General features: G+C 30.8%; 51 protein-coding genes, 1 tRNA gene and 1 pseudogene (1 of these 53 running past the window's edge). 21 read left to right on the plus strand and 32 right to left on the minus strand.

Going from position 1 to position 57,671, the window contains the following annotated elements:
• Nucleotides 1-21 precede the first annotated feature (21 nt).
• Nucleotides 22-108 (plus strand): T9SS type A sorting domain-containing protein, encoded by an 87-nt coding sequence (locus MPF19_RS19525; RefSeq protein WP_502925196.1) that lies wholly within the window; start codon nt 22-24, stop codon nt 106-108.
• Between the two features lie 275 nt (nt 109-383).
• On the opposite strand, the gene MPF19_RS16265 is transcribed toward MPF19_RS19525, so the two are convergent.
• The 10 genes from MPF19_RS16265 to MPF19_RS16310 form a co-directional block, all read right to left on the minus strand.
• A tRNA-Arg gene (locus MPF19_RS16265) sits at nt 384-457 on the minus strand.
• 36 nt (nt 458-493) lie between these two features.
• A complete protein-coding gene (locus MPF19_RS16270) occupies nt 494-943 on the minus strand; it encodes a GatB/YqeY domain-containing protein (RefSeq protein WP_249989278.1) in 450 nt (149 codons plus the stop codon).
• A gap of 20 nt (nt 944-963) precedes the next feature.
• Entirely contained in the window at nt 964-1,413 is a 450-nt protein-coding gene (locus tag MPF19_RS16275; protein ID WP_203394852.1) for a retropepsin-like aspartic protease, read from the minus strand.
• A gap of 51 nt (nt 1,414-1,464) precedes the next feature.
• Nucleotides 1,465-2,253, minus strand: a complete 789-nt coding sequence (locus MPF19_RS16280; protein ID WP_249989279.1) for an alpha/beta hydrolase — start codon at nt 2,251-2,253, stop codon at nt 1,465-1,467.
• Between the two features lie 132 nt (nt 2,254-2,385).
• Nucleotides 2,386-3,696: an NADH:ubiquinone reductase (Na(+)-transporting) subunit F gene (gene nqrF / locus MPF19_RS16285; protein ID WP_203394854.1), complete on the minus strand. Its 1,311-nt coding sequence runs from the start codon at nt 3,694-3,696 to the stop codon at nt 2,386-2,388.
• Between the two features lie 4 nt (nt 3,697-3,700).
• Entirely contained in the window at nt 3,701-4,447 is a 747-nt protein-coding gene (nqrE, locus tag MPF19_RS16290) for an NADH:ubiquinone reductase (Na(+)-transporting) subunit E (RefSeq protein ID WP_203394855.1), read from the minus strand.
• 78 nt (nt 4,448-4,525) lie between these two features.
• Nucleotides 4,526-5,173: an NADH:ubiquinone reductase (Na(+)-transporting) subunit D gene (locus MPF19_RS16295; protein ID WP_203394856.1), complete on the minus strand. Its 648-nt coding sequence runs from the start codon at nt 5,171-5,173 to the stop codon at nt 4,526-4,528.
• A gap of 3 nt (nt 5,174-5,176) precedes the next feature.
• Nucleotides 5,177-5,923: a Na(+)-translocating NADH-quinone reductase subunit C gene (locus tag MPF19_RS16300; protein WP_203394857.1), complete on the minus strand. Its 747-nt coding sequence runs from the start codon at nt 5,921-5,923 to the stop codon at nt 5,177-5,179.
• A 2-nt stretch (nt 5,924-5,925) separates the two neighbouring features.
• Nucleotides 5,926-7,125, minus strand: a complete 1,200-nt coding sequence (locus tag MPF19_RS16305; protein ID WP_203394858.1) for an NADH:ubiquinone reductase (Na(+)-transporting) subunit B — start codon at nt 7,123-7,125, stop codon at nt 5,926-5,928.
• Nucleotides 7,126-7,129: 4 nt separating this feature from the next.
• Nucleotides 7,130-8,479, minus strand: coding sequence for a Na(+)-translocating NADH-quinone reductase subunit A (locus tag MPF19_RS16310; protein ID WP_203394859.1), 1,350 nt, complete (start codon nt 8,477-8,479; stop codon nt 7,130-7,132).
• Between the two features lie 204 nt (nt 8,480-8,683).
• Between MPF19_RS16310 and MPF19_RS16315 the strand changes: the two genes are divergently transcribed.
• Nucleotides 8,684-9,901: a type IX secretion system plug protein gene (locus MPF19_RS16315; protein ID WP_249989280.1), complete on the plus strand. Its 1,218-nt coding sequence runs from the start codon at nt 8,684-8,686 to the stop codon at nt 9,899-9,901.
• Nucleotides 9,902-9,997: 96 nt separating this feature from the next.
• Complete coding sequence (locus MPF19_RS16320) at nt 9,998-12,427, plus strand: ATP-binding protein (RefSeq protein WP_249989281.1); 2,430 nt, start codon at nt 9,998-10,000, stop codon at nt 12,425-12,427.
• On the opposite strand, the gene MPF19_RS16325 is transcribed toward MPF19_RS16320, so the two are convergent.
• The 3 genes from MPF19_RS16325 to MPF19_RS16335 form a co-directional block, all read right to left on the minus strand.
• Entirely contained in the window at nt 12,420-13,769 is a 1,350-nt protein-coding gene (locus MPF19_RS16325) for a sigma-54-dependent transcriptional regulator (RefSeq protein ID WP_249989282.1), read from the minus strand. The two genes, MPF19_RS16320 and MPF19_RS16325, sit on opposite strands and share 8 nt — an antisense overlap.
• Before the next feature lie 129 nt (nt 13,770-13,898).
• On the minus strand, nt 13,899-14,255 hold the full coding sequence (locus tag MPF19_RS16330; RefSeq protein WP_249989283.1) for a hypothetical protein: 357 nt from the start codon (nt 14,253-14,255) through the stop codon (nt 13,899-13,901).
• Between the two features lie 73 nt (nt 14,256-14,328).
• Nucleotides 14,329-14,664 (minus strand): hypothetical protein, encoded by a 336-nt coding sequence (locus tag MPF19_RS16335; protein WP_203394864.1) that lies wholly within the window; start codon nt 14,662-14,664, stop codon nt 14,329-14,331.
• Nucleotides 14,665-15,074: 410 nt separating this feature from the next.
• Here MPF19_RS16335 and apaG point away from each other — a divergent pair, with 410 nt between their 5' ends.
• The 3 genes and pseudogenes from apaG (at nt 15,075) to MPF19_RS16345 (ending at nt 16,522) form a co-directional block, all read left to right on the plus strand.
• A complete protein-coding gene (gene apaG, locus MPF19_RS16340) occupies nt 15,075-15,461 on the plus strand; it encodes a Co2+/Mg2+ efflux facilitator ApaG/CorD (RefSeq protein WP_203394865.1) in 387 nt (128 codons plus the stop codon).
• Between the two features lie 146 nt (nt 15,462-15,607).
• Nucleotides 15,608-15,754, plus strand: a pseudogene (locus MPF19_RS19530) (DUF3667 domain-containing protein); the annotation flags it as partial.
• An 18-nt stretch (nt 15,755-15,772) separates the two neighbouring features.
• On the plus strand, nt 15,773-16,522 hold the full coding sequence (locus MPF19_RS16345; protein ID WP_249989284.1) for a hypothetical protein: 750 nt from the start codon (nt 15,773-15,775) through the stop codon (nt 16,520-16,522).
• Here MPF19_RS16345 and MPF19_RS16350 read toward each other — a convergent pair.
• Nucleotides 16,500-17,204 carry an NRDE family protein gene (locus tag MPF19_RS16350; protein WP_249989285.1) on the minus strand — a complete coding sequence of 235 codons (705 nt, stop codon included), beginning with the start codon at nt 17,202-17,204 and terminating at the stop codon, nt 16,500-16,502. The two genes, MPF19_RS16345 and MPF19_RS16350, sit on opposite strands and share 23 nt — an antisense overlap.
• Before the next feature lie 154 nt (nt 17,205-17,358).
• On the opposite strand from MPF19_RS16350, the gene pruA reads away from it, so the two are divergent.
• The gene (pruA, locus tag MPF19_RS16355) at nt 17,359-18,984 is read left to right on the plus strand and encodes an L-glutamate gamma-semialdehyde dehydrogenase (protein WP_203394867.1); all 1,626 of its coding nucleotides are present in this window, start codon (nt 17,359-17,361) and stop codon (nt 18,982-18,984) included.
• Between the two features lie 86 nt (nt 18,985-19,070).
• Entirely contained in the window at nt 19,071-19,460 is a 390-nt protein-coding gene (locus tag MPF19_RS16360; RefSeq protein WP_249989286.1) for a DUF2306 domain-containing protein, read from the plus strand.
• A 366-nt stretch (nt 19,461-19,826) separates the two neighbouring features.
• Here MPF19_RS16360 and MPF19_RS16365 read toward each other — a convergent pair whose 3' ends face one another.
• On the minus strand, nt 19,827-20,507 hold the full coding sequence (locus tag MPF19_RS16365) for a fibronectin type III domain-containing protein (protein WP_249989287.1): 681 nt from the start codon (nt 20,505-20,507) through the stop codon (nt 19,827-19,829).
• Entirely contained in the window at nt 20,504-24,220 is a 3,717-nt protein-coding gene (locus tag MPF19_RS16370; protein WP_249989288.1) for a zinc-dependent metalloprotease family protein, read from the minus strand. Before MPF19_RS16370 ends, MPF19_RS16365 begins: the two co-directional genes overlap by 4 nt.
• A 65-nt stretch (nt 24,221-24,285) precedes the next feature.
• Here MPF19_RS16370 and lipB point away from each other — a divergent pair, with 65 nt between their 5' ends.
• A complete protein-coding gene (gene lipB / locus MPF19_RS16375; RefSeq protein WP_249989289.1) occupies nt 24,286-24,990 on the plus strand; it encodes a lipoyl(octanoyl) transferase LipB in 705 nt (234 codons plus the stop codon).
• A gap of 97 nt (nt 24,991-25,087) precedes the next feature.
• On the opposite strand, the gene MPF19_RS16380 is transcribed toward lipB, so the two are convergent.
• On the minus strand, nt 25,088-26,140 hold the full coding sequence (locus MPF19_RS16380) for a nucleoid-associated protein (RefSeq protein WP_203394871.1): 1,053 nt from the start codon (nt 26,138-26,140) through the stop codon (nt 25,088-25,090).
• 253 nt (nt 26,141-26,393) lie between these two features.
• Nucleotides 26,394-26,993, minus strand: a complete 600-nt coding sequence (gene rnhB / locus MPF19_RS16385) for a ribonuclease HII (RefSeq protein WP_249989290.1) — start codon at nt 26,991-26,993, stop codon at nt 26,394-26,396.
• Between the two features lie 124 nt (nt 26,994-27,117).
• Between rnhB and MPF19_RS16390 the strand changes: the two genes are divergently transcribed.
• The 8 genes from MPF19_RS16390 (at nt 27,118) to MPF19_RS16425 (ending at nt 37,749) form a co-directional block, all read left to right on the plus strand.
• The gene (locus tag MPF19_RS16390) at nt 27,118-29,076 is read left to right on the plus strand and encodes a putative porin (protein WP_249989291.1); all 1,959 of its coding nucleotides are present in this window, start codon (nt 27,118-27,120) and stop codon (nt 29,074-29,076) included.
• Between the two features lie 164 nt (nt 29,077-29,240).
• Nucleotides 29,241-29,498, plus strand: a complete 258-nt coding sequence (locus tag MPF19_RS16395; RefSeq protein ID WP_249989292.1) for a hypothetical protein — start codon at nt 29,241-29,243, stop codon at nt 29,496-29,498.
• A gap of 94 nt (nt 29,499-29,592) precedes the next feature.
• The gene (locus tag MPF19_RS16400; RefSeq protein ID WP_203394875.1) at nt 29,593-30,267 is read left to right on the plus strand and encodes a response regulator transcription factor; all 675 of its coding nucleotides are present in this window, start codon (nt 29,593-29,595) and stop codon (nt 30,265-30,267) included.
• A 4-nt stretch (nt 30,268-30,271) separates the two neighbouring features.
• Nucleotides 30,272-31,519 carry a sensor histidine kinase gene (locus MPF19_RS16405; protein WP_249989293.1) on the plus strand — a complete coding sequence of 416 codons (1,248 nt, stop codon included), beginning with the start codon at nt 30,272-30,274 and terminating at the stop codon, nt 31,517-31,519.
• A gap of 99 nt (nt 31,520-31,618) precedes the next feature.
• Entirely contained in the window at nt 31,619-34,027 is a 2,409-nt protein-coding gene (locus MPF19_RS16410; protein WP_249989294.1) for an outer membrane beta-barrel family protein, read from the plus strand.
• Between the two features lie 213 nt (nt 34,028-34,240).
• Entirely contained in the window at nt 34,241-36,214 is a 1,974-nt protein-coding gene (locus MPF19_RS16415) for an LTA synthase family protein (RefSeq protein WP_249989295.1), read from the plus strand.
• A 5-nt stretch (nt 36,215-36,219) separates the two neighbouring features.
• On the plus strand, nt 36,220-37,101 hold the full coding sequence (locus tag MPF19_RS16420; protein ID WP_249989296.1) for a diacylglycerol/lipid kinase family protein: 882 nt from the start codon (nt 36,220-36,222) through the stop codon (nt 37,099-37,101).
• Nucleotides 37,102-37,173: 72 nt separating this feature from the next.
• Nucleotides 37,174-37,749 carry a phosphatase PAP2 family protein gene (locus MPF19_RS16425; protein ID WP_249989297.1) on the plus strand — a complete coding sequence of 192 codons (576 nt, stop codon included), beginning with the start codon at nt 37,174-37,176 and terminating at the stop codon, nt 37,747-37,749.
• A gap of 12 nt (nt 37,750-37,761) precedes the next feature.
• Here MPF19_RS16425 and MPF19_RS16430 read toward each other — a convergent pair whose 3' ends face one another.
• The 3 genes from MPF19_RS16430 to MPF19_RS16440 form a co-directional block, all read right to left on the minus strand.
• Nucleotides 37,762-38,211, minus strand: a complete 450-nt coding sequence (locus MPF19_RS16430) for a GNAT family N-acetyltransferase (protein ID WP_249989298.1) — start codon at nt 38,209-38,211, stop codon at nt 37,762-37,764.
• Nucleotide 38,212: 1 nt separating this feature from the next.
• Nucleotides 38,213-39,682 carry a Na+/H+ antiporter NhaC gene (nhaC, locus tag MPF19_RS16435; RefSeq protein WP_249989299.1) on the minus strand — a complete coding sequence of 490 codons (1,470 nt, stop codon included), beginning with the start codon at nt 39,680-39,682 and terminating at the stop codon, nt 38,213-38,215.
• A 155-nt stretch (nt 39,683-39,837) separates the two neighbouring features.
• A complete protein-coding gene (locus MPF19_RS16440; protein WP_249989300.1) occupies nt 39,838-41,040 on the minus strand; it encodes an aminotransferase class I/II-fold pyridoxal phosphate-dependent enzyme in 1,203 nt (400 codons plus the stop codon).
• A 175-nt stretch (nt 41,041-41,215) separates the two neighbouring features.
• Between MPF19_RS16440 and MPF19_RS16445 the strand changes: the two genes are divergently transcribed.
• The gene (locus tag MPF19_RS16445; RefSeq protein WP_203394884.1) at nt 41,216-41,671 is read left to right on the plus strand and encodes an Lrp/AsnC family transcriptional regulator; all 456 of its coding nucleotides are present in this window, start codon (nt 41,216-41,218) and stop codon (nt 41,669-41,671) included.
• A gap of 3 nt (nt 41,672-41,674) precedes the next feature.
• Nucleotides 41,675-42,301, plus strand: coding sequence for a CPBP family intramembrane glutamic endopeptidase (locus MPF19_RS16450; protein WP_249989301.1), 627 nt, complete (start codon nt 41,675-41,677; stop codon nt 42,299-42,301).
• Between the two features lie 67 nt (nt 42,302-42,368).
• Here MPF19_RS16450 and MPF19_RS16455 read toward each other — a convergent pair whose 3' ends face one another.
• From MPF19_RS16455 to rsgA, 5 genes are all read right to left on the minus strand, one after another.
• Nucleotides 42,369-43,007 (minus strand): YceI family protein, encoded by a 639-nt coding sequence (locus MPF19_RS16455; protein ID WP_249989302.1) that lies wholly within the window; start codon nt 43,005-43,007, stop codon nt 42,369-42,371.
• An 85-nt stretch (nt 43,008-43,092) separates the two neighbouring features.
• A complete protein-coding gene (locus tag MPF19_RS16460; protein ID WP_203394887.1) occupies nt 43,093-43,809 on the minus strand; it encodes a tRNA threonylcarbamoyladenosine dehydratase in 717 nt (238 codons plus the stop codon).
• A complete protein-coding gene (locus tag MPF19_RS16465; RefSeq protein ID WP_249989303.1) occupies nt 43,806-44,450 on the minus strand; it encodes a TatD family hydrolase in 645 nt (214 codons plus the stop codon). Before MPF19_RS16465 ends, MPF19_RS16460 begins: the two co-directional genes overlap by 4 nt.
• Before the next feature lie 5 nt (nt 44,451-44,455).
• Entirely contained in the window at nt 44,456-44,908 is a 453-nt protein-coding gene (gene dtd / locus MPF19_RS16470) for a D-aminoacyl-tRNA deacylase (RefSeq protein ID WP_203394889.1), read from the minus strand.
• 3 nt (nt 44,909-44,911) lie between these two features.
• The gene (gene rsgA / locus MPF19_RS16475; RefSeq protein ID WP_203394890.1) at nt 44,912-45,877 is read right to left on the minus strand and encodes a ribosome small subunit-dependent GTPase A; all 966 of its coding nucleotides are present in this window, start codon (nt 45,875-45,877) and stop codon (nt 44,912-44,914) included.
• A 130-nt stretch (nt 45,878-46,007) separates the two neighbouring features.
• On the opposite strand from rsgA, the gene MPF19_RS16480 reads away from it, so the two are divergent.
• Entirely contained in the window at nt 46,008-46,649 is a 642-nt protein-coding gene (locus MPF19_RS16480; RefSeq protein WP_203394891.1) for a hypothetical protein, read from the plus strand.
• A gap of 544 nt (nt 46,650-47,193) precedes the next feature.
• On the opposite strand, the gene MPF19_RS16485 is transcribed toward MPF19_RS16480, so the two are convergent.
• From MPF19_RS16485 to MPF19_RS16510, 6 genes are all read right to left on the minus strand, one after another.
• Nucleotides 47,194-48,276: a bifunctional 3-deoxy-7-phosphoheptulonate synthase/chorismate mutase type II gene (locus tag MPF19_RS16485; RefSeq protein ID WP_249989304.1), complete on the minus strand. Its 1,083-nt coding sequence runs from the start codon at nt 48,274-48,276 to the stop codon at nt 47,194-47,196.
• Nucleotides 48,277-48,297: 21 nt separating this feature from the next.
• Nucleotides 48,298-49,149 carry a prephenate dehydrogenase gene (locus tag MPF19_RS16490; RefSeq protein WP_249989305.1) on the minus strand — a complete coding sequence of 284 codons (852 nt, stop codon included), beginning with the start codon at nt 49,147-49,149 and terminating at the stop codon, nt 48,298-48,300.
• A gap of 65 nt (nt 49,150-49,214) precedes the next feature.
• The gene (locus MPF19_RS16495; protein ID WP_203394894.1) at nt 49,215-50,357 is read right to left on the minus strand and encodes a pyridoxal phosphate-dependent aminotransferase; all 1,143 of its coding nucleotides are present in this window, start codon (nt 50,355-50,357) and stop codon (nt 49,215-49,217) included.
• A 41-nt stretch (nt 50,358-50,398) separates the two neighbouring features.
• The gene (locus MPF19_RS16500) at nt 50,399-51,223 is read right to left on the minus strand and encodes a prephenate dehydratase (protein ID WP_203394895.1); all 825 of its coding nucleotides are present in this window, start codon (nt 51,221-51,223) and stop codon (nt 50,399-50,401) included.
• 311 nt (nt 51,224-51,534) lie between these two features.
• The gene (locus MPF19_RS16505; RefSeq protein ID WP_249989306.1) at nt 51,535-53,010 is read right to left on the minus strand and encodes an aminotransferase class V-fold PLP-dependent enzyme; all 1,476 of its coding nucleotides are present in this window, start codon (nt 53,008-53,010) and stop codon (nt 51,535-51,537) included.
• 51 nt (nt 53,011-53,061) lie between these two features.
• On the minus strand, nt 53,062-55,497 hold the full coding sequence (locus MPF19_RS16510; RefSeq protein ID WP_249989307.1) for a protein-disulfide reductase DsbD family protein: 2,436 nt from the start codon (nt 55,495-55,497) through the stop codon (nt 53,062-53,064).
• 338 nt (nt 55,498-55,835) lie between these two features.
• On the opposite strand from MPF19_RS16510, the gene MPF19_RS16515 reads away from it, so the two are divergent.
• Nucleotides 55,836-57,671, plus strand: part of the annotated coding region (locus MPF19_RS16515; RefSeq protein WP_502925194.1) for a DUF8693 domain-containing protein (this coding region is incomplete at its 3' end). 3,131 nt of the annotated region lie beyond the right edge of the window; 1,836 of its 4,967 annotated nt are in view.

Here is a 57,671-nt window from a genome sequence, read left to right on the forward strand (position 1 = left end):
AAACCTACATACCAATTAGACATTAAAAAACAAATAATAACAGGTGTCTATATTGTAAAAATGAATACCAATAAAGGTACCATAAGTAAAAAAGTTATTATTGAATAGTGCTTTAAAGAAGTACTAAAAATAGCAGAACAATTATTAAATTTAAACCAGCGAATTCATTTTCGCTGGTTTTTTATTATCATAAATTAAAAATAAATTATTGAAAATTGTCATCCTGAACTTGTTTAAAAACCTTAACCTTATGAAGTTAAACCTTCATAAGCATCTAAAATAAATTCGGATAGACATGAAACTCCTTTATTAGAAAACCACTTTAATTCTATAAATTAAAAAAGGCTAAGAATTACACAATGTAATTCTTAGCCTTTTTTTTGTGACCGCGAAGGGATTCGAACCCCCAACCCTCAGAGCCGAAATCTGATATTCTATCCAGTTGAACTACGCAGCCATTTTGTTTTCTATAAAGGAAAACAAAAAATATTTTTTACATTAAATTCTTTTTCACCAAAGTAGAAATAACTTTACCATCTGCTTGTCCTGCTAATTCTTTAGAAACAACTCCCATAACTTTCCCCATATCTTTCATACCAGCCGCTCCTAATTTTTTAATAGTTGCAACCACCACTTCTTCTACCTTTTCTTCGGATAAAGCTTCTGGTAAAAACTGTTCTAAAACAGCAAGTTCTTCCAATTCAGGATCTGCCAAATCTTGTCTTCCTTGTTCTATAAAAATAGCAGCACTGTCTTTTCTTTGTTTAACTTGCTTCTGAATAATTTTAATTTCTTGCTCTTCTGTAATTTCTGCTTGAACACCTGTTTCTGTTTTCGCTAATAAAAAGGCAGATTTTACTGCTCTCAAAGCCTGTAAAGCAACAGTATCTTTTGCTTTCATTGCTTCTTTCATTTTATCCATTACTTGTTTTTGCAAACTCATTGTATTTTATTTTTAATTAATTATTTTTTCGTTTTTTTTAAATATAAAACTTTCTGATGATAATCTATAAATGCTTTTCCTTTTTGTAACACATCTGCGCCAATAATACCGTGTACTTCTTTAGCCTTGTGTTGTGTTAAAGCCGTATTTACATGAGATAAATCAAACAATACCAAATGGCATTTCTTAGTTTTCCAATCTCCTATTTTTAGAGAATTGTTATCTGATTGCAAAGTTTCCATATCCGTTGCACCCGCCCCAGCCGCTTTGGTTTCACTTTCTTCAGCTTCCAAATTAAAATGAGTGATCATGTCTAATCCTACACAAGAGTTAGAAGCGCCTGTATCTAAAATAAAACGTCCTTTTACACCATTAATAATTGCTTTCAACTCTAAATGATTGGTGGCAATTCTCTTTAATTTTATTTTAACGAATTTCTTCTTCTTTAAAATTTTCTCAATACTACTCATTTATTATTCTTTGAAGATATCAAAAATACGATTTATAAATTTTAAGAAGTACTATCGTTCTAAAATTTCTTTAAGATTCTCTTTATATATTGTAAACTCCCTAAGGTTATGATGCGTTCCTCCATCAATTTCTATATATTTATTTTGAGTTGATACGTTGAGTTCCAATAACCTTCTAGATTGTATATAGGATGTGGTACTGTCTTTATTTCCATGAAAAATGGTAATAGGACAAGTTACCTTAGAAATGTCCTTATCAGACCTAAATTGATACTTTAATAAAAAAGTTGGAGCAAATATAGATTTATATTGAGCCGCCTTTCTAAAATTATAAAATGGAGCTTCTAAAATTAATTCCTTAGACTTATTTAAAGAAGCTATTTTTGTTGCAAAAGTACCACCTATAGAAAAGCCATAAATTACAATTTCATCCTCTTTAAAGAGCTCTTTTAGGTGCGTGTAAACAGACAAACCATCATTGTACATAGCGGTTTCATTATATCTACCTATACTCTTTCCATAATTCCGATAATCATACACCAAAACTTCATAATTGTAATCTAAAAAGTAAGCAACTCTATCACCCCACTTTGTTAAATTCCCTTTGTTACCATGGCAAAACAAAACAACTCCTTTTGGGTTTGGTAATTGAAAGTGTAGTGCATTAATTTGAGTGTCCTTATCCGTTTTTATAAAGATTTCTTTAAACTTGTTAGTAAATTTAAATGGATAGTTTTGATCTAGTTGATCTCCATTTAAAAAAATAAATTTTTCTTGAAAGCTAAAAATGACAATAGCAACGAATACAAAAAGGCATCCTAAGATTAATAATACATACATTTTGTTTAGAAACTTTACACAAAACTACTTCTTTTAAGGGAATAAAAAAACCGATTCATTTCTGAATCGGTTTTAATAATACTATTTATATTGATGAAAGATACTGAAACAAGTTCAGTATAACATTACTGTCTATCCTCCAAAGTCATCAAAACGAATATTTTCATCAGCAAGACCAAAGTCTTCACCCATTTTTTGAACTGCGTTGTTCATTAAAGGTGGGCCACAGAAATATAATTCTAAATCTTCTGGTGAATCATGGTGATTTAAGTAGTTTTCAATTACACAGTTGTGAATAAAACCTACAAAACCATCTCCAGCTTCATCATTAATGTCTTTTTTCTTTGTCCAATTATCTGCTTCTGTTGGATCAGATAAAGCAATATAAAATTTAAAGTTTGGAAAATCTTTTTCTAAAGCTCTAAAGTGTTCGATATAGAATAATTCTGCTTTAGAACGACCACCATACCAATATGTTACTTTTCTTCCAGTTTTTAATGTTCTGAATAAGTGATATAAGTGAGAACGCATTGGTGCCATACCTGCTCCACCACCTACATATAACATTTCTGCATCAGATTCATTAATAAAGAACTCTCCATAAGGTCCAGAAATAACACATTTATCTCCTTTTTTAAGGTTAAAAATATATGAAGAAGCAATACCAGGATTAACATCCATCCATCCACCTTTCACTCTATCAAAAGGAGGTGTTGCAATACGTACATTCAACATAATTTCTCTACCCTCTGCAGGGTAAGAAGCCATAGAATAAGCTCTTTCTACAGTTTCAGTATTTTTCATTACCAATGGTCTTAAGTTAAACTTATCCCATTCTGCTTCAAACTTATCTGGTGTATCGTGCTCTTCTGGATGTGCTGTAATATCCATATCAGCATACTTTACTTCACAAGCTGGAATTTCAATTTGAATATACCCACCTGCTTTGTATCCCATATCTTCTGGAATTTCAACTACAAACTCCTTAATAAATGTAGCTACGTTGTAATTTCGAACAACAACGGCATCGAATTTCTTAATTCCAAAGATTTCTTCTGGAATAGAAATATCCATATCTTGTTTTACTTTTACTTGACAAGCTAAACGAATTCCTTCTTTTAATTCTTTACGAGTAAAGTTAGGTATTTCTGTTGGCAAAGCTTCACCTCCACCAGAATTTACGTGACACTCACATTGAATACAAGTTCCACCACCACCACAAGCAGATGGTAAAAATATTTTCTCGTTACCTAATGTTGTTAAAAGTGAATTACCTGAACCAACTTCTATTTTACGTTCACCATTAATAGTAATTGTTACCGGACCAGATGGCGATAATTTTTGCTTTACAAATAATAATAATGCCACTAATAACAGTGTTATTATTAAAAAAGCTGTTACTGTCGCAATAATGGTTCCTGTTGTACCTGCTGCTAATATCATCTTACTACTTATTTATTTTAGTATTTTCTGCTATAATTTCTTTAGCATCTTCTTTCTTTAAAAGGTCTTTTTTATCAGCTTTAGCTTCTACCTTCGGAGCCTCTTCTTTCTTTTCATCACCACCAGTTAACATACCTCCAAAACTCATAAACCCTATTGCCATTAAACCTGTAATGATAAAGGTAATTCCTAAGCCTCTTAATGCCGGTGGAACGCTTGAGTATCTAATTTTTTCACGAATAGCAGCAATTGCCAAAATTGCTAAAAACCATCCTATTCCAGAACCTACACCGTACGTTAAAGCCAAACCTAAAGAAGGAATTTCTCTTGATTGCATAAATAAACTTCCTCCTAAGATGGCACAGTTTACTGCTATCAACGGTAAGAAAATACCTAACGAGTTGTATAACGATGGTGAAAACTTCTCTACAATAATTTCTACCAATTGTACCATGGTTGCAATAGTTGCAATAAACATAATAAATGATAAGAAACTTAAATCTAATGTTTCTGCTCCGTCTACTCCATATTTAGCATCTAACCAAACTAAAGCACCTTCTTTTAAAATATACTGATCTAATAACCAGTTTAAAGGTACAGTTACCGCTAATACAAAAATTACAGCAGCTCCTAATCCTACGGCAGTGGATACTTTTTTAGATACGGCAAGGTAAGAACACATTCCTAAGAAGGTTGCAAATACCATGTTATCTATAAATATCGATTTGAAAAATAATTCTAAATGTTCCATATTTTTTTCAATTATCAGTTATCAGTAATCAGTTTTCAATGTTTTTGTTCATTGATAAGTGAACACTGATAATTGTGTTTAGTTCTCTTCTATTAATGATGTATTTCTACTACGTTGAATCCAGATAATGATACCTAAAACAATTAATGCCATTGGCGATAATAACATAAATCCGTTATTTTCATATCCTATTGCATACAATCCTGTTTTTTCTATTGGATCTCCTAAAACTTTAAATCCTAATAAAGTACCAGAACCTAAAAGCTCTCTAAAGAAACCTACAATAACTAAGATTAAACCATAACCTGCTGCATTACCTAGTCCGTCTAAGAAAGATTTCCAAGGTCCGTTTGCTAAAGCAAAAGCTTCAAAACGTCCCATAATAATACAGTTTGTAATAATTAAACCTACAAAAACCGATAATGTTTTACTTAGTTCATAAGCAAATGCCTTTAACACTAAATCTACAATAATTACTAAAGCAGCAACTACAACCAGTTGTACAATAATTCTAATTTTAGAAGGAATGATGTTACGCATTAAAGAAATAACAACGTTACCAATAGCTAAAACTGCCATTACTGATAATGCCATTACAATAGAAGCTTTTAACTCTGCTGTAATTGCCAGTGCAGAACAAATACCTAATACTTGAATAGTAATTGGGTTATTATCCAATAATGGATCTGTGATTAATGCTGCGTCTTTTTTTGATAAAAGTCCCATAAATTATTTTTTTAAAGTTTTAAAATAAGGTACATAAAGATTTAAATCAGTTTTAATCATTGCAGATACTCCATTACCTGTAATGGTTGCTCCTGCAATTGCATCTACCTCATTATCTGTCTTATCTTCGTTCTTTGGATCGTTATTTCCTTTGGCTACAGTAATTCCTGCAAAGCTTCCATCATCTTTTAATAAATGCTCTCCAATAAAATCGTCCATAAAAAAACGTTGTTTAATGTTTGCTCCTAAACCTGGTGTTTCTCCTTTATGATCAAAATAGGCACCTTGTACTACCATATTTTTATCCATAGAAACATACCCCCAAATGGCATCCCATAAACCTTTACCTCTAATTGGGGCAACGTAAAATGTTTTTCCATCTTTCTCTCCAATAAAAAGTGGCAAACGTCTAGTTTTCCCTTCTTTTGCTTTAGATTGTTCTTTTTTAACATCAATTAAATACGCTTTGTCATTTTCGGTAATTTTATCACCTTCTATAACAAGTTGTTTTTTGATGTATTTAGAAAATTCTGTTTGAGCAACTTTAGTTGAAACAAAGTTTGCATTTGTTTCATCATTATCATTAACACCCATAGCATAAAGGATGTTTTGTTGCTTCTCTATCTTTTGGTTGGTTGTAATTGTTGGCTTGGTTAGTGAAAAAACCGTAGCTAACAATGAACCCACAATTACTACCATTACAACAGCAAAAACTATTGTATATACATTACTATCTGTTCTCTTACTCATAATTAGGCAGTTTTAACTTTAGTACGTTTTAATCTTTTCTTTATGTTTCCTTGAACTACGTAGTGATCTATGGTTGGTGCAAAAACATTCATCAATAAGATGGCCAACATTACCCCTTCTGGATATGCCGGATTAAATACACGAATCATAATAGCCATAAAACCGGCTAAGAAACCGTAAATCCATTTTCCTTTGGTTGTTTGTGCTGCCGTAACAGGATCTGTAGCCATAAACACAGCTCCAAATGCCAAACCTCCTATTAGTAATTGCTCATACCAAACAGTATTCATTAAACCGTAAAACTTACTAGAATCTGTAATAATCCCTGCTGCAACAATTTGATTAAAAATGAACCCCATTACCGCGGCTCCTAAAAATGTTGATACAATTATTCTCCAACTTCCAATTTTTGTAAAAATCAGAAAGGCTGCTCCTAAAAGAATTAAAAACGTTGATGTTTCTCCAATAGAACCGGGTATAAATCCGAAGAATTTATCCCAAATAGTATAGACTACTTCATGATTTTGAGCATACGCTCCTAAAATAGTTTCTCCAGATATTGCATCTGCAGTTCCTGCTTTATTAACAGCGTCATATACCCAAACTTTATCTCCAGACATCCATGTAGGATATGCAAAGAATAAGAATGCTCTAATAGTTAATGCAGGGTTTAAGATATTCATCCCAGTTCCTCCAAAAACTTCTTTACCAATTATAACTCCAAAAATTACAGCAATAGATAACATCCATAACGGAGTATCAATTGGCACAATTAAAGGAACTAACATTCCTGTTACTAAGTATCCTTCTTCTACTTCATGACCTTTAATAATAGCAAAAATAAATTCTACTCCAAGACCAATTGCATAAGAAACAATTACTAATGGTAATACTTTTATAATTCCAATCCAAAGATTATCAAACGTAAAAAAGTTAGCTAAGACATCTGTTCTTAAAGAACTATCTATAGCCGCGTAGTGTTGAAAACCTGCATTAAACATTCCAAAAATCAAACAAGGAATTAAAGCCAATATTACCGTGTTCATGGTACGCTTTAAATCGTCTGCTGCTTTTATATGTGTTCCTCCGTGAGTAACATCATTTGGTAAATATAAAAAGGTATGGATTGCATTAAACGCAGGTGCCATTTTAGTTCCTTTATATTTCTCTTTTAAATTATGTAAATTTTGTTTTAAGCCCATAATCTTATCCTAATTCTTCTCTCATTAAATCTAAACCTTCACGTATTATACTTTGGTGAGGTTGTTTAGATACACAAATAAATTCTGTTAGTGCAAAATCTTCTGGAGCTATTTCATAACCTCCTAAAGCTTCCATTTCATCTAAATCTTTATACATAAATGCTTTTAACAATTGCATTGGATAAATATCTAAAGGAAAAACCTCTTCGTAAGAACCAGTAACCACAAATGCTCTATGCTCTCCGTTTGTATTGGTATTTAAATCGTATTTTTTCTTTGGAGTTAACCAAGAAAAAGTCAACGCCCTTGAAGTTGAAATTTTATTAAAAACTGGCGCTGTCCATCCTAAAAACTCATAATCGTCTCCTTCTGGAATTGCCGTAATTTGATTGTCATAATACCCTAAGAATTCATCTTCTTTTACTTGCTTTCCAGAAAGTACGTTTCCACTGATGATTCTAGTATTATCGTTTACTAAATTCTTAGCCGTTACATCTGCAATAATTGCTCCTGCAATAGCAGTTACATATTGCGGCTTGCTAAATTTAGAACCTGTTAAAGCTACCGTTCTTGTTGCATTAAACTTACCTGTTAAAAGTAACTCACCAATTATAACTAAATCTTGTGGTGTAATTACCCAAACAACTTCTCCTTTATTAATAGGATCTATGTTTGCAATTTGAGTACTCACATTCCCTGATGGATGTGGGCCAGAAACTTTATGCAATTCTACGCCGCTTACTTTAGCTAAAGGCGAATTAGAATTTGCGCCAACAGAAACATGTACTTTACCTTCGGTAAGTTTAGAAACCGCTGTAATTGCTGCTTGCAATTCGGCTTCTTTACCTGCTAAAGTAAAATCTAGATCTGCTGCTAAAGGTGCACTTGCGTAAGCAGATACAAAAATTGCTTTTGGTGTTTGGTTAGGATTTGCAACCACGTCATACGGACGCTGTTTTACAAATGGCCAACAACCCGAAGCAAATAAATGATTCTTTACCTCTTCTGCAGACATTTTTGCCGCATCTTTAGTGCCAAAATCTTTATATTCTTGTGTTGAATTTGCTGCAATTTTCATTGCTAACACCTTTCTTCTTGCTCCACGAATTATCTCTACAACTTTACCAGAAACCGGACTTGGAAATAAAATGCGTTCGTCACTTTTTGAATAAAAAAGTGTATCTCCCGCTTTTACTTCTGCTCCTTCTTTGGCAACAAGTTTAGGTATAATTCCATGAAAATCTTCTGGCTTTATTGCATAAACACTACTAAGAACACTCCTTGTAGTTGTTTTTTCTGCAGCGCCAACAAGCTTAATATCTAAGCCTTTTTTAATACGAATGTCTTTTGACATAGTAAATTGGAATTGTTAGTTATCTTAAAAAATCAAGCAAATTTAGGCTTTTTGCTATGTATCATGGAAATATTTTAACTTTTATCTTAGGTAAATATTCTTATTTATAACAATTCTAAATAATAGAAATAAATGAAAACGTTGTAGTAATAAATTTTGGCTTAAATATTGATAATTAAAATAAATGAACACTATTTTTGTAATATGTATAAAAAGCATCTAATTACTATTTCTATCTTGTTTTGCCTAAACTCTTTTTCGCAAAACTTAAAATCGATACAATTAAGACCTTTGCAAGAAAATAACTTTTCTTCAATTGTTCCTTTAGGCACTGTTTTAGAGTTATCTTTTGATGATTTAGATGCAGATAGCAAAGATTATCAATATAAAATTGAACACATGACGCATGATTGGCAATCTAGCCGATTATCATCTAGCCAATACATAGATGGTTTTGACCAAAACACTATTATTGAGGTCACCAATTCTTTTAACACATTACAAAGCTATTCTCATTATTCTGTTCAAATACCTAATATAAATACCGTAATTACCAAAAGCGGAAATTACCTTCTAACCGTTTTAAATAGTTATGATGAGCCTATGTTTACAAGGCGTTTTGTTTTGTATGAAAGAGCAACCACCATTGGAGTATCTGTAGAAAGAAGTAGAAATACAAAAACATTAAACACCCAACAAACGGTGCAGTTTTCTGTAAATCATCCTAATATTACCATCAATAATCCTGGTCAAGAAATAAATGTGGTTATCTTAAAAAACAATAATTGGAACGAGAAAATAACCAACTTACAACCAACTTTTTTTAAACCAAATCAGTTATTATATACGTATACCAACAAAACCAACTTTTGGGGAGGAAACGAGTATCTATACTTCGATAATAAAATTGTCAGAAATAATAGTTTAAATATTGTAAAAGTGATTAAGGAAGATATCTATCATAATTATTTATACCCTTTTACTTATAAACCCTACAGCGAATACAAATACAACCCAGACATTAATGGTCAATTTGTTGTAAGAACTCTAGAAGCCAATGATACTGAAACGGAAGCCGATTACGCCATGATGCATTTTTCTGTTTTAGTTGATGAACCTTTTACAGATAAAGACCTATATGTTTATGGCGCCTTTAATGATTTTGATATTAGCGATGAAAACAAAATGCAGTATAATGCCAAAGAAAAATACTACACCGCAAACATCCTTTTAAAACAAGGTTTTTACAATTATACATTTGCTACTATAGGCACAGAAGGTAAAGTAAATACAAATGATGTATTGGGTACATTTTATGAAACAGAAAATGAATATACAGTTATTGTCTATTACAAACCTTTTGGCAGTTTTTATGAGCGTGTAATTGGTGTTGGATCAGGGTATTTTAATCAGAATAGGTAAACAAACACTTGTTTATTTACTTAAAAATAAGCATCTTATTTATTATTTTCATCAACTTAAACCGCTAGGAAAAAAAATAATTATAGCCTTAATTTTATGCAATCATTAAAAAATAAATTCACTTTTAAAGTTTTAATAGGCTACATAATGCTGGGCCTTTTAGCTACCATTGCTGGTTTTTTAGTGCTATCTGAAGTAAAAACATTTACAGATTCACAAAAACAAGATGTATCAGACAGGAATATAATTGTTAAAACAGGAACTTTAATAGCCAATATTTATAAAAATGAAAGCATGGCTAGAGCTGCGCTACAATTCAATTCGCCTACAAAATTTAAGGAATACCTAGATGAAAATAAAAAACTAATATCAAAAATAGATTCACTTAGTATTATTGTTGCTAACAATTCTCAAGAATTTATTTTAGATAGTATTAAATTAATTATTGATAAAAAACTAAAAAACATTATCGATTTAAAAGAATTAAATACCAACTATGATTCTAACAAACCCATAAACGAAGCTATTAATAAACTAGGTTCTATAGATTCTCTTCTTTTAAAAATTACAATAAATGATTTTATTAAAAACCCCCTATATTTTGATAATGAATCTAGTTCTAAATTAGAAAATTTCGCATTAGCTTTAAGCCAATATGTACCCAAAGATTCTATTAATAATATTGAGCAAAAACAAATAGACTCGTTAGTCTCTATTTCTAGAAAAATGCTAAAAGAGGCTCAAAACAAAAACAATAGCCAACGTTTTTATCTTAGAAAAAAACAAAACGAACTTATTAAAAATGATTTAACCATTTCTAGAAAATTACAGGAGCTAATAGAAAACCTAGAAAAAGATATTCTCTTTTATACGAGTAATATGGATCAACAAAGAGAGGAAACCTTAAATCATAGTAGAACGATTATTATATTTGCTGCAGGTATTAGTTTTATAATCATTATCATTTTCTCTATCATTATTTTAAGTGATTTCTGGAAAACACAACGCTACCGTATGCAATTAGAAAAAGCGAATAGCACTACAAAGTCGCTTTTAAAAAGTAGAGAACAGCTAATTTCTATGGTAAGTCATGATTTAAGGACACCACTTAGTACTATTTCTGGCTTTAGTGAACTGCTTCAAAAATCTACAGAAAGCACAAAAGACAAAAATTATTTAGACCATATTAGAAGCGCATCCACTTATATGGGGCAATTGGTAGATGATCTTTTAGAGTTCTCTAAACTAGAAAATGGCAGTATAGCCATAGAATCGATTCCTTTTAATTTAGAAAATTATATTCATGAAATTATTCTAAACTCAAAAAATATTATTCAAGATAAACCCGTACGTTTTGTAGTTAAACAAGACGATTCCATTAACAGTCTTATTATTAGTGATCCGTTTAGAATTAAGCAAATTTTATACAATTTAATTGTAAATGCATGTAAATTTACAAACGAAGGCACTATTACCATTAAAAGTTCTATAAAGCAACAAGACCACAAAAGCACCTTAGAAATTTTAATAACTGATACTGGAATAGGGATTAGTAAAGACCAAAAAGCCACTATTTTTAAAGCTTTTAATCAGGCAGAAAATGCAAGCGACAACAATTTAAAGGGTTTTGGTTTGGGTTTAACCATCTCTAAAAAACTAGCAGAACTTTTAGGAGGAAAACTAACTTTAGAGAGTAAACTAAACATAGGGAGTACTTTTACCTTAAAAATACCGGTAAAATTATCTGACAAACCAATTATAAAAATTGAAGAAATTAAAAACACCTCTACCGATTTTAACTTAACGGCTGTGGTTGTAGAAGACGACGCATCTGTCCGCTTACTTTTAAATGATTTTTTAAAACAATTTAATATTAAAGTATTCACCTTTGAAAATGCACAAAATGCCATTAAAGCTATTGATAAAATTTCATATAATTTTGTGATAACAGACATTCAACTTCCAAAGATGAATGGTATCCATTTTATGGAAATACTTAAAAACCATAAGCTTTACAAAAACCAACCGATTATTGCTATGACCGGGCGTGCAAATATTTCTAGAGAAGAGTATTTAAAAATTGGCTTTGCAGAAATATTGATAAAACCATTCAACTCCAACCAACTGCAAGATATTTTACAGCTATTTTTTAAGTCGAATAGCATACCTCTTAAATCTAAAAAAGAAAACAGTACAGAAAAAGTAACTACAGGTTTTAGTATCAAATCTTTACAATCTTTTTTAGGTGATGATATTGCTGCTATAGAAAACACCTTACATATTTTTTTAGAAGACACTAAAAAGAATCACTTAACATTAAAAAAGGCCAAAGAAGACACTGATGTTAAGACCCTAAATAAGATAAGTCATAAAATGCTTAGCATGTTTAAGCAGCTAGAAGTAAAAGCCGTTATCCCTTATTTAGAGGTATTTGAAACCACTAAATCTATTGATAATACAGATTTTATTAATTTTGAGAAACAGTTAAATATTTTTATAACAACTTTAAAAGAGTACCTTAATTAAGGTCATACTCTTTCATCTTGTTATAAAGCGTTTTTCTAGTAATATTTAATAATTTTGCCGCTTGTGTTTTATTATTTCCTGCTTCTTCTAGCGCACTTATAATAAGTACTTTTTCGTTTTCTTTGGTAGAAAATTTATTTGATGAAATAGTATTTTCTTTTACTTTCATTAATTCGCTAGGTAACACATCTACATCAATAACTTCTGATTTTGTTAATAAACAAGCCCTTTTTATAACATTAGACAGCTCTCTTAAATTACCTGGCCACTGATAATTTTGAAAAATAGTTAATACTTTTTTGGAAAAACCAATTACAGATTTATTCAACTGTTGGTTTGCCTTGTTTAAAAAGAAATCGGCATATAAAATTAAATCGTCTTTTCTATCTTTTAGATTAGGCACTTTAATAGAAAACTCATTTAAACGATGATACAAATCTTCTCTAAAATCACCTTTTTCTACAGCCAAAAGTAAATCTTCATTGGTTGCTGTAATTAAACGAATATCAACCTTAATTTCTTTGCTACTTCCAATAGGTTTAATTTTTCTTTCTTGTAAAGCTCGTAATAGTTGAATTTGGTTTTCATAAGTTAAGTTACCAACTTCATCTAAAAAAAGTGTCCCTCCATTTGCAGCTTCAAAATGCCCTATTTTATCTTCATTAGCACCTGTAAAAGAACCTTTTTTATGACCAAAAAACTCACTCGAAGCAATTTCTCTAGGTATTGCACCGCAATCTACAGCAATAAATGGTTTATTGTGCCTAGGGCTTTGTAAGTGAATTGTTTTAGCTACTACTTCTTTTCCTGTACCACTTTCTCCAGTAATAAGTACAGACATATTTATGGGAGCCACTAAACAAATATATTCATCTAAAGTTTTTGAAGAATTACTTATTCCTTTTACAAAATCTGTTGTAGTGGTGCTACTTTCTTGTGTACCTTTTTTTTGTTTTTCTTGATGAACAATAATATCATCTTTTTTTTCTTCTAAAGCATTGCTAATAACTTCTAAAACTTCACTTGGGTTAAAAGGTTTCGAAATATAATCAAAAGCACCTTGTTTCATGGCCTGTACAGCCGTAGAAACCTCTGCGTAACTAGTCATTAAAACCACAGGAACAACTTGTTTACTCAGTTTTATTTTTTTTAGCAAGGCAATGCCATCTCCATCCGGAAGACGTAAGTCTGTAAAAACTAAATCATAGTTTTTCTTTTCTATTTGCTGCAAAGCATTTTTTAAATTATAACTAACCTCAACAACATATTGGTGCCGTATAAGAAATTGCTTCAACATTTCTGAGAAAGCCACATCGTCTTCAACTAATAAAATCTCCTTCATAAAGCTTACACATTTCTTACAAAAATATTAAGATAAATTGATTGTTATAAAAAAAAAGACATTTTAATTAAAAAATGTCTTCCTATTGAAAAATTAGGGGATTAAAAATCTTTACATATTAGAACGAATCTACTCCTCTTCACTAACGTTTTCTCCTTCTTTTACTGCAATAACAGCTGTTTCTTTTAACCAATTACCCTCTTTATCAGCATAAACTACATTTTCAGTGCCATTTGCAGTAAGTATAATTTTATACTGCTCACTTGTATTTACATATACTTTAGTAATTGTAGCTTCTGTGTAATCTTTTACAATTGCGTTAGAAACTGCTTCTGGTAATTCCTTTGCTGTAATTTCTTTAAAATCATCATTAGTTACTACCACAACAATTTCATCTGCATTGTTAGTATTGATATTGTTTGCTGCAAATACGGATACTCCACTTGTTAAAAGCGCTACGGTTACTGTTAAAATTAATTTCTTCATTGATTATATGTTTTAATATTATTATTGTTTGGGGATTTTTAAAATTGAGTTAAAAGATACTTAAACCTAAAATTTAGTCTACTTTTTTAGCAAGAACATCTTCTTCTTTTAACCAATTACCTTCTTTGTCTGCATAAACTACCGTTTCTGTTTCATCAATAGTAAGTTCAATTTTATATTGTTCACTTCCGTTTACATAGGCTTTACCAATAATAGCCGTTGCATAATCTTTTAAAATTGCATTACTTACTGCTTCTGGTAAATCTTCTAAAGCAACTTCTTTAAAGTCTTCATTAATTGTCATCACAATTACTTCGCCTGAATTGATGTTGTTGTTAATGTTTGCTGCAGAGATTGAAATTCCACTAGATAAGATTGCTACTGCTACTGTTAAAATTAATTTTTTCATAATTTAAGTTTTAAGGTTATTATTATTTACGATTAGTATATAGAAATAAATATGCCGCAAAGAACTAGCATTACAAAAAACAAACTAAAGCGCTAAAAAACAATTGTTTAAGTTTATTTTTATATTATTTCAGTATCTATAACTCGTGTAAAACACGTGTAATGAATCATCTGATTGAGTAAATTTTACTCAATATAAAATAGCACCCACTTTATTTTAAAAAGTATATTCATACAAAACGAGATGAGAACCTAAATCAAAATTACATGAATACACAACTAGTAGCTTTTATAAATATTTAGAATTTGTAGTAAGAAAATCCATCAATTCTCATTACACATTTCAAAAAAATATAAATGAAGTGAAAAATCATTTGTAATTTATTATCAAAAAAACTACTTTTACTAGCAATGATAAACCAAATTACAAAAGGCATAAAAATTTCTGTTGACACCAAATACAAAGGCACAAACTATAGAAACAACAGACTGCACCATATTTTTGGGTATATAATTACGATTGAAAATAAATCTACCGAAACGGTAAAACTTACAGATAGATTTTGGACCATTTTTGACACACTTAATAATACAGAAATTGTTAGCGGAGAAGGTGTAGTAGGACAAACCCCCACTTTAAAACCAAATGACACATACACCTATAGTTCTGGATGTTTTTTAGAATCTAACATAGGTGCCATGAAAGGTTTTTACACCATGATAAACCTAGAGACTTTTGAGCAATTTAAAGTAATTATACCAACTTTTCAACTAACAACCCAAGCAACATTAAACTAGCTAAATCTAAAAAGAAAGCAATTACCATAAAAGATCCTGCATGTTTAAATTGCGGACACCCTTTTAACGGACAAGAAAAATTTTGTCCGGATTGTGGGCAAAAAAACAAAGGAAACAAGATTACTTTTTCAAGTTTTATTCATGAACTGTTTAGTGGCTTATTTAATTTTGATGCAAAGTTTTGGAAAACCTTAATTCCACTTTTAACAAAACCAGGAGAAGTATCTAAAAATTACATTGCTGGTAAAAGGCAACGCTATTCAAGTCCTTTTCAATTTTACCTAACCGTTTCTGTCCTCTTCTTTTTAATTGTGGGGCTTACGGATAGTTATAATGATTTCAACAATTTTAGAAATGGAAAAAAATCGAGTAATAATTTATTCCCTGGCATTAATCTTAATTTTAAAAAAGACCATAAAAAGGATTCTATTCTAAACTTAAAAGAAATAGATTCTTTAAGAACAGCTCTTAAAGATACTATTTTTAAAAAGCCATTTCTTAAAGTTGCTGGCAAAGAAATAAAGATTATCAAAATGCTAAATTTTCAGAAAAAACATCCTGAAATTTATGTGGACGACGCTTTAGACAGTTTAAAAATAAATAAAAGTTTTTCAAACAAATTTTGGTATTCAAGATCTAAATTACTCAACAATATTTTAACAGATAGCGCTGTTTCTAAAAAATTAAGAAAACAGCTACTTTCTTACTCTACCGTTGCTCTATTTATATTATTACCTTTATTTACACTCTTTTTAAGGTTTATTTACATCCGAAGAAAGTTTACGTACGTAGAACATCTAATATTTGTTTTTCATACTCAAACTGTCTTTTTCCTATTGCTTTCAATTTTTTATATTCTAAATTTCTTTATAGAAACAGACAGTTACGCAGGTTTATTTTTATTAGTTTTCTTATTATATTTATTTCTAGCAATGAAGAATTTCTATGAACAAGGTTTTATTAAAACTTTTTTTAAATACCTATTTGCAAATGTTTTGTTTATGATTTTCACTTCGCTTGGTGTTGTTTTTATTTCATTTATTGCTTTTGCATTATTTTAGATGTATTTACAAAATCTAAATAGTGCATTTTAACTTCTAAATTTACTTTAACCACCGAAGTAATACTAACCGTTTCCACTGATTTACGTTTCATTTTAGGAGAAGTACCCAAAGTCCCTAAGTTTTCATTTTGATGAAATTCTAATATATTTTCTTGATGAAATTCATCATTTTCTAATAACCAATTCGCAAACCATTCTTCTCTCATCTCTTTCATTTCTTTTGTATACAAGGTAGAGGAAGACCAAATTTTAGGTTCTTGTGGTAATTTATTAAAATGTTTTGTAGTACCATCCCAAACCAACTCATAGATTTCTAATTGACTTTTCCAATCAACTAAAATTAAAGTAAAAGGTTCAATATCTATAAAATCAAAATTATTGATAAAAGAAACTCCATCAGTAGCTGTTAAAATATTTTTTACAATAACCCCTCTACTCATTTTATAAGAACTCTTTCTTATATGTATTTCAAAACCACCATTTAAAAGGCAAACCAATCGTTTTTTATCACTTAAACCAATCCAAGTTCCACCAGCTAATTCATCTTTAGGATAGGTTAACTCAACCCCATTTTCTATATATCTTTTTGGTGAAATTGTATTTCTTAAAGGAGCCTCATCTCTATTAGATGTAAGAATAAAATTATCACCTTCTAAGGGCAGATAGGTTACTGTACACATATATCTTTTAATTATTTATGATAAACTTTACGTTTAGACGATATCTTTATATATTCCTTAACAAAAGACATTAAAATCTGACTAAAATTATTGAAACAAAAATTGTAACTTTGAAACTCAAAATTAGTCGATTAAAATTTAAAAAACATACAAAATGGCAAGAGGATTTTTTAATGTTCCAAAAGCAGTAAATGAACCTGTAAAAGGGTATGCTCCGGGCTCTCCAGAAAGAGCGGAATTATTAGCTACTTATAAAACAATGTTTAACAGCAATATTGATGTGCCAATGCACATTAATGGTGAAGAAGTTAGAACCGGAAACACCAAAAATATTACACCTCCTCATGATCATAAACATGTAGTTGGGCAATATCATACAGCAGATAAAACACATGTAGACGCCGCTATTTCTACAGCTTTGGCTGCTAGAGAAGCTTGGTCTAATGTAAGTTGGATGGAAAGAGCTGCTATTTTCTTAAAGGCTGCAGAATTATTAGCGGGTCCTTATAGAGCAAGAATGAATGCGGCAACAATGATTGCACAATCTAAAAACGTATTTCAAGCAGAAATTGATGCTGCTTGCGAAATGATTGATTTCTTCCGTTTTAATGTAGAATATATGACTGATATTTTTAAAGATCAGCCAGCATCATCTCCAGGAGTATGGAACCGAGTTGAGTACAGACCTTTAGAAGGATTTGTATATGCAATTTCTCCTTTTAACTTTACTTCTATTGCTGCAAACTTACCTGCATCAGCTGCTTTAATGGGAAATGTTGTTGTTTGGAAACCTTCTGATCATCAAGCATATTCTGCACAAGTAATTGTAGATTTATTTAAAGAAGCTGGTTTGCCAGATGGTGTTATAAACGTAGTTTACGGAGATCCTGTTATGATTTCTGATACCGTTTTAAGTTCTCCAGATTTCTCTGGATTACACTTTACAGGTTCTACTCATGTTTTTAAAGAATTATGGAAACAAATTGGTAACAATATTCATACTTACAAAACATATCCAAGAATTGTAGGAGAAACAGGTGGAAAAGATTTTATCTGGGCACACAATTCAGCAAATCCTTTACAAATTGCAACTGCAATGACAAGAGGTGCTTTTGAGTACCAAGGTCAAAAATGTTCTGCTGCTTCACGTTCTTACATTCCTGCGTCTCTTTGGCCAGAAGTTAAGAAACACTTAATTGCACAAGCTAGCGAGTTAAAAATGGGATCTCCAGAAGATACTTCTAACTTTGTAAATGCAGTTATTCACGAAGGTTCTTTTGATAAAATTGCAGGTTATATAGATGCTGCAAAAACAGATAAAGATGCAGAAATAATTATTGGTGGAAATCATGATAAATCTGTTGGTTACTTTATAGAGCCAACGGTAATTGTTAGTCAATCTCCAAAATACGCAACGATGGTAACTGAGTTATTTGGCCCAGTTATGACGGTTTATGTATATGAAGATGCTGAGTGGGAAGCTTCATTAAAATTAGTTGATGAATCTACAGAATACGGATTAACAGGAGCAATCTTTTCTACAGATAGATACATTGTAGAAAAAGCTTCTAAAGCATTAGAAAATGCTGCAGGAAACTTTTATATTAACGACAAGCCATCTGGAGCTGTTGTTGGTCAGCAACCATTTGGAGGAGCAAGAGCTTCTGGAACAAATGATAAAGCGGGTTCTGCACAAAACTTATTACGTTGGACGTCTGTTAGATTGATCAAAGAAACTTTTGTAACACCTACAGATTATAAATATCCTTTCTTAGGATAGTCAAAAATATCATTTTATAAAAAAGCCCCATCAAATTTGATGGGGCTTTTTATTTCTCTTATTTTAGAGAAATAAAATAATAAACTATGGAATACAAATACCTAATGTACTCGCATTTAATAACAGTTATTCCTTGTATTTTTATGGGTGCTTATCTATTAGCTTTAAGAAAAGGAACTCCGTTTCATAAGTTACTAGGAAAAATCTACATGTCTTTAATGATGATTACCGCAATCATTACATTATTTATGCCCGCTTACGTAGGTCCACAATTATTGAATCATTTTGGGTATATTCATTTATTCAGTTTTCTAACAATCTATAGTGTACCAACGGCTATATTTGCCGTAAAAAAAGGACAAATTAAAAAACACAAACTAAAAATGATATTCCTTTATTTTGGAGCCATCGTTATTGCTGGCGGATTTACTTTAACTCCGGGTAGATTTTTACACACTTTCTTTTTTGGTAGTTAACCATAAAAAAAAACATCACTTTTAAAGATGTGGTTATAGCACTGTTTTTACCTAGTGTATTGTATATTTTATTGAAATTTCAACTATCTAGAAGGTTTTAATATTGAAATTTTTATTAAGAATATGAATTTTAGCTTCTAAATTAGTTCTCGATACAAAATTTCTGAAAGAGAAATTTAACTCGAACTGACATACTGTATTGTCTTTTCGAAATGAGCTTTTTTAAACGATTGAGAAATCTCATCCAAACGAAAACTCAACCGGTTATTAATATCTATTTTATAATCAACTTTCTTGTTGTTTGTTTATATCCATTTGACCCTTTCAGTAAAAAAAATCAAGAAGCTACTTAAAAAAACATTCTTATTAATCTACTGTAAATGTAAAAACTTGCCCAATAGACTTCGCGCCAGCATTATCTGTTACATTTACTTGCCATGAATATGTTTTTCCTGATAACACTGAAACTATATATGATTTTACAGTAAGTGTATTATCTATAGAAGTTAAGGTCGCATCTTCCCCAAAAAACAATTCATATGTTAGTGTATCTGCTGCATCTATATCTGATGCTTCCCAAACTAAATTAACCGTTCCTGCAGCAACGTTTCCATTGTTTTCTGGCATTTGCAAATCAGCCATAAAAGGCGCATAATTTGTAACTCCATCTCCTTTTGTATAAAAAGAAAACACTTCAGAATTACTTTCTTGATTATTATCTACATCTATTGCTTTTACTTGCCAATAATAAGCTGTAGACTTCTCTAAAATTACTGTTAACTCACTTGCACTAACAGTTCTATTTTCTACAACATCTGTTAATTCTCTGTCTTTTGCTATAATAATATTATACTCAATAACATCATTTTCTAAATCAGTTGCATCACTCCAATTAAAAGGAATTGTATGATCTATACACAAAAGATCTTTTGTAGGAAACTCTAACTGAACAACAGACGGAGCTTTATTTTCATCATTTTTAGAAGAACAATTTACAGCTAAAAAGCAAATACTACATAAATTAAAAACAATTAATGCTTTTCTCATCTCTTTAATATTTTAATAGGTTTAGCAGTAATTGGTAATTTTAAAATATAAATACCGTTTGCAAATTGTTGAAACGGAATAGACATGGAATGACCTTGAATATTTACCATATGTTTAAAGACTAACTTACCATTTATATCAAAAATTAGTGCTTCCATTCTTTCATTTTCTACTCCTAAAGGAAGTAATAAATCAATAGAATTCCCTACTGGATTTCGCAGTAATATAACGGCATCTATTGTAGTTTTATACACACCCTCACAATCTTTAGCTGTTTTTATCTCTAACATTCCCCCATCATTTAACTCAATTTCAAAACTTTTTTCACTAGAAGTTCTTAGTAGTTTATTATTTAAGAATACACTAAAAGGAGCCGTACCTTCATCAATAGCAAAAGAATATATTTTTGATGTTTTACTAGCACTCGCTTTTAATGATATTGGTAGAGATTCTATAATTTCAACTTCATAACATTGTGTAAAACCCTGTTGAACTGTCTCTACACAAACCTTATAAATACCCGGACTTAAATCTGAGAATATTTTACTAGTACCAACTACATCAGAAGTAACAGTACTTGCAGAACTTGATAAAGTTATATTATAATCGAATGCAGTATTAACTACATTTACCGCAATAACACCATCGTTTTCATCTACACATGTTTCTGATATTGTTTGCACAGAAACATTGTTTAAATCTATTACAACAATTGTATAATCTTCGGTTTCGCCCCATTCCGTTAAATGATCAGAATCACAGGCTCCATCACCATAACCATCGGTTGATTCATCATACTCTATAACTACTCTCATAGTAGTATTTCCAAACTTTGCATCAGTAGGAACTGTAATCATAAAAGTTTTGGTTCCTATATCAGTAGACTCTGTTCCTAAATCATACCTTTCCGTTGTTTTATCAAAAATAAAATCTTGATTCCAATCTATAAATACATATACATGATCTTGAAACCCTCCCGTATCTAGCGTTACAGAAACTTGATGATCTTCTCCATTTTTCACTTTCGTTTCTATAGCCGTAAAATCTTCATATCCATTTACAGCAGCATTGCCAGAATTATTATTAATGGTATTAAATGTTACATTAGTTATAAATTCTTTCCCAATAACATCATCTGTAAAATTAGAAGCACAATACGTAGGTGTTAAGGTTTTAAATTGAAATACATTTGAATAACTACCTTCTGCACAACTATTTTCAGCTTTTACTCTCCAAAAATAAGTGGTATTTACAGAAAGTTCTGATAAAGAATACTCATTTAAAGTTACGTTTTCACTGTTTATTATATTAGCAAATCCACTGTCAGTAGCCACTTGTACATCGTAATTACTAGCGTTTGAATCTGCAACCCAATTTAAGGTTGTACTTAAATCTATTTCATCAGTATTATTAGCTGGAGATGTTAAGGTTAAAGCACCAAAACTAGCTGTTGTTATATTTAGTCCCAGATCTATATTGTTATTTATACTCGAAGAACTCCCTATTACATTTATGGTATAAGCTTGCGGAGTTACACCATTTAAACCCGTTATGTTCACTGTAACATTGCCATCGCCACTTATAGTAGTTGGATTAAAAGATACTATAGATCCTGCTGATTGCCCCGTTGCAGTAAAAGACACCGCCTCCGAAAATCCGTTTACAAAATCAAAATTTAAAAGATAACTTACAGATTGATTTCCTGTATTACAAGCAAACTGTGTTCCACTTGTGTTCGTCATTTCAAAAGTTGGCGTTGATGAGTTTATTGTAAAGTTTGTTGCATTTACATTATAAAAAATATTATCTGCCGCTTCCACCATAATTCTTGCAGACGTTGTTGGATTCTCTGGAATTTCAACATCTTCAGTACCATCATTTGGTGTGTTTTCTTTTAAAATAATAGGAAAAGTTAATCCGCCATCTATAGACAATTTAATCGTTACATTTTGGCAATTAATAGGAGTAACATCCGTGGTTCCTTTATTCCAAGTTATTGCTTGAGTTGAACCACCATACCAAGTAACCGGAGTACTTGGTGTTAAAACGGTAAAAGCATCTGCGTCTTCTACGGTCACTTTCATATTATCTCTTGCGGTACTTCCCCCACCCGCATGATTATCTCTTACTAGAAAAGAAAAATTTAAATCTCTTGCTACAGAAGGCAACACTTCCCAAGTTGAAGCAATACTACCTGCAACCACAGTTGCTAATTCTGGCATGTATCTTTCTGAACTCGTTGCAGAAGGTAAAGATCTAAACATTGGCCCTCCTGAATTTGTTGCAACAGGAGGCATTGTTGCTACCTCATTATCTGTTTGCTCCCAATTATAGGTTAAACTAGCGGTTCCGTCTGCATCCGTCCCAATTCCTTTTAATAAAAAAGGTGTAGATTTTGGAATACTATAATCTAACCCTGCATTTGCAGTGGGAGCTGAATTATTTGTATCTGTTAACACAGCACAACTTGCAGAAGATTGAATGGTACTCCACATTTCCGCAATGCTAACTGCGTGAAAATAATCATCACTTTTAGATTGTACATTTGGCGAACAAATACCGGCATACCCCATTATAGTAGAAGCACTTCCTGGTTCTACTGCTGTTCCGTTATTTCTATTACAATCATCATTATTCTGTGTATGATTTGCGCCAAATTGATGTCCCATTTCATGTGCCACATAATCTATATCATAAGCATCTCCAATAGGCTGACTTCTTCCTGTTACACCGCGTGCTTTACTTCCCGTTATACAAACTACGCCCCCACCTGCTAAACCATCTCCTCCAATACTAAAAACATGTCCTATATCATAATTGGCATTTCCAATTTCTGCGTCACAGATTGTTTGTACTTCGTTAAGCATTATATCAGGATCTCCATCGGTAATATTATCTGTAGCAGCATCTAAAAAAATCACTTTATCATTATCTCCAACAATAACCATCTTTACAGATAAATCTCTTTCATAAACACCATTTACTCTTGTCATGGTGGTATTCATTGCAGATAACACTGCTGCTTTTTTCACTTCATCTGTTGCTGCAGTTGATATATTTTGATTGGTTAAATGAAATTGAGCGTATTCTCCACTACAGACTAAAGCTAACCTAAAAGTTCTTAATTTTCCGTCATTAGCATTTTTAGAAGCATTTACTTGCGTAATAGCTCTTCTTGAAACCTCTTCTACATGACACGTAAACCCATCTTTATCTGGTTCTAAATCACTTCTTTTGTAAACTATTAAAGATTTATTATCTTTAGAATAAGGATCTATATATACTGTTTTTTCTACACCAGAATACACTACCGCATGAAAACCATCTGTACCAACACTAATTTTTGCTACTGCCGTAGGATCTTCTATTCCCTGAGCAGAATACGACTTAATCATTGAAAATTTTTCTGATAACTTCGTTTCAAAATTTGAATCTTCTTTAATTAAAAAATTAGAGAAGCCTCCTTTAGCATTTGGCAGTTGTATTGTTTTTTGTGCCCTTTTAGATTTTGATTTTAATACTGTATTAAAGCTATTTACATCTATTGAGACTAGATCATATGCTTTAGGAAAATTTTTCTTTTGATAAACTTTGTCTTCCTTAATTGTATAACTATTTTTATCAATCTTTTTTAAAAAATTCTGAGCATTTACAACACCTATAGAAGAAAAAGATATTATAAAAATAAATAATACAGAAAATCTTGTATTCATAAAGCAGTAATTTATATAAAATTGTTATCAAATATAATGAAATAATTATCTTTGTAGTCGACATTATGAATAGAAACATACTATTAAAGGACTTATCCGTAAAAGATTACAAAGAAACTTGGGATTACCAAACTGAATTATTACAAGAAATTGTAGATGTTAAGATTGATAATCGTAAAAGTGAAAACAAAAACCCTACCAAAAATTACTTTTTATTTGTAGAGCATCCGCACGTTTACACCTTAGGTAAAAGTGGACATATGAGTAACTTATTACTAAATGAAAAGCAGTTGGCAGAAAAAGGGGCTACTTTTTATAAAATAAATCGTGGTGGAGATATTACCTATCATGGTCCTGGTCAAATTGTTGGATACCCAATTCTAGATTTAGAAAACTTCTTTACAGACATACATAAATACTTACGCTTTTTAGAAGAAGCTATTATTTTAACCATTGCAGAATATGGTATAAAAGCAGAAAGAAGCGTTGGTGAAACAGGTGTTTGGTTAGATGTTGGAACACCATTTGCTCGTAAGATTTGCGCTATGGGAATTCGTTCTTCTCGTTGGGTTACCATGCATGGTTTTGCTTTGAATGCAAACGTAAACCTTGGTTATTTTGATAATATTATTCCTTGTGGAATTAAAGGAAAAGCAGTGACTTCTATGGAAGCTGAACTCAATAGAAAAGTAGATGTAGAAGAAGTGAAATCTAAAATCTTAAAGCATTTTAAAGTGCTTTTTGAAGTGGAAACGTTTATTGAATCTTAGAATTTGGCTAAAGCCTTTATCGCTTTCTAAAACAAATAGACACAGACTGAAGTCTGTGTCTATTTGTTTCTAGAATCTTGTTTCTAAATTCTTAAATCTATTTCTCTTCGTTAAAATACACTTTATAGTATTTCATTTTCTTTTCTTCATCATATCCTCTTTCTAAATATTCTGATGCCGCTTCTGGTGCATCTACATCTAGTTTTATGTTGATGTTGGTATCTAACTTAATTTCTGTTTTTAGTTTGTTTTTTTCCTTCTTTAAAACAACTCCAGAAACATCAAAATTATTTCTGATTAACACATCGTTTAACTTCTCGAAGTGATTTTTATACTCGTCAAATTTTTCTTTATGTTTCTCATCATCAAAAACCTCATCTTTAAAAGTAGCGTAATCTACAGCTTCATTTTCTTTAAAATAATCTACTGTACTTGCTAAGAAGTTTCCTTTTTCGTGCATGCCTAATTCTGGCTGAATTACTTCTTCAGAAAATTCTTTACACATTTCTAAATAGTTTTGTGTATGCGAATTATAATCGTCTGCTAGTTTTACAGATAAGAAGTTCTTAACCCAATATTGTGCATCGTAATTATTATTATCTACAGACAATACAACGGTACCTTCTTCATCTGAAGTGTTTAAAACCAAACATCCTTTATCTATTCTTTTTGTAGAAATTCCTTTTTGTACAACAATATCAAAACTTTCGTTATCGTCTAAATAAGTCTGAAAGAAATCTACTTTATTTTCTATTTTAAAAACTCCAATTGCTTCTGTTAAAACATCTTTATACTCGATACCTTCTATATAAACCACCAAAACATCACCAGTTTTTATTTGTGCTGAATTAGATTGTTCAAATAAATGGTTTACAATGCTTTTAGAGTATTCTACAAAACTTTCTTCGTCTGTAAAAACCTCTGAAGCAAATTTATTTACCTCGTTTAAACGTACGTCTTCATGTTTTGTAAAACGGTAACTTTGAGTTAAATTTCCGAATGGCTTTAATAAAAAACCTTTCATTAAATCGTAACTTTCTTGGTCGAAACGAATTAAGTCTTCAGAAAAAACATTTTGTCCGCTATTAAATTTATTGGCTACTTTATGTAAAATACATTTGGTAATTTCTGCTTTGGTTTTTCTAATCATTACTTAAATTTTTGGAGCGTAAAAATAGTTGAAGTTTTTAAATAAAAAGGAAATAATTGTATGAGATTTTCTAAAAGTTAGCAAAATGGCTTAGCCCTGATTGAACCTTTCGACTGCGCTCAAGACAGGCTATTTGTTTGAGCTCTTTTTTACTGTCAGTTCGAGTGAATTTGTAAAGAATGAGCAAATTTGTATCGAGAACAGAAGTAAAAAAGCGAGTAGTAAAAGCAGGAAATAGCTTCTAAAAAACAATTTACATCTTTAATTTTGTCTGTTCTGGCAACAACTTAAACGTTTTTCTGTGGTATTTTGTTGCGCCAAATTCTCTAATTCCGTTTCTGTGTTCTTTAGTTGGATATCCTTTATTTTTTGCCCAATTATACATTGGGAATTCTTGATGAATCTTTGCCATATACTCATCTCTATAGGTTTTTGCCAATACAGAAGCGGCGGCAATACTTAGATATTTAGCATCACCTTTTACAATGGTTTCATGCGGAATATCTTTGTAATCTCTAAATTTATTTCCGTCTACAATAATAAATTCTGGCTGAATTTTAAGCATTTCGATAGAACGATGCATGCCTGTAATAGAGGCTTGCAACACATTTATTTGATCTACTTCTTCTTGCCAAACAAAAGAAACGCCAAAAGCAATGGCATTTTCTTCTATAAACGGACGCAATTGATCCCTCTTTTTTTCGGACAATTGCTTAGAGTCGTTTAAAAAAGGATGTGTAAAATCTTTTGGTAAAATTACCGCAGCTGCCACAACAGGCCCACATAGGCAACCTCTACCGGCTTCATCTGTGCCGGCTTCTAAAGAAAAACCACTATAATTTGATGCTAACATTTTGCAAAGAAAAGAAAAGTTTAAATACATTTGAAGAAACATGCCTTAATTAACAGATTTCATAATAATTATTAACAATTATTTTCGTTTAATTATTTTACATTTGCCATTGCACAAACAGTCTATGAATAAATCGTTATTTTTCTTATCAATTTTTGTTCTCTTTATAACAAACACCTTGTTTTCTCAAAGAACTTTTAACCCAGTTCAAGAAAACGGTTATAATACCACACAAAATGACACCCTTAGAAATACGGGAGAAATTAAGGTAAAGTTATCTGGTAAAACAAAGTATACGGACTACAAAATATTTTCTCACGATAGAGATACTACCTATATAGATACTACTTTATCGATACAAAAAGACTATAAGTTTAATTATTTAAGAACTGATAACTTTGAGTTATTGGCTTTTCATAATCAAGGACAAACTTTCACCAATTTAGGGTATGATTTTAATAATCTAAAATTATTACCAGATATTGGTTTTACCGCAAAACAGTTTAGTTATTTAGATGTTGATGAAATAAAATATTACGAGGTTCCTACACCAACAACAGAAATTACATACAGAACTGGTTTGCAACAAGGGCAAATTCTAGACGCTATTTTTACGGCAAACTTTTCTCCGAGATTAAACGTATCTCTTTCTTATAAAGGGATTCGTTCTTTAGGTGCTTACAGAAGATCTTTAGCAAGTCATGGTAATTTTAGAGGTGCTTTTCATTACAGAACTAAAGAAAACCAATATGAAATTCGTGGTCACTTAACATCTCAAGATTTCTTTAACGAAGAAAGTGGTGGATTGCCACAAGCGGAAATTGAGAAGTTTGAAAGTAATGATCCAGACTATACTACAAGGTCTTATTTAGATGTAAATTTAGATGATGCAGAAAATAATTTTGAAGGTAGAAGGCTTTATTTAGAGCATAGTTATAAACTGATATCAAATAAAGACAGCGTCCATAAAAAAGATTTTAGCAACTTAAAAGTTGGACATGTTTTTACGACAGAAACCAAAGAATATAGTTTTACGCAACCTACAATAACTACAGAGTTTTTTGGTGATTCTAATGATTCTGGAGCAAGCAATAACCAAGCTAAAAATACCATTACTAATAATGAGTTAAACTTAGAATTTAATTCTAAATACGTACTGGGTAAATTTAAAGCGAAAGTAAATATTACAAATTATTCTTACGGATATGACTCTATTTTAAACTCAAATAGTAACATTTCTAAAATAAAATTAGAAGGTAGTGCCATCTCTGTTGGTGCAGATTGGAATGCTAAGATTAAAAACTTTCATTTAAATGCTACGGGTAATTTATCTCCAGGAAGTGGTAGATTGTCTGGTAACTTTTTACAAGGAGAGGCTTTGTATAAAAAGGATAGCGTTTTTGCAATAAAAGGAAGCTTGTTAATTAGTTCTAAGTCGCCAAATTTTAACACCTTACTACACCAAAGTAAATACGATGCTTATAACTGGTATAACGACTTTAGCTCTGTAAACACTAGAGATTTAGGGTTCGATTTAAGTTCTAAATGGTTAAATGCTTCGGTTAATTTTACCAACATAGATAATTACACGTATTTTGATGCCGATAACAAACCGCAACAATTTAATAACCAAATTACCTATTTAAAAGTAAAAGTTAGTAGAGAGTTTCGCTATAAAAAGTTTGCTTTAGACAATACCATAATGTACCAAAACGTAAGTAGCGGAAGTTCTGTTTTTAGAGTACCAGAATTGGTTACCAGAAACACATTCTATTACCAAGATTACTGGTTTAAAGGAAAACCAATGTTGGTAAATATGGGAGCAACTTTTAACTACTTTACAAAGTATAAAATGAATGCTTATAATCCGTTATTGGCAGAATTCACCTTGCAAAATGACCAAGAAATTGGCTTTCCTTCTATAGATGTTTTCTTTAACGCACAAGTGCGAAGAACGCGTTTGTTTTTAAAAATAGAGAATGTAACTTCTAGCTTTACAGAAAAAAACTATTACTCTGCACCTAATTATCCGTATAGAGATTTTACCATTCGTTTTGGATTGGTTTGGAACTGGTTTATATAAGCCCATCCTAAATCCTTCCCGAAGGGAAGGACTTTTAGCTAGTTTGCTCATAAATTAATTTTATTATAATTTTGGTTTCTACTTTAGAATTCTAACCTATACAACCCTTCAATCAGCTATAATTTTTATATTTTCAATTTACAAAAATTTTAAATTAAGTAAAAATGATAAAACAACTTAAAGATAACTGGAAACTCTTTTTAATGGCAAGTTTAACTTTAGGGCTTGCGCCTTTTAATCCGCCACATATTTGGGGTAAAATTCAATGGATTTTAGGTGGAGGAGCTTTTTCTGGGGAACACGCCATGCAATCTCAAGATTGGTTTGATGTTTTGCTACACGGAAGTCCGTGGTTGCTTTTAATCATTTCTATTGTTTTAAATCTTTTTTCTTTACAAGGAAACAACCATAAGAAACAATAGAACTCTTACCTTTCTCTTAACATAAATTAAAAAACCTTCTCTTTAGATTAAATTTAGAATCGAATACTAATTTTATTGTTTTAAATTTATAGGCATGAAATATCTAATAGCTGAGGATGAACTAGATTTACAACAATCTATCGTAACTTACTTGCAACGCGATGGAAATATTTGTGAAGTAGCATCAGATTTTTATGAAGCTTCTGAAAAAACCGCCATATATGATTATGATATTATTATTTTAGACATTAATTTGGTTTCGGGCAGCGGTTTAGAAGTACTAAAATCATTGAAACAAAATAAGAAAAAGGCGGGTGTAATTATCATTTCTGCCAACAACTCATTATCAGACAAATTAGAAGGTTTAGATTTAGGAGCAGATGATTATATTACAAAACCGTTTCATTTAGCAGAGCTTAACGCCAGAATTAACGCAGTACTTAGAAGAGGTAAATATGGCGGCGATGAAATTATAACGTTTCATGAAATACAAATTAACACCAACGCCAGAACTACTCATATTGAAGGAAAACCAATATCGTTAACCCGCAAAGAATACGATTTATTAGTCTTTTTTATTTCTAATAAAGGACGTGTTTTATCCAAAGAAATTATAGCGGAACATCTTTGGGGAGATAATAGTGATTTACTAGATAATTTTGATTTTATTTATGTTCATATCAATAATTTACGTAAAAAACTAACAATAGAAGGCGCTAAATATATTAAGACTGCTTACGGAAGCGGTTATAAATTTATAGAGGATTAAACACATGTCAAAAAAAGTAACGCTTCTAAAAAAAACTTCTAAAACATTCCTTTTAACAGGCTTTATTTTGGCTTTTTTAAGCGCTGTAATCTTATATTTTTACACAAAAAACCTTTTAAAAAGTGAGATAGAAGAAGAACTTTATTCCACCGAAGCACGAGTGATTAATGCTTTAAAAAATGGAAGTACCAGCTTATCACTTCCTCCAGTTACCGAAGTAATTATAACAGACCACTTAAAAAGTAAAGTATTAAAAGACACCTTAATTTACGACCCTTCACAAGATGAAATGGAACTATTTAGAGAGTTATCTACTTTCAAAAAAATTAATGGAAAAAACTATAAAATAACGGTGCGGAATTTGGTGGTAGAGTCCGAAAGTTTTTTGGTGGCAATCGTTATTTCTAATATACTGATATTGGTTGCAACCTTTATGTTTCTTTTTTATTTTAATAGAAAAAAAAATCTAAAATTATGGCATCCTTTTTTTAAAAACTTAGAGCAAATGAAACATTTTTCTCTAACTTCTAAAGAACCAATAGCGCTTATAGATAGCGATGTTCTAGAGTTTTCTGAATTAAAAAATGAAATTATATTGCTTACGGAAAAAGTAAAAACAGATTACGAGAATTTAAAACAATTCTCTGAAAATGTATCGCATGAAATGCAAACTCCTTTAGCCATTATTCAAGCTAAAATTGACAATCTCATAAATGAGCATGGCATAAATGACAAACAGTTTGTACAAGTAACTTCCATTCAAAAAGATATTCAACGTTTAAAACAACTGAATAAAAAAATAACAATACTTACCAAAATAGACAACCATCAGTTTATAAATATTGAAGTTGTAAATCTCACGAAACTTATCAATGAAAAAATAGAGAACTTTAAAGAATTAAAACAAGTACACCTTTCTCTGTATTCAGAAAAAGAATTAACCATTTCTATGGATTCTTACTTGGCAGATATTCTTATAAACAATTTAATTTCCAACGCTATAAAACATAGTAAAAAGGAAGAAGAAATTACAGTTTACACCAATGGTTCTATTTTAAGTATTTCTAATTTTGGAGACAAAGCACTGGTAAATCCTGAAAATATATTTTTACGTTTTTATAAAGAATCTAATAGAAAACATTCCACAGGGTTGGGTTTAGCCATTGTAAAAAAGATTTGCGATTTTTATGGATTTACTCCATCCTATTCTTTTAAAGAGCATCAACATATTTTCTCTGTTCGTTTTAAATAATACCAAATAAACATCAAAATTCATTTGGTATAATTCAGTTATCAAAACTTAAGAAAAACTTAAGATTTGAACCTTATTATTGCAGAAAATCTTAAAATAATGCTCAAAAAAATATTATTATTTGTTGTAGTACTTTCATTTTCTACACCCTTGTTTTCTCAAAATAAAGTTACTATTTCTGGAAACGTAAAAGAAAATAACAGTAAAAATGTAATTGCATACGCAAATGTAGTTCTGAAATCGAAAACAGAGAAAGCCTTTGTAGTTGGAACCGCAACAAACGATAATGGTTTTTTTACCATAAGCAACGTAACTTCTGGAAACTACTTTTTAGAAATTTCTAGCATAGGTTATCTTACCTACAAAGAAGCCATTTACATAGGAACCTTATCTAATTTCATCAATTTAAAGACAATTCTACTTACCCCAGACGTCACCAGTTTGAGTGAAATTGTAATTGACACGAAACAAGATGAAATTAGTGCGAAAATGGATAAGAAAACCTATTCCTTAAAAGATAATATCAATCAAAGTGGTGGTTCTGTTTTACAAGCCATGCAAAATTTACCAAGTGTAAGTGTTTTAGATGGTAAGGTAAAATTACGTGGAAATGATAAAGTAATTGTACTTATTGATGGCAAACAAACTGCGCTTACTGGTTTTGGAAATCAAGCTGGTTTAGACAATATTCCTTCTTCTGCTATTGATAGAATTGAGGTGATTAACAATCCGTCTTCTAAATATGATGCCAATGGAAATGGAGGGATTATCAACATTATTTACAAAAAAAACAAAGTACAAGGTTTTAATGGTAAAGTAGGTTTTACGGGAGGTTTAGGTGCTTTGTGGGAACGCAAAGAAAACTTACCAAGTATAAGACCTCAATATTCGGCAACGCCAAAAATTAATCCATCGTTATCTTTAAATTACAGAAAAAACAATATCAATGTTTTTTTTCAAGGTGATTATTTATACACCGAAACGCTGAATAAAAACGAGTTCGTTACTCGTACGTATGATGATGGAACTATTATTAAGCAACAATCTAAACGAAATAGGGACACACATTTTTCAACCTTAAAATCAGGTATAGATTGGAATATAGATAATAAAAACAGTTTTACTTTTTCTGGTTTATACGGTACTGAAGTAATTATTGACAATGGAGACCAACCATTTTTTAATGAAGATTTAAGCAATCGTTTAAGACTTTGGCAATTTCTAGAAGATGAAGTAAAAATTACTGCAATGGCAACCGCTAACTTTGTACATAAATTTAAAGAAGCCGGACATAATTTAACGCTTGGTTTTAATTACACCTTTCATAGAGAAGATGAAAAATATTTTTTCGATAATATTTTACCAAACGAGCCCGTAAGTGAAAACTCTTTTAAATTACTTTCTGATGAGCAAGTGTATGATTTTAATATTGATTATGTGAAACCATTAAAATATGGTAAAATGGAAACAGGTTTAAAATTTAGAAAAAGAAATATTCCTATTAACATGCAGTTTTTTCCAGGAACCAACACACCTCTTGATATTGAAGCAGGTGGCGAAGCAGAATACAAAGAATTGATTCCTGCTGTGTATGGAAACTATATTTTTGAGAATGAAAAGTACGAAGCAGAAATAGGTTTGCGTATAGAATATGTAGATTTAAACTATAACGTAAACCCAGATCATAACACTTACAAAAATGGTGGTTATGATTATTTTGAGCCGTTCCCAAATGTTCGATTTGCTAAAAAAATTGATGAAAACAATAAAATTTCTATTTTCTATAACCGACGTGTAGACAGACCCAATGAAGTTGATATTCGTATTTTTCCAAAATATGATGATGCAGAAATCATTAAAGTAGGAAACCCCAATTTACGTCCGCAGTTTACCAACTTATTAGAATTAGGTTATAAAACCAATTGGAATTCTGGTAGTTTATACAGTGCCATTTATCATCGTTTTGCAGACGGAACCATCACAAGAATTTCTAGTTCTATTGGCAATGATCCTTTAATTTATGCCATATTTCAAAATGCAGGTAAAAGTTCTAATAGTGGTCTAGAAATGGTTTATGAGCAAGAGGTTTCCGATAGCTATTCATTTAACTTAAATGGAAACATCTATCAAAATAAAATAGATGCTTTTTCTGTTGTAAATTTATATCCAAGTGAAAATATTTTTTCTGCGGATCAACAAAAAATAACTTCCGGAACGTTAAAACTAAACAACACCTTTCATTTTTCAAATAAGTTAGACGCACAATTAACGGCAAGCTATTTAGCCCCAGATATTATTCCGCAAGGTAGAAGGGAATCTATGTTCTCTTTAGATCTAGGACTTAAAAAATCAATTCAGAAAGGAAAAGGAGAACTCTTTTTTAATGCTACAGATTTATTAAACACCATGGTAATTAAAAAAACAGTTGAAGGGCAAGGTTTTAGCTACACTAGTAATAATTATTATGAAACTCAAGTAATTCGTTTAGGGTATACTTATAAGTTTTAATCCTACTTAATTGTCTTAAGGTTTCCTTTAAAATTGATGATTCGTTTTATAGTTATAATTAAAATCGATATCAATTATGAAAATAAATAATTATATCATAAAAAACAGCTACAATACGCTTTAGATTTCCTTAAGGTTTCATTTAAAATTACTTTAGAATTACTTTAGAATTATAAATTAATTTTGACATATTTAATATAGAATCTATTACGAATGAACAAAATTTTCCCTTCTCGTTTTGCGTTGCTAAAAGCTTACATTAGCTTGTTTCTTATACTATCATTTATTATTAGATTGAGTTTCTTAATTTGGAACTTTTCTGAACTAGACAAAAGTGGTTTTACAATAGGAAAAACTTTTCTAATTGGCTTTTTATTTGATGTTGCCACAATTTCATTTTTTACAATTCCATATCTTATCTACTTACTTCTTTTTCCAAAGCATTTTTATGGTTCTATAATAGATAAAATTATCACCTATTTTAGTTTCTCTTTAGGGGTGCTCATACTATTCTTTTCTTTTTTTGGTGAATTTACATTCTGGGAAGAATTTCAGAGACGCTATAATTTTATTGCAGTAGATTATTTAATTTATACTTATGAAGTTGTTGAAAATATAAATGAATCGTACCCTTTGCCTATTCTTATTTCGGCAATGTTAGCATTGGTTTTAATTAGTATTGTTTTGGTTTATAAATTAGGCTATTTTGGCAAAGTTTTTACCAGTGAAACTAATTTTACATCAAAATTAATTGCTACCATTCCTTGGTTTATAATTGTAGCAATAAGCACCTTATTTATTACAAACAAACAAGCTGACTTCTCTAATAATAGATATAATAATGAATTGGCAAAAGCAGGGATTTACTCTTTCTTTGCAGCATTTAGAAACAACGAATTACCCTACAACGAATTCTATAAAATTATTCCGAAAGAAGCAGCATACAAATCGGTAAAAGCTAGTATGTTGGATTCAAAAAACACATTTATAAACCCAAATAAAAATGCTATTTATAGAACAATTGTAAATTCTGATAGTATTTCAAAAGCCATTAAACCTAATGTAATTTTTATTTGTATCGAAAGTTTAAGTGCCAATTTTTTAAAAGAATTTGGAAACACCAACAACATTACACCCACTATAGATTCTTTAGAAAATAATAGTTTGTTTTTTAAAAACCTCTTTGCTACAGGAACGCGAACTGTAAGAGGTATGGAGGCTATAACTTTATCCATTCCGCCAACAGCGGGAAGAAGCATTGTAAAACGAAAAGAAAATCAAGGGCTATTTACAATTGGTGAAGTTTTTAAACAAAAAGGATACGAGCGTAATTTCTTCTATGGAGGTGATGGATATTTTGATAACATGAATACTTTTTTTGGAGGAAATGGGTTTAATATTGTAGATAGGGGTCGTGGATTTTTATTAGACAAAAGCATTTCAACTACAAGAACCAACATTGAAGATGCCGAAGTTACTTTTGAAAACGCTTGGGGAGTTTGTGATATGGATCTTTACAATAAAGTAATAAAAGAAGCAGACAAAGCGCACGATTCTAGCAAACCTTTTTTCGATTTTGTAATGACAACATCAAACCACAAACCATATACGTATCCGACAGGTAAAATAGATATTCCTTCGGGAACAGGAAGAAATGGAGCTGTAAAGTATACAGACTATGCTATTGCACAATTCATAAAAAAAGCAAAACAAAAACCTTGGTTTCACAATACTGTTTTTGTGATTATGAGTGATCATTGTGCTAGCAGTGCCGGACGTTGGGAATTAGACGTAAAAAATTACCATATACCTGCAATTATATTTAATTTACCCAATCAGCAACCAAAAAAGATAGACAAACTTGCCTCACAAATAGATGTATTTCCTACATTGTTTGCTACCTTTAATTGGGATTACACCTCTAACCTCTTTGGCCAAAATATTTTAACTATGCTACCGAATGAAGAAAGAGCTTTTATTGGTAATTATAGAAAATTAGGGTATCTAAAAGATAAAAAAGTATTGATATTAGACGAACAAAAAAACGCCAATTTCTATTCTTGGAATCCTTCTGACAACAGTTTAAAACTCGTTCCTACAGATAAAAAATTTGAAAACAAAGCTATTTCTTTTTATGAAGTTGCAGATGATTTGTATAGAAATAACGGATTAAAAATAAAAGAGTAACAATTTTGATAGCTATTCATTTTATCGTAAACCCTATTGCAGGTTCTGGAAAACATCGTTTTTCTAAAACATTTCTTCAGCAATATTTTGAAGTAGACACCTATAAAATTACTATTAAAACGTCTAATTTTAAAGGACATGCCATAAACCTCACTAAAGAATCTATTCTTAATAAAGCTGCAATTATTGTAGCATGTGGTGGAGACGGAACTATAAACGAAGTGGCGTCTACACTTGTAGGAACAACTATTCCTTTAGGAATTGTACCCATTGGTTCTGGTAACGGTTTGGCTTCTAATTTGAGTATTCCAAAAAATATACTGCAAGCTTTTTACACCATAAAAAATAATAAGAAAACATCCATAGATGTTGGTTGTGTAAATGATCGTTATTTTTTTAGTAATACAGGTTTTGGCTTTACTGCAAATGTTATAGAAAACTATGAAGCTTCATTAAAAAGAACACTTCTTTCTTATATAAAATCTTCTTTAAAATCTTTCCGTGAATTTGATAAACGAGCGGAAATTAGCATCACTATTAATGACGATTCAGAAGTCTTAAATCCTTTTTTAATATTTATTTCTAATTCAAATGAATTGGGGTATCACTTTAGCTTAACACCCAAGGCATCTCTAAAAGACGGACTTCTAGACGTGATAATTGTTCCCAAAATAGGCAAATTAAAGATGCTTTTTTTTGGTTTTTGTGTATTTATTAAAAAACCCAATTTATTAAAGGAAGTAAAATATTTTCAAGAAAGGGAAATAAAATTAACAAGAAAAAGAGGCCCTATTTTTGAAGCACAAATAGATGGAGAACTTGCTAAGATTGAAGAAGAATTACTTTTCATTTCTGTAAAGGAAAGATCTTTATACGTACTAACTTAAGTTAATACACCATTTATCTTTAAATTTTCTTTAGAATTCTTCATTACTTTTAAAAATTTAATTTTAAAAGTAATGAACCCAAAACATACAAAATTTATTTTACTGCCTTTTATTGTATTATTTTTTACATGTTCAACAATTTTAGCTCAAGATGCTAGTGTTGTTAAAGAAAAATCAGGAACAACACAACAAATAGGAGATATAGCGCTCTTTGCTTTACCATTGGCTACTTTAAGCTCTACTTTTATTATAGGTGATAAAAAAGGAACTTGGCAATTTACAAAAGGCCTTTTAATTACTAATGCAGTTACCTACGGTTTAAAAATTGGAGTTAATAAACAACGCCCAGATATGAGTAATAACAATTCATTTCCATCAGGTCATACCTCTACAACATTTCATAGTGCTGGTTTTATACATAGACGCTATGGTTTTAAATATAGTATTCCTGCTTATTTAATTGCTGGTTTTACTGCGGCGAGTAGAATTGACTCTAAAAAACATGATTTTTTAGATGTTTTAGCCGGAGCTGCAATAGGTCTAGGAAGTAATTTATTATTCACTACAGCATATCAACAAGAGCACATGGAACTTACTTTTAATAGTGCTAATAATGAATATTTAGTTGGTTTTAAATATCTTTTTTAAAAGTCGTTTTTTTTAATTCAGATCTTTTTGCATTAAAGACAAAAAACGTCCCAATACAGCACTACCTATCTTACCCTTTTCTAGAAACCCCTGATATTTATAAAAAGGGATTGCGTTTGGGTCAGCCACTAATTCTATTGTTGTCGCATTAGCCGTTATTGCTTTTTTTAACGCATGTACTAACAACTTTTTTCCGATGCCTTTACCAATAAAAAGAGGTAAAACAAACAACATTTCTAATTTAACTAGATCTTCTTTAGGATTATTCAATACATAAAAACCAACAGCCACGTCATCAACCATAAGTTTATATACGTTGCAAGTTTCTATGGTTTCAGGGGTAACAGTTAAGTCTGCTCTCCAACCTTCTATCAATTTACTAGAATACCCCCAATAAGCTTTCGATTTTAAAGCAACTTCTGTAAGTATTTTTGCATCAGAAATAAGCGCAGAAACTATCATATTATTTTTTTACTAACTGTCTAATTTTAATATTTAAAGCGGCAAATAATAAGGATGTAATTGGACTTAAATAATTAAAAATAGCATAAACGGCATAATCTGCCACTGAAACTCCCAATACAGTAGATTGATATGCTCCACAGGTATTCCACGGAATTAAAGCTGAAGTTACCGTACCAGAATCTTCTAAAGTTCTACTTAAATTTTCTGGTGCTAAACCTTTATCTTCATACGCTTTTTTAAACATTTTACCCGGAATTACAATTGCCAAATATTGGTCTGAAGCAATTATATTTAATCCTAAACAACTTAGTACGGTACTGGCAAATAATCCAAAAACGGAAGTTGCTATAGACAATAACCCTTTTGTAATTTTTGCTAGTGCCCCAATGGCATCCATAATTCCTCCAAAAACCATGGCGCAAACAATTAATAAAATGGTCCAAATCATTCCATTCATTCCTCCAGAAGAAAAAAGTTCTGATAATTTAGCATCATCTGTTTTAATATTAGTGTCTGTTAAAATGGCATTTGTTATTGATTGAAATTTAGAATCTGATAAACTATCTAAAACATCACTTTGAAAAATAAACGCAAAAATAGCTGCTAACACGACACCTGTTACCAAAGCAATTAAAGGTTTTGTTTTCATTAAAATCATTGCGATAACAATACCAGGAACTAAAAATAACCATGGTGAAATATGAAATGTGTTATCTATCGTTGCCAGTAAATCACTAATATCTGCAGTACCTGTGGTATCTATAGTAGCACTTAAAATAGCAAACACTATTAAGGTTACTATAATTGTTGGTACCGTAGTAATAGTCATGTATTTTATATGCGTAAACAAATCTGTCCCTGCCATTGCTGGTGCTAAATTTGTAGTATCGGAAAGTGGCGACATTTTATCTCCAAAATAGGCTCCGGAAATTACGGCTCCGGCAATCATTCCTGTTGGAATTCCCAAAGCACTACCAATACCTACCAAAGCAATACCAACCGTTGCAGAAGTAGTCCAAGAACTACCTGTTGCAATAGAAATTATTGCGGCAATAACTACAGATGCCGGTAAAAATATACCCGGACTTAAAACTTGTAACCCGTAATATACCATGGCAGGTATTACGCCACTAACTAACCAAGTACCTGCTAAAGCGCCTACTAAAAAAAGAATTAAAATTGGCACAAAAACACTTTTCCAGTTTTCCCAAACCTCTGCAATCATTACCGTAAGAGAAACTTTGTTAAAAAAACCAACGGCAGCTGCTACTGCACCTCCGATTAATAAAATAAACTGATTTGTATACCCGCCAAACCATTCTTGATCTTCCACAAAAAAGATATTATATGCCAATAACCCCATTAAAATTACTACCGGAATTAAAGATTCTAAAAGACTTAACTCCTTATTTTCTATAATTAATTGGTCTTCTATGTTTATTTCTGAAAGATTCTTGTCCTCTGGCATGCGTATCATTTTGTTTGTGTAATGTTACGATTTTACAAGAAGTTATGCAAATTGAATCCTTATCAACAATTCTTTTTAACAAAAATGAAAAATATACAACTCTAATTATTTTTTATCCATTTTAATATACATAAAATGGTTTTTCTATTTTTAAATTAACTTAAAACACCTACTTTAACCATACAAGATTTCATTCTATGGTAAGTTCTTTCAATATCATTATCTAAACCAATAGAAAAACGTATTAATCCATCTGAAAGTCCCATTTCTTTTTGTTCTTTTGCTGGTATTTCTGATGATGTAGAACTTCCGGGAGAAGAAAACAACGTCTTATAAAAACCTAAACTTACCGCCAAATTTCCTAAATTTTCATGTTGCATCAACTCCATTAATTCATTGGCTTTTTCTAACGTGCCAGCATCAATAGTCAGTATGCCTCCAAAACCATATTCTGCATTCATCATACTTTTAAACAACAAGTGAGAAGGATGAGACACCAAACCTGGATACACGGTTTTCAATCCATCAGCTTCAAATTTGTCTGCTAAAAACCCAGCATTAAAACTGTGTTGTTTCATTCTAATATGCAAGGTTCTCATGTTTTTTAAAACTGATGCAGCTCTTAAGCTATCCATGGTAGCTCCTAATAACATACTTGCTCCACTATTTACATTTCGTAAATCGTTGATAAATTCCTGAGTTCCGCACACTACACCTCCAACCGTATCTGAAGACCCATTTATAAATTTTGTTAAACTATGAATTACAATATCAGCACCATACTTTGCTGGGGAAATTGACAATGGAGAAAAGGTATTATCTACCACTAATTTTAAATTATACTTTTTCGCTAAAGCGGATAAACCTTTTATATCTGCTACCTCTAAAAGCGGATTACTTACAGCCTCACAATACAAAACTTTGGTGTTTTTGGTAATAGCGGCTTCTACAACATCTAAATCTGTGATGTCTACAAAAGTTGTTTTAATATTAAATTTAGAAATAAAATTCTTTAAGAAAGCATAGGTACCTCCGTAAACTGTTCTACTAGAAACAATATGCTCTCCGGCATTGCACAACTGCATTAAAACAGGTGTAATTGCCCCCATTCCTGAAGCAGAAACATTGGCTGTTTCTGTACCTTCCATAGCTGCCAAAGCTTCTCCTAAATATAAATTTGAGGGTGATGAATGACGAGAATATAAATAACAGCCATCTGCATTTCCTTCAAAAGTATCGAACATGGTTTTTGCTGATATAAATGTATAGGTTGATGAATCGGATATTGACGGATTAACGCCTCCGAATTCGCCAAAGTATTGTAAATCTTGAATTTTATCTGCGGGTTTAAAAGCCATAATTGTATTGATTTTCTGTAGTTTCTATAGTTATATATTATTTACAAAAAAACGATGAATTAGAAAATAAATCAACACTATGCGTAAAGTATAGATTATTTTACTTAATTTGATTTAATTACCAATTTAAAAAACTACAAAACGTTGTTTAAAATTCATTTTTTAGAAAATTTACATGTTAGATACTATCGATAAAAAACTCATCAACTTATTACAAGAAAACTGTAAACAAACTACTAAACAATTGTCACTTCATTTAAATTTATCTGTTACGGCTGTTTATGAGCGTGTAAAAAAGTTAGAAAATCAGAAAGTGATTAAAAAGTATGTGGCCATCATCAATAAAAATAAAATTGAGAAGTCTTTTTTAGTTTTCTGCCATATAAAATTGATTCAACATTCTAAAGAATATGTAACCACTTTTGAGCGTGAAGTTTTAAAATTAGAAGAAGTATCAGAATGTTTTCATGTTAGTGGAGATTATGATTATATTCTAAAAATCTACGTAAAAGATATGGATGCATATCGTAATTTTATGGTTACAAAATTAACGGCAATCAAATATATTGGCAGTACACATAGTATATTTACCATTGAACAAGTAAAAAACACCACCGCTATAAAACTATAAAATATGCAATCTACACGCTATAAGTTTCTTGAACTATTATTCATCTTTGTATTAATTCCGATAAGCTTTGCCTTTACTTACTCGCCAATTTTAAAGTTAATTATTGGTGTTGCAGGGTTTACCTATATTATTTATGTGCTTTTTAAAGTTGAAAATTTGAAATTTAAAATTGATAAAAAAATCAACTGGAAAAAATTTTGGATAACAACATTAATTAAACTTGTAATTATTGCAGTGTTAACTGTAGTTTATGTTTGGTTTACAGATTCTAAAAGTCTTTTTACTGTAATGTTAAACAAACCAAAACTATGGGTTCTTATCTTACTATTTTATTCGTTGTTTTCGGTATATCCGCAAGAAGTAATGTACAGAACGTTCTTTTTTAAACGCTATAAAAATCTTTTTAAAAATGAAACCCTATTTATACTTTTAAATGCACTTTTATTTTCTTTAGCACATTTGTTTTTTAAAAACACTTTGGTATTATTACTTACTTTTATTGGTGGAATTCTTTTTGCTATTACCTTTAAAAACACAAAATCTACACTGCTAGTTTCTATTGAACACAGTATTTATGGTTGTTGGTTATTTACTGTGGGTATGGGAAGTATGTTGGGATTCCCTTCTTAAAACCAAAAAAAAAGAGGCCAAAAACATACGTTTTTGGCCTCTAAAATTGAATTTGAATTAATCTAATTTACGCTTTCGTTTTTACAACAAAAGAGAAAGTCATAATATCATCTATAAATTTATCTTTTAATCCTTCAAAGAATTTTTTAGAACCATATTTTACATTAAAATCTGCTCTATCCACATTAAAAGATTCACTTTTAAAAACTGTTACACCATTTTCTGTAGAGATAGTTGCAGGTATTGTAATACTTTTTGTTACATCTTTAATTTGTAAATTTCCTGTAACGGCTAATTTACCATCAACTTCTTCTACTTTAGTAATTACAAATTTTGAAATAGGATAAACAGCTACATCAAAAAAGTCTGCACTTTTTAAATGACCTTCAATTTTCCCTGCTCCTTCAGCTCCTTTCATATCAACATTTGTAACGCTACTCATATCAATTACAAACTCGCCATTAGTAAGTTTACCATCTTCTATTAATAAACCTCCACTTTTTAAAGCTACAGTTCCATTATGTGCGCCTCCTGGTTTTGTTCCTTCCCAGTTTAAAACTGATACAGAAGTATCAACATTATCTAATTCAGCAACATTAACGGTAACTTTTACAGCTTCTTTAGCTTCTACTTTCTCCTTCTTTTCTCCTTTACATGCAGTTAAAACTGATGCCACTACTACTAATGATAAAATTATTTTCTTCATTTTAAATTTAATTTAGATTGATTTAGATTGATTTTTGTTTTATTTTCCATGGCAAATATACGTAATTTATTTCCCTTGGAAAGTATTATTTTTGTTTTATGATGAAATTAACAACATAAGCCGCCGCTTGCAAGCCAAAAAGTGCTGGCATATAGCTTATTGTGCCGTAATAAGATTTTTTAAAATTGGTACCATCTGTTATTTTTACACTGTTAGAAATTTGCACTTCCTCAGAATATACGGCTTTTACACCTTTATCTACTTTACGTTCTTTTAATCTTTTTCTTAACACACGAGCCATTGTGCAATTCTTAGTATTGCCTATGTCTTTTATTTTTACTTTGGTGGCATCTAATTTACCACCTGCACCCATAGAAGATATAATTTTTACTTTTTTTCTTTTGGCTGCTACAATTAAATTCACTTTTGGTGTAATACTATCAATGCAATCTAGAACATAATTATATTCATTGGTTACAATCTCATAAGCTCTTTCTGGTGATAAAAATTCTTCTAAAACAGTCAATTCAATTTCCGAATTTATCTCTTTTAATCTTTCTGCCAACACTCTTGCTTTCGATTTACCAATGGTAGAATCTAATGCTGTTAATTGACGATTTTTATTGGTTTCATCAAAAACATCTCCATCTACAATTGTAATTTTTTGTACACCTGCTCTCGCTATAAATTCTGCGGCATAAGAGCCTACACCACCCAAACCAACTAACAAAATATTGGCTTTTTGCAATTTTTCTAAGCCCTCTTTTTGCACTAATAATTCCGTACGCTCTAACCAACTCATTTTATAAATATCTCTTTAAAATTTTTATTCATTATAGATACAAGTTCCTCTATTTCTATATTTCTTATTGTTGCAATTTTCTGATACACTTCTTGAATCTCTATTTCTGCAGCATCTGTTTCTAATACGAAAGATGAAAGTGAAATTTCGGAAATTACTTTTTGTAACTTATTATTTTTGATAATAGCAGCTCCAATAGATAAAACAACTCCGTTTTTAAGGAGACTTTTTGCTATTTCAATACTCTTATTAAAACCATGAAGTACCCAAGTTTGAGTTGGTTTTAATTCTTTTTTAATTTCTATAATTACTTGATGTGCTTTTACACAATGAATTATTAAAGGTTTTTTATATTTCTCTGAAAGTAGCACTTGTTTTTTAAAAATAGCTTTTTGAAGTTCAAAATTAGTTTCTGAAATTTTATCTAAACCACACTCACCAAGCGCTAAACAGTTTTTATGTTGAAGTTGTAACGAAACAATTAAAAGATCCTGTTCTACTGTTTCTTCTTTGATATACCAAGGATGAATTCCTATTGAAAAAGGTTTAGAAAAATTAGTAGCATTTGGATATTTATTTAAAATCGAAAACACATGCTGGTCAGCACACATGCTATGTGTATGTACATCAAAAAAAAGCATAAAAATTACTCTTTATTTTTAGAATCTATAATAATTGTAACCGGACCATCATTTACCAAAGCTACTTTCATATCTGCACCAAACTGACCTGTTGGCACTTTTTTACCAACTTCTTTTTCTAACGTTTCTACAAAATTCTCATACAACGGAATTGCCACTTCTGGTCTTGCTGCTTTAATATAACTAGGTCTGTTTCCTTTTTTAGTAGCCGCTTGTAACGTAAACTGACTCACAACAATTACTTCGCCATCAATGTCTATCAGAGATTTGTTCATCACTTCGTTTTCATCATTAAAAATGCGAAGATTGGCCGTTTTTCGAACCAAGTAATTAATATCTTCTTCAGTATCCTCATTTACAATACCTAATAATACTAAAAGTCCGTTTTTTATTTCTGCAACTTTATGATCATCTATAGTTACACTGGCTTCCGATACTCTTTGAATTACAATTTTCATAGTTTACTCATTATCTTCTTCATTCCAAACATCTGTTCTAAAATGTTCTTTGTCCTCATCTCCACTTAAAATTTGCAGGTAACTTTTATAACGAGACCAAGAAACTTCTTCTTTTTCTAAGGCTTCTTTTACAGCACATTGTGGTTCTTTGGTATGAATACAATTATTGAATTTACAATTTTGTTTTAAAGCAAAAAACTCAGGAAAATAATCTCCTAATTCATATTTGTCAATATCTACAACACCAAAACCTTTAATACCTGGTGTGTCTATTATTCTTGCATCGAAACTTAAATCGAACATTTCCGCAAAAGTAGTAGTGTGTTTACCTTGATTATGTTGATCTGAAATTTCTTTAGTTTTTAAATTTAAAGAAGGTTCTATAGCATTTACTAATGTAGATTTACCAACACCAGAATGCCCAACAAACATAGAGGTTTTACCGGTCATCATTTCTTTAATAGTATCTACATTTTTATTTTGGGTTGATGAAACCTCAACACAACGATAACCAATAGCTTCGTAAATATCTTTTAAGTATAAAATCTCAGCTCGTTCTTCAATGGCATAAGAATCTACCTTATTAAACACCAAAATAGTATCAATTCTATAAGCTCTAGTTGCTACTAAAAAACGATCTATAAAGGTGGTAAATGTTGGCGGATTATTAATAGTAATCAATAAAAAAACCTGATCTATATTAGACGCAATAATGTGTATTTGCTTAGAAAGGTTTACAGATTTACGCACAATAAAATTATCTCTATCTATAATTTTTTTGATAACACCTGTTTCTTCATCATTCTTTTTTTCTAAATCGAACACAACTTTGTCTCCAACCGCAATTGGGTTGGTACTTTTGATGTCTTTTATTCTGAATTTCCCTTTAATTCTACATTTGTAAAATTCTCCGTTATCAGCTTTTACTTGATACCAACTTCCAGTAGATTTATATACGATTCCTTTCATTACTACAAAGATGCTGAATTAATGTAACAAATTCAATAGTTTTTTCAATAGGCCAGTTAAAAAATAAACTAAATCTTAAAATAATTGTTAAAGTTCTCCTTATATTCGTTTTTAAATTTTAAAATTTATTATGAAAAAAATTATTTCCCTATTTGCACTTGTAATTTGTATAACAGTAACAAATGCACAAACAAAATTGTATGTACATGATGATGCTGAAACGTATGTTGAAAACACAAAAACAATAGCAATATTACCATTACATGTTCAAGTTAAATTAAGACCAAAACAATTAAAAGATTTTAGTCCTGAACAAATTATTGATATGGGTAAAAATGAAGCTTTAGATATACAAAAAGCGATGCATACTTGGTTTTTAACTAGAAAAAAAAGAGGCACTTTATTAGTTGGTGTTCAAAACCCTACAAGAACAAATGCTTTATTAAAAAAGAATGGAATAGATATTCATTCATATGATGAATACCTACCAAGTGAATTAGGGAAAATATTAGGCGTAGAAGCAATAATTACTGGTACTTACGAAACTTCTAAACCAATGTCTAATGGAGCTGCAATTGGACTTGCTGTTTTAACTGGCGGAATGTTTGCTACAAATAGCGCAACTATGAATATGGATTTTACCAGCACTGTTGATGATGAATTAGTGGTTAATTACCATAAAAAAATAAAAGGAAGTCTTGGTTCTGATGCTCAAGATCTAATTAATGTATTAATGAGAAAGGTGTCTAGAAGAATTCCGTATACAAAATAACGTAATAATTAAATATTATTATTTAGATAAAAGACTGCCTATTGGCGGTCTTTTTTGTTAACTAAATGTTGTTTCTCCTACTTTGCTCGCGCTCGTTTGTAAAGAGTGCCAATAACATATAGAATATTAGCTTCGGTACTCGTTGCAAACGAGCACTAGCTGGGTCGAAATGACACGCTTGCAAATGTTATCGTTATATTACTGTAGTTAAGACACTTAACTACACTTAAAAAGTGACAATTGTTGTAATTTATCGCATATTAAAAAAAGACCTCACAGGTTTTAAAAACCTGTGAGGTCTGAATAGCCTACTAGTAGTCTTAAAGAAAATCACTTTTAGGTTCTCACTAAGCGTTAAGGATTGAGCAATTGTTTGAGCTCTTTTTTGTTTTTTTAACAAAAAAAGCAAGTGTGAAAGCCTGACCAAGCTTTTTTGCTTGGTAACGCCCAAAAAAAATACCTTCAAATTATAAAACTTGAAGGTATTTAAAATATAAAATGATAACAGATACTAAAACAAGTTCAGCATAATCTTCTTAGATTATTATCCGTTGATAATTTTTTCTTGATGAACGATAGATTCTTGGTGAATTGCTTTAAACATTTTTAAAACAAATTCTTCACTTAAACCTTTACCGCTACCTTCCATAACCATGTTTCCTAAAATCTCGTTCCAACGACGTGATTGTAAAACAGCAACGTTTTCGTCTTTCTTTAATTGACCAATTTTGTCGGCAACTTGCATTCTTTTACCTAATAAATCGATTAATTGATCATCTACTACGTTAATTTGTGCTCTTAAGTTTTCTAAAGGTTCTCTGTAACTAACTGCAGTTTCAGTTTCTTTCTTCACTTTTAAGTCTTGCATTATTTGCTTTAAAGCATCAGGAGTAACTTGTTGCGCAGCATCAGACCAAGCGTTTTCTGGGTCAAAGTGAGTCTCAATCATTAAACCATCGAAGTTTAAATCTAAAGCTGTTTGACAAACATCAAAAATCATGTCTCTCTTACCAGTAATATGAGATGGATCGTTGATTAATGGTAAGTCTGGAAATTTATTTTGAAACTCAATTGCTAATTGCCATTCTGGAGTATTTCTGTATTTAGATTTTTCATATGTAGAAAATCCTCTATGAATTGCTCCTAAGTTTTTAATTCCTGCAGTATATAATCTTTCAATACCACCTAACCATAAAGCTAAATCTGGATTTACTGGATTTTTAACCAATACAATTTTGTCTGTTCCTGCCAAAGCATCTGCAATTTCTTGCATGATAAAAGGTGATACTGTAGAACGTGCACCAATCCATAATAAATCTACATCATGCTCTAAAGCTAACTTTACATGCGCTGCATTTGCAACTTCTGTACAGGTTTTCATACCTGTTTCTTCTTTTACTTTCTTTAACCAGTGTAAACCAATTTCACCAACACCTTCAAACATTCCTGGTCTTGTTCTTGGTTTCCATATTCCTGCTCTAAAATAGCTTACATCAGAATCTTTTAGTTCGTGTGCAATCTTTAAAACCTGTTCTTCGGTTTCTGCACTACAAGGCCCTGCTATTACTAGTGGATGATTTAATTTCATATCGTCCAACCATGTTCTCAATTCTTTAGTATTCTCCATTTTTCTACTTGTTTTGGCTTATTATTTTATGCCGTTTAAAATTTGTTTTATGTGATTTGTGCTCTCCATTTCGTTAAAAATTTCAGAGAAATCATCTTTTTGCATCAACTCTTTAAACTGTTGTAAATTATTGATGTATTCTTCTAATGTTTCTATTACGTTTTCTTTATTCTGTTTAAATATTGGTGTCCACATTGCTGGACTACTTTTTGCCAAACGAACTGTAGATGCAAATCCAGAACCCGCCATATCAAAAATATCGCGTTCATTTTTTGCTTTATCAATAACCGTTTTTCCTAACATAAATGAACTTATGTGAGACAAGTGCGAAACATACGCAATATGCTTGTCATGAGAAACCGGGTCCATGTAACGAATACGCATTCCAATATCCATAAAAAGCTTTAATGCTTTTTCTTGAAGCTTAAAAGTTGTCTTTTCTACTTCGCAAATAATATTGGTTTTTCCAACGTATAAGCCGGATATAGCTGCTGTTGGTCCAGAATTTTCTGTTCCGGCAATTGGATGACATGCTAAAAAATTTCTTCTTTTGGGATGATGTTCAACCACTTTACAAATTGCTTCTTTTGTGGATCCAGCGTCAAACACTAAACCGTCATCAGATACTTTATCTAAAATTGTTGGTAATAATTTTACCGTTGCATCTACCGGAATTGATATAATTACCAAGTCTGCATTTTCAATATCGTCTAAAGTTGCTTTCTTGTCAATTAGGTTCAATTCTAAAGCCTTGTTTAAGGTTTCATCTTTTCTACTAATTCCATGAATTACGGCGTCTGGATGGTTCTTTTTAATGTCGATAGCAAAACTACCGCCAATTAAACCAATACCAATCATGTATATATTCTTCATTTTGTTTCTTTTTTGCTTTTAGCTATTCGCTTTTAGCTGTTTGCGAAAAGCTAGAGGCCAATAGCTTATAGCCTTGAAATTGCTTCTTTTATAATATCTGTTGTTACACATAATGAAAAACGGATATATCCTTCTCCTTGAGAACCAAAAATGGTTCCTGGAGTAATAAAAATATCATTATCATACAAAACAGCATCTGTTACTTCTTCAGACTTTTTTCCTTCGGGTATTTTTGCCCAAACAAACAATCCTGTAGAGTTTTTATCATAAACTGCATCCAATTTATCTGCCAATTGCCAAATTAAACTTCTACGTTCTTCGTAAATTTTATTTTGAGCTAAAAACCAGTCATCAGACAATTGTAAAGCTTCTATAGCTCCTTTTTGAATTCCGTAGAACATACCAGAATCCATATTAGATTTTACTTTTAAAACTTCGTTGATGTACGTTGCTTTTCCTAACAACATACCAACGCGCCAACCGGCCATATTAAAAGTCTTACTTAAAGAATTTAATTCTAAAGCAATGTCTTTTGCGCCTTCTACTTGTAAAATACTGATAGGTTTATCATTTAAAATAAAACTATACGGATTGTCATTTATAATTAAAATATGGTGTTTTTTACCAAAAGCAACTAATTTTTCAAATGTTTTTAAAGTTGCATTTGTACCTGTTGGCATGTGCGGATAATTGACCCACATAATTTTTACATCACTTAAATCTTGCGCTTCTAAAGCTTCAAAATCTGGTTGCCAATCTGTAGCATCACTTAAATTATAAAATAATGGTTCTGCACCTACTAACTTCGTTACTGATGTATAGGTTGGATACCCAGGATTCGGAATTAATACTTTATCGCCTTCGTTTAAAAAAGCCATAGAAATATGCATAATTCCTTCTTTACTTCCCATTAAAGGTAAAATCTCATTTTCTGGATTTGCATCTACAGAAAACTTGTTTTTATAGAATTTAGAAATGGCAGTTCTTAGTTCTGGTAAGCCCTGATACGATTGATATTTATGCGCACTAGCATCTCCCAAACTATTAGAAATTGCTTCTAAAACTTCTATTGGTGGTTGCAAATCTGGAGACCCAATTCCCATATTGATAATTGGTTTTCCTGCCGCTGCTAATCCTCTAACTTCTCTTAATTTTTTAGAGAAATAGTATTCTTGCACTGTGTCTAATCTTTTAGCTGGTTGTATCATCTCTTTTTATAATAAAGATCCTGAAATAAATTCAGGAAAGGCTATAGCCTTCCGTTTTTATAAGTTCCTAAAATCTTGAATTCTTCTGCCATTATTTCTAAAATCGCTTTCGCTTTTTCGTACTCTTTATATTCTTCAAAAGTTACATCCACAAAAAAAGAATATTTCCAAGGAGTTTCTATCACTGGTAAAGACTGTATTTTGGTTAAGTTCATTTTACAATCACTCAACACATTTAAAATTGCTGCCAGACTACCTCTTTTATGATTCAATTGAAATTTTAAAGAAGCTTTATTTACCTCTACATCAACTTCTGGCTCATCAGTTTGTACAATTACAAAACGTGTAGCATTTTCTTTTATGGTTTGAAGTTTATCTTCAATTACCTCTAGATTAAATATTTCAGCTGCAATTTTTGGTGCAATGGCTGCAATACCTACTAAATTTTCTTTCGAAATTCTTTTGGCAACTTCTGCTGTATCTACATCTTCTACCAATTTTATATGCGGATGTTTTTTAAAAAACTCCTTGCATTGTAACAATGCCATTGGGTGCGACCAAACTTCTTTAATATCTTCTATTTTCTGACCTTTTAATGCCATTAAATGATGATGAATATTTAAATACTCTTCATCCGTTATGTGTAAATTATATTTATCAATTAAGGCGTAATTAGGAATTATAGAACCCGCAATAGTATTCTCTAAAGCCATAACACCCAAATCTGCGGTATGATCTAACAAACTGTCTACCAACTCATCAAAAGACATACATTCTTTTAATTGTATAGTGGTTCCATAAAAATTGCGTGCAACTTTATGGTGGTTTGAGCCTTCAGCTCCCTGTATAGCAATAATCTTATTCATTAATTAAAAATAATGTCAAAAAAAAAGCCTCGAAATAATTTCGAGACTTTATATGATATGAATGTTACTTAACAACATGTTACAAAGTCTCCTCTCTTACTAAAAAAGTAAAAGTAAAAATAGAAACGAGTAAAAGTGTTGTTTAACATTTGTATTCTCTTTGTTTGAAGGAACAAATCTAAAGATTAAATTGAAACAAACAAACTAAATAGCATTTTTTATAAAAAAATTGATAAATTATTAAAAAGTACATAAATAAAATGGCTGCCATTATGAATTTCTTCAACTAAAAAGGAATTCGGAACAGTATTCTAAATTTTAAACCATGCTGTTACTAATTCTTTTTCTATTGGCGCTACTGTTTTATGGCTATAATCATTTTTAATTGCCTCATAAATATAGTCTTTAGACCACTCTTTAATGTTTTCTGCAAGTTCTTTTAAAGAGTTACAGATAAAATCTAGTTCTTCGGCTGTAATTGTTGGATGCACAGACAAACGCACCCAACCTGGTTTTTGGATATTACAGCCATGTAAAATTTCTTCCTTAATTCTATCGGAAGTTGCGTGGTCTACATTTAATAAAAAATGCCCATACGTTCCTGCACAAGAACATCCTCCTCTGGTTTGTATTCCAAATCTATCATTCAATAATTTTACAACAAGGTTAAAATGATATTTTTCAAAATAGAAGGAAAAGATGCTTAATCGTTCTTTTTGGTTTGGTGCTAAAATTTTTACTTCTGGTAAACTTTCTAACGTTTTAAATACAACTTTATTAATTTCTTCTTCTCTTTTTTTGATGTTTGCAACACCCATTTTTTCTTTTAACTGAATAGAAAGTGCTATTCTAATCGTTTGTAAAAAACCTGGAGTACCACCATCTTCTCTTGTTTCTACATCATTAAAATAATCATGTTGTCCCCAAGGATTTGTATAACTAACAGTACCACCTCCTGGATTATCTGGAATGGTGTTTTTATATAGTTTTTTATTAAAAATTAAGACTCCAGAAGTTCCCGGACCTCCTAAAAATTTGTGCGGAGAAAAGAAAATGGCATCTAAAGACTCTTCTTCATTTTCTGGATGCATATTTATATCAACATAAGGCGCACAACAGGCAAAATCAACAAAACACAAGCCGTTATAACTATGAATTAATTTTGCAACTTCATGATATGGAGTTTCTATACCTGTTACATTAGAGCATGATGTTATAGAAACAATTTTTATTTTTCTATGTTGATGTTTTAAAATACATTTTTCAAACTCTTCTATACACAACAATCCTTCCTTATTACACGGCACAACCTCAACATCTGCAATCGTTTCTAACCAAGATGTTTGGTTAGAGTGATGCTCCATGTGGCTAACAAAAACAATGGGTTTTAAATCTTGCGGAATGGTTGTGTAATTCTTTAAGTTTTCAGATACTTTTAAACCTAAAATACGTTGAAATTTATTGACAGCACCTGTCATTCCGGTACCTGTAGTAATTAAAACATCATGATCGGTTGCATTTACATGATGTTTAATAATGTTTCTAGCTTCATGATACGCCAATGTCATTGCCGCACCAGAAGTAGAGGTTTCTGTATGGGTATTTGCTACAAAAGGTCCAAATTGATGTAATATTTTATCTTCAATTGGTGCATATAATCTTCCACTTGCGGTCCAATCCGTATAAATTAATTTCTGTTCTCCATAAGGAGATAAAAAGGTCTGATTGATACCTACAATATTTTCTCTAAATGGATAAAAATAATGTTCTAAATCTGACTTTTCCATATTTTATTTTGATAAAATTACAACTTACAAGAGTTTCATCCTTATTTTTAATTACTGCTTTTTAAACACTTCTAATCCGCATTCTAAAAACTGTGCATACTCGTTTTCATCTGGCGTATACCCAACTGCCTGATTTAATATTTTTGTTCCATCAGCATTTAATAACACATAATAGGGTTGCGAATTAGTTTTAAAAAACTGCGTTTGAAAATTCGCCCATTTGTGTCCGTAATTATCTAGTTTTCTAGTTCCTCCATTAATACGATTCACTAAAATTTGTTCTTCTTTTGGCAGTGTTTTTTTATCATCAACATAAAGAGATATTAAAACATATTCGTTTCTTAAATAATTATCAATCTCTGGATTTGGCCAAACATGTTCTTCCATTTTTCTGCAATTTACACACGCATAACCAGTAAAATCTAAGATAATTGGTTTGTTAACTTTTTTAGCATACGCAATTCCTGTTTTTAAATCTTTAAAACAATCTAAATTATTAGGGCATTCATTCGGGTATAAAAAACTATATCCAACGGGTGGCGCTAAACCACTTAATAGCATTAGAGGAGTAAATGTTTTTGTTTCTTTATTCACCATAAATCCTGATGCTAAATAAATAACAAAAGCAGTCACTAAAACACCTCCTGCAATTCTAGAAAATGATAATTTTTTAATGGGAGAATCATGCGGAAATTTTATTTTCCCCAATAAGTATAAGGCTAAACCTGCAAAAATTATAATCCAAAGTCCTAAGAAAGGTTCTATTTTTAAAATTCCCCAATGCGCTACTAAATCTGCATTTGATAAGAATTTAAACGCTAAAGCCAATTCTAAAAACCCTAAGATTACTTTGGTTGTATTTAACCATCCACCAGATTTTGGTAAAGCATTCATCATATTCGGAAACATTGCAAACAAAGCAAAAGGCAAACCTAAAGAAACTCCAAAACCTGCCATACCCGCAGTTAATTGCCATGCACCACCATCTCCTGTTAAAGAACCTGCTAAAAGCGATCCTAAAATTGGTCCGGTACAAGAAAAAGATACAATTGCCAAAGTTAATGCCATAAAAAAGATACCAATAATACCACCAGAACTTTCTGCCTCCGTAGTTTTTGATGTCCAACTAGACGGTAATGTTAACTCATAATATCCGAAGAAAGAAAATGCAAAAAACACAAAAACGATAAAGAAGATACTATTTAACCAAATGTTGGTAGAAATTTCATTCAAAATATCTGGATTTACAGAATCTAATAAATGAAAAGGAATACTTAAAATAATGTAAACTGCAAAAATAAAGAAGCCATATAATAAAGCTTTAGAAACTCCTTCTCCTTTATTTTGACCGTTTTTCTTTGTAAAAAAACTAACCGTTAAAGGAATCATCGGAAAAACACAAGGCGTTAGTAAGGCTAATAATCCGCCTAAAAAACCGAGTCCAAAAATACTCCATAAAGACTTTCCTCCTTTTTGTATTTCGTTAGAGTTACTACTTACTTCTGTGTCGCATTTTACAGTTGAAAAAGATACATCTTCTGTATTTATACCATACAAAAGGCTATTTGTAACTTTATTATCTACTATAGGCGTATTTACAGCATTGGCACTTTCATTTTCACCATTTAAAGAAAAAGTAAAATCCTCATCTATTTGTATGCAGGCTTCTTTACAAACCTGACCGGTTAAATTTAAAGCAACCGTAGAAACATCTCTATTATTTAATTTTATTCTTTGCTTTAAAGTAGCTTTCTTATCAAAATAAGTTTCTTCTACATTAAAAATAGTACTAAATTTTTTGATAGTATCACTTTCTACAGCTTTTCCTTTTAATACATAATCATCATTTTTATTTGCTTTGGTAATGATAATTGGCAGGGAACCACCGTCTGCAGAATATTGAGAATACACATGCCAATCTTCTTCTATTTCTGCATTTATAACTAAATCATATTCATCTTCAGAAATTTTTTCTACAGATGTTTTCCATTTTATAGGATTTAAGAAACTATCTTGAGTATCAAATTTATTATTCGTTTTATTAGGGATTTCAAATATTAAATCTATTTCCGTAGGAGGTAAACATTTAGAATCGTCACAAACCATAAATTCTACAACTCCTTTAATAGTATTGATGTCTGAAGTTATTTTTACCTTTTGTTTAAATACAGCACTGTTTTCAAAAAACTTAATTTTCATTTCAAAAACAGGATCATCTATTGTATGTCCTTTTTCTTCGGATGTTTTATCTTCTAAAGAAAAATTATTTTGTGAATTATTATAGGTAAATGTTGTGGGTATTGGCCCATCTTCTGGCACATTTTGAGAATACAAATGCCATCCTTTTTCTATGGTTGCTGTAGATACTAAAATAAATTCGGTATCAGAAACTTTTTCTACAGAGGCAGACCATTTAATAGGATCTTCTATTTGAGAGAACATTCCTAAACTAATTGTTAGGAATAAAAAAATAAATATGTTTTTCATAAGGTAAAACTAATAGCTAAAAGAGTGATTAAATAAGAGATTACCTATTTTAATTTCTTTCAATCATCAAATATAAATAATTCAAGAAGACTACGTTTATTGAAACTTTAATTTTAACAAAAGAGTAGCATTTTAAATTAAATAAACGTAATTTTTAGAGGTCTTATAGGATACTGTTGTAAATAAAAAATGCCTCACAATTAATAGAAAAATAAGTTAGTTATTTTTTTGTTTAGAACAATTTATTTGTACATTTGCAAAGATTAAGATATTGATATCTTGATACTCCCTACATTTTATCGACTCCCCCACAAAAAACATTTTTTTTAAAAGAAACTATGAAGGATACTACTTTTCAGGTATGTGAATTTGGGGAAATTCAACACCTATTTAAAAACAGTTTAAAAAGCTTAACAATACTTACCGTATTATTATTTGCCACTTCCTTTTCTATGAGTGCGCAAAAATCCAATACAAATAATAATTTTTCTCTTTACAAAAAAATTTCAGGAGCTAACTTAACCTATACACAAATAGGTAATACTGAAATAGAATATCAAAAAGGTAATAATTATAGTTGTTCTAAGAACGAAGGAGCAGCTACAAGTGCAAAATTAATATTACCTTCAGATGCAGAAATACAAGCAGTTTATATACAATGGTTTGCTTTAGTAGATCATGGAGAACCTAATCAAGCATCTTGGAGATTAAGTCAATACGCACCTTTATCTACCACAATCCCTATTAAATTTCCTAACGGAATAACACAAACGATACAAAGTGACAAAGGATATGCAGAAACTGTTAAATTTGCATCTGAAGATTTAAAATACGAAGGCTATATAGCAGATATTACAGAAAAAGTAAAAGCTTTACCAAACCCTGCAGGGACTTATACTGCTGATGTTATTTTAACAAATGACTATGCTGCTTTGAGAGGTGCATGTGCCCTTTCTCAAGAAAATGCTAGAGCTTGGCAAATGCTTGTAGTTTATAAATCTCCAAAAAAAGAACCTGGCTTTAATCAAGTATATATATATGATGGTCTAAGAGGTTATGTAGGAAGTAACAATACTGCACAAGAAATAAAAATACCCGTTAATGGGTACAAAGTGTTTTCTGGAGATGTAGCAGGAAGCATATCTATTGGTTCATTACAAGGAGACAATTCTTTAAACGGTGAATATATACACGTATCAGACAATGCATTTGGTAGTTTTCCAAATGATTTTGCTAATTCAAATGGATATTCTAATCCAGCTCCCGGAAATACTTCTGGAGACAAAGGTGCTTGGGATATTGATGTAAAGAATAGTAATTTTACACCTAATACAACAAATTTAGAACTTACTGCAGGCTCAAAACAAGATCTTATATTATTCGATTTAATTGTATTACAAATACCTACAGGAGGTTTAGTTGTAACTAAAAAAACAACCACACCTAATGTTAATATTGGTGAAAATGGTACGTATGAGATAACCTTAAAAAACACTTCTGAAGTAAATTTAAAAGGTGTATCAGCAGAAGACATTTTACCCGCAGGTTTCACCTATGCATCTGGCGCTAATGTTGTTTTAAACAATGCTAGACAAACTAGTACTACAAAACCAAAAGTAGGAGATAAGACACTTAACTGGGGAACTTTTGACATTAATGGTAAAGGAAGTGTTACCATTATCTTTGATGTAAATGTACCTATGAACCAAACTTTGGGTGTATACCAAAATAGCGCAACAGCTAAAGTAACAACTCCAAATGATACCGTAATTACAAATTATGACTCGGGAGATTCTAATGATGAAGATATTACTGTAGGGAATCGTTGTGATGCAGCTTCTTCTGGCAACTTAGATACAGACGGAGATGGTATTAGTGATATTTGTGATTTAGATGATGACAATGATGGTATTTTAGATGTTGATGAAGATATATGTGGAAACTATGGAACCCCTCTACTTTATGAAAATTTTGGATCTAGTAATGCCACTACGAGTACACCACTATCTAATGATATAATTACAAATTATACATATAAAGAATTAAAAAATCCACGTAGTAATGATTATAGTCGTGATTTACAAGATGATCTTTACGCAGTATTTAATAACATACCTAACTCTGCAAGTTGGGCAAATGATAGATGGCAAACCGTAGGAGATCACACAAGTGGT

The sequence above is a fragment of the Polaribacter sp. Z014 genome (assembly GCF_023555435.1).
Taxonomy (GTDB): domain Bacteria; phylum Bacteroidota; class Bacteroidia; order Flavobacteriales; family Flavobacteriaceae; genus Polaribacter.

Bases quoted from the DNA above. Each gene is read 5' to 3' on its own strand.
- MPF19_RS16270 (WP_249989278.1), bottom strand. From the start codon at position 943: ATGAGTTTGCAAAAACAAGTAATGGATAAAATGAAAGAAGCAATGAAA.
- MPF19_RS16275 (WP_203394852.1), bottom strand. From the start codon at position 1,413: ATGAGTAGTATTGAGAAAATTTTAAAGAAGAAGAAATTCGTTAAAATA.
- MPF19_RS16280 (WP_249989279.1), bottom strand. From the start codon at position 2,253: ATGTATGTATTATTAATCTTAGGATGCCTTTTTGTATTCGTTGCTATT.
- nqrF (WP_203394854.1), bottom strand. From the start codon at position 3,696: ATGATATTAGCAGCAGGTACAACAGGAACCATTATTGCGACAGTAACA.
- nqrE (WP_203394855.1), bottom strand. From the start codon at position 4,447: ATGGAACATTTAGAATTATTTTTCAAATCGATATTTATAGATAACATG.
- MPF19_RS16295 (WP_203394856.1), bottom strand. From the start codon at position 5,173: ATGGGACTTTTATCAAAAAAAGACGCAGCATTAATCACAGATCCATTA.
- MPF19_RS16300 (WP_203394857.1), bottom strand. From the start codon at position 5,923: ATGAGTAAGAGAACAGATAGTAATGTATATACAATAGTTTTTGCTGTT.
- MPF19_RS16305 (WP_203394858.1), bottom strand. From the start codon at position 7,125: ATGGGCTTAAAACAAAATTTACATAATTTAAAAGAGAAATATAAAGGA.
- MPF19_RS16310 (WP_203394859.1), bottom strand. From the start codon at position 8,479: ATGTCAAAAGACATTCGTATTAAAAAAGGCTTAGATATTAAGCTTGTT.
- MPF19_RS16315 (WP_249989280.1), top strand. From the start codon at position 8,684: ATGTATAAAAAGCATCTAATTACTATTTCTATCTTGTTTTGCCTAAAC.
- MPF19_RS16320 (WP_249989281.1), top strand. From the start codon at position 9,998: ATGCAATCATTAAAAAATAAATTCACTTTTAAAGTTTTAATAGGCTAC.
- MPF19_RS16325 (WP_249989282.1), bottom strand. From the start codon at position 13,769: ATGAAGGAGATTTTATTAGTTGAAGACGATGTGGCTTTCTCAGAAATG.
- MPF19_RS16330 (WP_249989283.1), bottom strand. From the start codon at position 14,255: ATGAAGAAATTAATTTTAACAGTAACCGTAGCGCTTTTAACAAGTGGA.
- MPF19_RS16335 (WP_203394864.1), bottom strand. From the start codon at position 14,664: ATGAAAAAATTAATTTTAACAGTAGCAGTAGCAATCTTATCTAGTGGA.
- apaG (WP_203394865.1), top strand. From the start codon at position 15,075: ATGATAAACCAAATTACAAAAGGCATAAAAATTTCTGTTGACACCAAA.
- MPF19_RS16350 (WP_249989285.1), bottom strand. From the start codon at position 17,204: ATGTGTACAGTAACCTATCTGCCCTTAGAAGGTGATAATTTTATTCTT.
- pruA (WP_203394867.1), top strand. From the start codon at position 17,359: ATGGCAAGAGGATTTTTTAATGTTCCAAAAGCAGTAAATGAACCTGTA.
- MPF19_RS16360 (WP_249989286.1), top strand. From the start codon at position 19,071: ATGGAATACAAATACCTAATGTACTCGCATTTAATAACAGTTATTCCT.
- MPF19_RS16365 (WP_249989287.1), bottom strand. From the start codon at position 20,507: ATGAGAAAAGCATTAATTGTTTTTAATTTATGTAGTATTTGCTTTTTA.
- MPF19_RS16370 (WP_249989288.1), bottom strand. From the start codon at position 24,220: ATGAATACAAGATTTTCTGTATTATTTATTTTTATAATATCTTTTTCT.
- lipB (WP_249989289.1), top strand. From the start codon at position 24,286: ATGAATAGAAACATACTATTAAAGGACTTATCCGTAAAAGATTACAAA.
- MPF19_RS16380 (WP_203394871.1), bottom strand. From the start codon at position 26,140: ATGATTAGAAAAACCAAAGCAGAAATTACCAAATGTATTTTACATAAA.
- rnhB (WP_249989290.1), bottom strand. From the start codon at position 26,993: ATGTTAGCATCAAATTATAGTGGTTTTTCTTTAGAAGCCGGCACAGAT.
- MPF19_RS16390 (WP_249989291.1), top strand. From the start codon at position 27,118: ATGAATAAATCGTTATTTTTCTTATCAATTTTTGTTCTCTTTATAACA.
- MPF19_RS16395 (WP_249989292.1), top strand. From the start codon at position 29,241: ATGATAAAACAACTTAAAGATAACTGGAAACTCTTTTTAATGGCAAGT.
- MPF19_RS16400 (WP_203394875.1), top strand. From the start codon at position 29,593: ATGAAATATCTAATAGCTGAGGATGAACTAGATTTACAACAATCTATC.
- MPF19_RS16405 (WP_249989293.1), top strand. From the start codon at position 30,272: ATGTCAAAAAAAGTAACGCTTCTAAAAAAAACTTCTAAAACATTCCTT.
- MPF19_RS16410 (WP_249989294.1), top strand. From the start codon at position 31,619: ATGCTCAAAAAAATATTATTATTTGTTGTAGTACTTTCATTTTCTACA.
- MPF19_RS16415 (WP_249989295.1), top strand. From the start codon at position 34,241: ATGAACAAAATTTTCCCTTCTCGTTTTGCGTTGCTAAAAGCTTACATT.
- MPF19_RS16425 (WP_249989297.1), top strand. From the start codon at position 37,174: ATGAACCCAAAACATACAAAATTTATTTTACTGCCTTTTATTGTATTA.
- MPF19_RS16430 (WP_249989298.1), bottom strand. From the start codon at position 38,211: ATGATAGTTTCTGCGCTTATTTCTGATGCAAAAATACTTACAGAAGTT.
- nhaC (WP_249989299.1), bottom strand. From the start codon at position 39,682: ATGCCAGAGGACAAGAATCTTTCAGAAATAAACATAGAAGACCAATTA.
- MPF19_RS16440 (WP_249989300.1), bottom strand. From the start codon at position 41,040: ATGGCTTTTAAACCCGCAGATAAAATTCAAGATTTACAATACTTTGGC.
- MPF19_RS16445 (WP_203394884.1), top strand. From the start codon at position 41,216: ATGTTAGATACTATCGATAAAAAACTCATCAACTTATTACAAGAAAAC.
- MPF19_RS16450 (WP_249989301.1), top strand. From the start codon at position 41,675: ATGCAATCTACACGCTATAAGTTTCTTGAACTATTATTCATCTTTGTA.
- MPF19_RS16455 (WP_249989302.1), bottom strand. From the start codon at position 43,007: ATGAAGAAAATAATTTTATCATTAGTAGTAGTGGCATCAGTTTTAACT.
- MPF19_RS16460 (WP_203394887.1), bottom strand. From the start codon at position 43,809: ATGAGTTGGTTAGAGCGTACGGAATTATTAGTGCAAAAAGAGGGCTTA.
- MPF19_RS16465 (WP_249989303.1), bottom strand. From the start codon at position 44,450: ATGCTTTTTTTTGATGTACATACACATAGCATGTGTGCTGACCAGCAT.
- dtd (WP_203394889.1), bottom strand. From the start codon at position 44,908: ATGAAAATTGTAATTCAAAGAGTATCGGAAGCCAGTGTAACTATAGAT.
- rsgA (WP_203394890.1), bottom strand. From the start codon at position 45,877: ATGAAAGGAATCGTATATAAATCTACTGGAAGTTGGTATCAAGTAAAA.
- MPF19_RS16480 (WP_203394891.1), top strand. From the start codon at position 46,008: ATGAAAAAAATTATTTCCCTATTTGCACTTGTAATTTGTATAACAGTA.
- MPF19_RS16485 (WP_249989304.1), bottom strand. From the start codon at position 48,276: ATGGAGAATACTAAAGAATTGAGAACATGGTTGGACGATATGAAATTA.
- MPF19_RS16490 (WP_249989305.1), bottom strand. From the start codon at position 49,149: ATGAAGAATATATACATGATTGGTATTGGTTTAATTGGCGGTAGTTTT.
- MPF19_RS16495 (WP_203394894.1), bottom strand. From the start codon at position 50,357: ATGATACAACCAGCTAAAAGATTAGACACAGTGCAAGAATACTATTTC.
- MPF19_RS16500 (WP_203394895.1), bottom strand. From the start codon at position 51,223: ATGAATAAGATTATTGCTATACAGGGAGCTGAAGGCTCAAACCACCAT.
- MPF19_RS16505 (WP_249989306.1), bottom strand. From the start codon at position 53,010: ATGGAAAAGTCAGATTTAGAACATTATTTTTATCCATTTAGAGAAAAT.
- MPF19_RS16510 (WP_249989307.1), bottom strand. From the start codon at position 55,497: ATGAAAAACATATTTATTTTTTTATTCCTAACAATTAGTTTAGGAATG.